Annotated in this window: 58 protein-coding genes and 1 riboswitch (1 of these 59 cut by a window edge); of the genes, 26 read left to right on the top strand and 32 right to left on the bottom strand. The window is 67.5% G+C overall.

Annotated elements, in window-relative coordinates:
* The 5 genes in view from ACEYYA_RS05020 to ACEYYA_RS05000 are tightly spaced (at most 51 nt apart) and all read left to right on the top strand, a layout consistent with a single transcriptional unit that may run on beyond the window.
* Positions 1–139 carry the final stretch of an SDR family oxidoreductase gene (locus tag ACEYYA_RS05020; RefSeq protein ID WP_374798238.1) on the top strand. Its footprint begins 617 nt before the window's first position, so the window shows 139 of its 756 coding nt (coding positions 618–756); its start codon lies off the left edge, out of view; it ends in the stop codon at positions 137–139.
* Positions 136–636, top strand: a complete 501-nt coding sequence (locus ACEYYA_RS05015) for a gluconokinase (RefSeq protein ID WP_374798236.1) — start codon at positions 136–138, stop codon at positions 634–636. The genes ACEYYA_RS05020 and ACEYYA_RS05015 overlap by 4 nt, the downstream gene beginning before the upstream one ends.
* Positions 633–1,520, top strand: coding sequence for an NAD(P)-dependent oxidoreductase (locus ACEYYA_RS05010; protein WP_374798235.1), 888 nt, complete (start codon positions 633–635; stop codon positions 1,518–1,520). Before ACEYYA_RS05015 ends, ACEYYA_RS05010 begins: the two co-directional genes overlap by 4 nt.
* Positions 1,517–1,852, top strand: coding sequence for a hypothetical protein (locus ACEYYA_RS05005; protein ID WP_374798233.1), 336 nt, complete (start codon positions 1,517–1,519; stop codon positions 1,850–1,852). The genes ACEYYA_RS05010 and ACEYYA_RS05005 overlap by 4 nt, the downstream gene beginning before the upstream one ends.
* Before the next feature lie 51 nt (positions 1,853–1,903).
* The gene (locus ACEYYA_RS05000; RefSeq protein WP_374798231.1) at positions 1,904–2,920 is read left to right on the top strand and encodes a LacI family DNA-binding transcriptional regulator; all 1,017 of its coding nucleotides are present in this window, start codon (positions 1,904–1,906) and stop codon (positions 2,918–2,920) included.
* Positions 2,921–2,984: 64 nt separating this feature from the next.
* On the opposite strand, the gene ACEYYA_RS04995 is transcribed toward ACEYYA_RS05000, so the two are convergent.
* Genes ACEYYA_RS04995 through ACEYYA_RS04985 form a run of 3 tightly spaced genes read right to left on the bottom strand, consistent with a single transcriptional unit; the run spans position 2,985 to position 5,733 of the window.
* Entirely contained in the window at positions 2,985–3,959 is a 975-nt protein-coding gene (locus ACEYYA_RS04995) for a TRAP transporter substrate-binding protein (RefSeq protein WP_374798229.1), read from the bottom strand.
* Positions 3,960–3,988: 29 nt separating this feature from the next.
* A complete protein-coding gene (locus tag ACEYYA_RS04990) occupies positions 3,989–5,269 on the bottom strand; it encodes a TRAP transporter large permease subunit (RefSeq protein ID WP_374798227.1) in 1,281 nt (426 codons plus the stop codon).
* Positions 5,266–5,733: a TRAP transporter small permease subunit gene (locus ACEYYA_RS04985; protein ID WP_374798225.1), complete on the bottom strand. Its 468-nt coding sequence runs from the start codon at positions 5,731–5,733 to the stop codon at positions 5,266–5,268. Before ACEYYA_RS04985 ends, ACEYYA_RS04990 begins: the two co-directional genes overlap by 4 nt.
* 153 nt (positions 5,734–5,886) lie before the next feature.
* On the opposite strand from ACEYYA_RS04985, the gene thiD reads away from it, so the two are divergent.
* The gene (thiD, locus tag ACEYYA_RS04980) at positions 5,887–6,684 is read left to right on the top strand and encodes a bifunctional hydroxymethylpyrimidine kinase/phosphomethylpyrimidine kinase (RefSeq protein WP_374798622.1); all 798 of its coding nucleotides are present in this window, start codon (positions 5,887–5,889) and stop codon (positions 6,682–6,684) included.
* Here the strand turns inward: thiD and ACEYYA_RS04975 are convergent.
* The 8 genes from ACEYYA_RS04975 to cysK form a co-directional block, all read right to left on the bottom strand.
* Positions 6,660–7,280, bottom strand: a complete 621-nt coding sequence (locus ACEYYA_RS04975) for a thiamine phosphate synthase (RefSeq protein WP_374798223.1) — start codon at positions 7,278–7,280, stop codon at positions 6,660–6,662. The two genes, thiD and ACEYYA_RS04975, sit on opposite strands and share 25 nt — an antisense overlap.
* The gene (locus tag ACEYYA_RS04970; protein WP_374798221.1) at positions 7,280–8,038 is read right to left on the bottom strand and encodes a thiazole synthase; all 759 of its coding nucleotides are present in this window, start codon (positions 8,036–8,038) and stop codon (positions 7,280–7,282) included. Before ACEYYA_RS04970 ends, ACEYYA_RS04975 begins: the two co-directional genes overlap by 1 nt.
* A gap of 1 nt (position 8,039) precedes the next feature.
* Complete coding sequence (thiS, locus tag ACEYYA_RS04965; RefSeq protein WP_374798219.1) at positions 8,040–8,237, bottom strand: sulfur carrier protein ThiS; 198 nt, start codon at positions 8,235–8,237, stop codon at positions 8,040–8,042.
* Positions 8,227–9,165 (bottom strand): FAD-dependent oxidoreductase, encoded by a 939-nt coding sequence (locus ACEYYA_RS04960; RefSeq protein WP_374798217.1) that lies wholly within the window; start codon positions 9,163–9,165, stop codon positions 8,227–8,229. Before ACEYYA_RS04960 ends, thiS begins: the two co-directional genes overlap by 11 nt.
* Positions 9,162–10,910 (bottom strand): phosphomethylpyrimidine synthase ThiC, encoded by a 1,749-nt coding sequence (gene thiC / locus ACEYYA_RS04955; protein ID WP_374798215.1) that lies wholly within the window; start codon positions 10,908–10,910, stop codon positions 9,162–9,164. Before thiC ends, ACEYYA_RS04960 begins: the two co-directional genes overlap by 4 nt.
* A gap of 259 nt (positions 10,911–11,169) precedes the next feature.
* The gene (locus ACEYYA_RS04950; RefSeq protein ID WP_374798213.1) at positions 11,170–11,964 is read right to left on the bottom strand and encodes an FkbM family methyltransferase; all 795 of its coding nucleotides are present in this window, start codon (positions 11,962–11,964) and stop codon (positions 11,170–11,172) included.
* Positions 11,961–13,064: a chorismate synthase gene (gene aroC, locus ACEYYA_RS04945; protein WP_374798211.1), complete on the bottom strand. Its 1,104-nt coding sequence runs from the start codon at positions 13,062–13,064 to the stop codon at positions 11,961–11,963. The genes ACEYYA_RS04950 and aroC overlap by 4 nt, the downstream gene beginning before the upstream one ends.
* A gap of 54 nt (positions 13,065–13,118) precedes the next feature.
* On the bottom strand, positions 13,119–14,072 hold the full coding sequence (gene cysK, locus ACEYYA_RS04940; protein WP_374798209.1) for a cysteine synthase A: 954 nt from the start codon (positions 14,070–14,072) through the stop codon (positions 13,119–13,121).
* Between the two features lie 62 nt (positions 14,073–14,134).
* Positions 14,135–14,237: riboswitch (TPP riboswitch) on the top strand.
* Positions 14,238–14,272: 35 nt separating this feature from the next.
* On the opposite strand from cysK, the gene thiB reads away from it, so the two are divergent.
* From thiB to ACEYYA_RS04920, 4 genes are all read left to right on the top strand, one after another.
* On the top strand, positions 14,273–15,256 hold the full coding sequence (gene thiB / locus ACEYYA_RS04935; protein WP_374798207.1) for a thiamine ABC transporter substrate binding subunit: 984 nt from the start codon (positions 14,273–14,275) through the stop codon (positions 15,254–15,256).
* Positions 15,232–16,791, top strand: coding sequence for a thiamine/thiamine pyrophosphate ABC transporter permease ThiP (locus ACEYYA_RS04930; RefSeq protein WP_374798205.1), 1,560 nt, complete (start codon positions 15,232–15,234; stop codon positions 16,789–16,791). Before thiB ends, ACEYYA_RS04930 begins: the two co-directional genes overlap by 25 nt.
* A 115-nt stretch (positions 16,792–16,906) precedes the next feature.
* Positions 16,907–17,614: a thiamine ABC transporter ATP-binding protein gene (locus tag ACEYYA_RS04925; protein ID WP_374798203.1), complete on the top strand. Its 708-nt coding sequence runs from the start codon at positions 16,907–16,909 to the stop codon at positions 17,612–17,614.
* Positions 17,615–17,806: 192 nt separating this feature from the next.
* Positions 17,807–17,962 carry a hypothetical protein gene (locus ACEYYA_RS04920; RefSeq protein ID WP_374798201.1) on the top strand — a complete coding sequence of 52 codons (156 nt, stop codon included), beginning with the start codon at positions 17,807–17,809 and terminating at the stop codon, positions 17,960–17,962.
* Between the two features lie 189 nt (positions 17,963–18,151).
* On the opposite strand, the gene motA is transcribed toward ACEYYA_RS04920, so the two are convergent.
* The 4 genes from motA to ACEYYA_RS04900 are packed head-to-tail and all read right to left on the bottom strand — an operon-like array spanning position 18,152 to position 20,379.
* Positions 18,152–19,021, bottom strand: coding sequence for a flagellar motor stator protein MotA (gene motA / locus ACEYYA_RS04915; RefSeq protein ID WP_374798199.1), 870 nt, complete (start codon positions 19,019–19,021; stop codon positions 18,152–18,154).
* Positions 19,022–19,058: 37 nt separating this feature from the next.
* Positions 19,059–19,616, bottom strand: a complete 558-nt coding sequence (locus tag ACEYYA_RS04910) for a MotE family protein (protein ID WP_374798197.1) — start codon at positions 19,614–19,616, stop codon at positions 19,059–19,061.
* Complete coding sequence (locus tag ACEYYA_RS04905; RefSeq protein WP_374798195.1) at positions 19,609–19,962, bottom strand: hypothetical protein; 354 nt, start codon at positions 19,960–19,962, stop codon at positions 19,609–19,611. Before ACEYYA_RS04905 ends, ACEYYA_RS04910 begins: the two co-directional genes overlap by 8 nt.
* Before the next feature lie 9 nt (positions 19,963–19,971).
* Positions 19,972–20,379 (bottom strand): flagellar basal body-associated FliL family protein, encoded by a 408-nt coding sequence (locus ACEYYA_RS04900; RefSeq protein ID WP_374798193.1) that lies wholly within the window; start codon positions 20,377–20,379, stop codon positions 19,972–19,974.
* Between the two features lie 172 nt (positions 20,380–20,551).
* Here ACEYYA_RS04900 and fliF point away from each other — a divergent pair, with 172 nt between their 5' ends.
* The 8 genes from fliF (at position 20,552) to ACEYYA_RS04860 (ending at position 28,462) form a co-directional block, all read left to right on the top strand.
* A complete protein-coding gene (fliF, locus tag ACEYYA_RS04895; protein WP_374798191.1) occupies positions 20,552–22,147 on the top strand; it encodes a flagellar basal-body MS-ring/collar protein FliF in 1,596 nt (531 codons plus the stop codon).
* Positions 22,144–22,740: a FliH/SctL family protein gene (locus ACEYYA_RS04890; RefSeq protein WP_374798189.1), complete on the top strand. Its 597-nt coding sequence runs from the start codon at positions 22,144–22,146 to the stop codon at positions 22,738–22,740. Before fliF ends, ACEYYA_RS04890 begins: the two co-directional genes overlap by 4 nt.
* On the top strand, positions 22,737–23,012 hold the full coding sequence (locus ACEYYA_RS04885; RefSeq protein WP_374798187.1) for a FliM/FliN family flagellar motor switch protein: 276 nt from the start codon (positions 22,737–22,739) through the stop codon (positions 23,010–23,012). Before ACEYYA_RS04890 ends, ACEYYA_RS04885 begins: the two co-directional genes overlap by 4 nt.
* Before the next feature lie 41 nt (positions 23,013–23,053).
* Positions 23,054–23,785, top strand: coding sequence for a flagellar type III secretion system pore protein FliP (gene fliP, locus ACEYYA_RS04880; RefSeq protein ID WP_374798620.1), 732 nt, complete (start codon positions 23,054–23,056; stop codon positions 23,783–23,785).
* Between the two features lie 107 nt (positions 23,786–23,892).
* Entirely contained in the window at positions 23,893–24,579 is a 687-nt protein-coding gene (gene fzlA, locus ACEYYA_RS04875; RefSeq protein WP_374798185.1) for an FtsZ-binding protein FzlA, read from the top strand.
* 879 nt (positions 24,580–25,458) lie between these two features.
* Positions 25,459–26,523, top strand: coding sequence for a tRNA epoxyqueuosine(34) reductase QueG (queG, locus tag ACEYYA_RS04870; protein WP_374798183.1), 1,065 nt, complete (start codon positions 25,459–25,461; stop codon positions 26,521–26,523).
* A complete protein-coding gene (locus tag ACEYYA_RS04865; protein ID WP_374798181.1) occupies positions 26,520–27,437 on the top strand; it encodes a DMT family transporter in 918 nt (305 codons plus the stop codon). The genes queG and ACEYYA_RS04865 overlap by 4 nt, the downstream gene beginning before the upstream one ends.
* An 83-nt stretch (positions 27,438–27,520) precedes the next feature.
* Positions 27,521–28,462: a phosphoadenosine phosphosulfate reductase gene (locus ACEYYA_RS04860; RefSeq protein WP_374798179.1), complete on the top strand. Its 942-nt coding sequence runs from the start codon at positions 27,521–27,523 to the stop codon at positions 28,460–28,462.
* Here ACEYYA_RS04860 and ACEYYA_RS04855 read toward each other — a convergent pair.
* Complete coding sequence (locus ACEYYA_RS04855; protein ID WP_374798177.1) at positions 28,447–29,394, bottom strand: formylglycine-generating enzyme family protein; 948 nt, start codon at positions 29,392–29,394, stop codon at positions 28,447–28,449. The two genes, ACEYYA_RS04860 and ACEYYA_RS04855, sit on opposite strands and share 16 nt — an antisense overlap.
* Positions 29,395–29,542: 148 nt before the next feature.
* Between ACEYYA_RS04855 and ACEYYA_RS04850 the strand changes: the two genes are divergently transcribed.
* Together ACEYYA_RS04850 and ACEYYA_RS04845 are read left to right on the top strand one after the other, a co-directional pair.
* Entirely contained in the window at positions 29,543–31,561 is a 2,019-nt protein-coding gene (locus ACEYYA_RS04850) for a hypothetical protein (RefSeq protein WP_374798175.1), read from the top strand.
* 9 nt (positions 31,562–31,570) lie between these two features.
* Positions 31,571–33,703: a sulfatase-like hydrolase/transferase gene (locus ACEYYA_RS04845; protein WP_374798173.1), complete on the top strand. Its 2,133-nt coding sequence runs from the start codon at positions 31,571–31,573 to the stop codon at positions 33,701–33,703.
* On the opposite strand, the gene ACEYYA_RS04840 is transcribed toward ACEYYA_RS04845, so the two are convergent.
* The 7 genes from ACEYYA_RS04840 to ACEYYA_RS04810 all read right to left on the bottom strand — a co-directional run bounded on the left by ACEYYA_RS04840 (position 33,700) and on the right by ACEYYA_RS04810 (position 40,276).
* On the bottom strand, positions 33,700–34,560 hold the full coding sequence (locus ACEYYA_RS04840) for a glycosyltransferase family 2 protein (RefSeq protein WP_374798171.1): 861 nt from the start codon (positions 34,558–34,560) through the stop codon (positions 33,700–33,702). The two genes, ACEYYA_RS04845 and ACEYYA_RS04840, sit on opposite strands and share 4 nt — an antisense overlap.
* 84 nt (positions 34,561–34,644) lie before the next feature.
* Positions 34,645–35,436: a phosphatase PAP2 family protein gene (locus tag ACEYYA_RS04835; RefSeq protein ID WP_374798169.1), complete on the bottom strand. Its 792-nt coding sequence runs from the start codon at positions 35,434–35,436 to the stop codon at positions 34,645–34,647.
* Positions 35,433–37,010, bottom strand: a complete 1,578-nt coding sequence (locus ACEYYA_RS04830; protein WP_374798167.1) for an ArnT family glycosyltransferase — start codon at positions 37,008–37,010, stop codon at positions 35,433–35,435. Before ACEYYA_RS04830 ends, ACEYYA_RS04835 begins: the two co-directional genes overlap by 4 nt.
* On the bottom strand, positions 37,007–37,780 hold the full coding sequence (locus tag ACEYYA_RS04825) for a phosphatase PAP2 family protein (protein ID WP_374798165.1): 774 nt from the start codon (positions 37,778–37,780) through the stop codon (positions 37,007–37,009). Before ACEYYA_RS04825 ends, ACEYYA_RS04830 begins: the two co-directional genes overlap by 4 nt.
* Positions 37,773–39,173, bottom strand: a complete 1,401-nt coding sequence (locus ACEYYA_RS04820; RefSeq protein ID WP_374798163.1) for an ArnT family glycosyltransferase — start codon at positions 39,171–39,173, stop codon at positions 37,773–37,775. The genes ACEYYA_RS04825 and ACEYYA_RS04820 overlap by 8 nt, the downstream gene beginning before the upstream one ends.
* Before the next feature lie 10 nt (positions 39,174–39,183).
* Complete coding sequence (locus ACEYYA_RS04815; protein WP_374798161.1) at positions 39,184–39,510, bottom strand: lipid-A-disaccharide synthase N-terminal domain-containing protein; 327 nt, start codon at positions 39,508–39,510, stop codon at positions 39,184–39,186.
* On the bottom strand, positions 39,500–40,276 hold the full coding sequence (locus ACEYYA_RS04810; RefSeq protein ID WP_374798159.1) for a glycosyltransferase family 2 protein: 777 nt from the start codon (positions 40,274–40,276) through the stop codon (positions 39,500–39,502). The genes ACEYYA_RS04815 and ACEYYA_RS04810 overlap by 11 nt, the downstream gene beginning before the upstream one ends.
* Before the next feature lie 187 nt (positions 40,277–40,463).
* On the opposite strand from ACEYYA_RS04810, the gene ACEYYA_RS04805 reads away from it, so the two are divergent.
* On the top strand, positions 40,464–42,764 hold the full coding sequence (locus ACEYYA_RS04805; RefSeq protein WP_374798157.1) for a Tex family protein: 2,301 nt from the start codon (positions 40,464–40,466) through the stop codon (positions 42,762–42,764).
* Here ACEYYA_RS04805 and ACEYYA_RS04800 read toward each other — a convergent pair.
* From ACEYYA_RS04800 to ACEYYA_RS04780, 5 genes are all read right to left on the bottom strand, one after another.
* Entirely contained in the window at positions 42,761–43,090 is a 330-nt protein-coding gene (locus tag ACEYYA_RS04800) for a DUF779 domain-containing protein (protein WP_374798155.1), read from the bottom strand. The two genes, ACEYYA_RS04805 and ACEYYA_RS04800, sit on opposite strands and share 4 nt — an antisense overlap.
* Before the next feature lie 73 nt (positions 43,091–43,163).
* Entirely contained in the window at positions 43,164–44,678 is a 1,515-nt protein-coding gene (gene adh / locus ACEYYA_RS04795) for an aldehyde dehydrogenase (protein WP_374798153.1), read from the bottom strand.
* Positions 44,679–44,786: 108 nt separating this feature from the next.
* On the bottom strand, positions 44,787–45,746 hold the full coding sequence (locus ACEYYA_RS04790; protein ID WP_374798151.1) for a GAF domain-containing protein: 960 nt from the start codon (positions 45,744–45,746) through the stop codon (positions 44,787–44,789).
* A 51-nt stretch (positions 45,747–45,797) separates the two neighbouring features.
* Positions 45,798–46,631, bottom strand: coding sequence for an S-formylglutathione hydrolase (gene fghA / locus ACEYYA_RS04785; protein ID WP_374798149.1), 834 nt, complete (start codon positions 46,629–46,631; stop codon positions 45,798–45,800).
* Between the two features lie 81 nt (positions 46,632–46,712).
* A complete protein-coding gene (locus ACEYYA_RS04780; protein ID WP_374798147.1) occupies positions 46,713–47,843 on the bottom strand; it encodes an S-(hydroxymethyl)glutathione dehydrogenase/class III alcohol dehydrogenase in 1,131 nt (376 codons plus the stop codon).
* Between the two features lie 235 nt (positions 47,844–48,078).
* Between ACEYYA_RS04780 and pqqA the strand changes: the two genes are divergently transcribed.
* The 5 genes from pqqA to pqqE all read left to right on the top strand — a co-directional run bounded on the left by pqqA (position 48,079) and on the right by pqqE (position 51,248).
* Positions 48,079–48,180, top strand: a complete 102-nt coding sequence (pqqA, locus tag ACEYYA_RS04775; RefSeq protein ID WP_374798145.1) for a pyrroloquinoline quinone precursor peptide PqqA — start codon at positions 48,079–48,081, stop codon at positions 48,178–48,180.
* Positions 48,181–48,204: 24 nt separating this feature from the next.
* Complete coding sequence (gene pqqB / locus ACEYYA_RS04770; RefSeq protein WP_374798143.1) at positions 48,205–49,092, top strand: pyrroloquinoline quinone biosynthesis protein PqqB; 888 nt, start codon at positions 48,205–48,207, stop codon at positions 49,090–49,092.
* A gap of 67 nt (positions 49,093–49,159) precedes the next feature.
* Positions 49,160–49,891 (top strand): pyrroloquinoline-quinone synthase PqqC, encoded by a 732-nt coding sequence (gene pqqC / locus ACEYYA_RS04765; RefSeq protein ID WP_374798141.1) that lies wholly within the window; start codon positions 49,160–49,162, stop codon positions 49,889–49,891.
* Positions 49,891–50,166 (top strand): pyrroloquinoline quinone biosynthesis peptide chaperone PqqD, encoded by a 276-nt coding sequence (gene pqqD, locus ACEYYA_RS04760; protein ID WP_374798139.1) that lies wholly within the window; start codon positions 49,891–49,893, stop codon positions 50,164–50,166. Before pqqC ends, pqqD begins: the two co-directional genes overlap by 1 nt.
* Positions 50,163–51,248, top strand: a complete 1,086-nt coding sequence (gene pqqE, locus ACEYYA_RS04755) for a pyrroloquinoline quinone biosynthesis protein PqqE (protein WP_374798137.1) — start codon at positions 50,163–50,165, stop codon at positions 51,246–51,248. The genes pqqD and pqqE overlap by 4 nt, the downstream gene beginning before the upstream one ends.
* Here pqqE and ACEYYA_RS04750 read toward each other — a convergent pair.
* The 4 genes from ACEYYA_RS04750 to cbbX are packed head-to-tail and all read right to left on the bottom strand — an operon-like array spanning position 51,236 to position 54,166.
* Positions 51,236–51,919 (bottom strand): HAD family hydrolase, encoded by a 684-nt coding sequence (locus ACEYYA_RS04750; protein ID WP_374798135.1) that lies wholly within the window; start codon positions 51,917–51,919, stop codon positions 51,236–51,238. The two genes, pqqE and ACEYYA_RS04750, sit on opposite strands and share 13 nt — an antisense overlap.
* Positions 51,916–52,560, bottom strand: coding sequence for a phosphoglycolate phosphatase (gene gph, locus ACEYYA_RS04745; RefSeq protein ID WP_374798133.1), 645 nt, complete (start codon positions 52,558–52,560; stop codon positions 51,916–51,918). Before gph ends, ACEYYA_RS04750 begins: the two co-directional genes overlap by 4 nt.
* Positions 52,557–53,246: a ribulose-phosphate 3-epimerase gene (gene rpe / locus ACEYYA_RS04740; protein ID WP_374798131.1), complete on the bottom strand. Its 690-nt coding sequence runs from the start codon at positions 53,244–53,246 to the stop codon at positions 52,557–52,559. Before rpe ends, gph begins: the two co-directional genes overlap by 4 nt.
* Positions 53,243–54,166: a CbbX protein gene (gene cbbX, locus ACEYYA_RS04735; RefSeq protein ID WP_374798129.1), complete on the bottom strand. Its 924-nt coding sequence runs from the start codon at positions 54,164–54,166 to the stop codon at positions 53,243–53,245. The genes rpe and cbbX overlap by 4 nt, the downstream gene beginning before the upstream one ends.
* Positions 54,167–54,304 lie beyond the last annotated feature (138 nt).

Raw genomic sequence — 54,304 nt, 5'->3', positions numbered from 1 at the left:
GGAAAAGCGCACCCCTGCCGGACGCTGGGGCAAGGTCGAGGAATTGCAGGGCGCCTGCGTGTTCCTGTCATCCGACGCGGCCAGTTTCGTCAATGGCCATGTGCTTTTCGTCGACGGCGGGATCACGGCTTCGCTATGACCGCCCGGATCGTCATCATGGGGGTGTCGGGCTGCGGCAAATCCAGCATCGGCGCCGGGCTGTCGGCGCGGCTGGCGGTTCCCTATGTCGATGGCGACGACCTGCATCCCATTGAAAACGTGGACAAGATGCGCGCCGGGATCGCGCTGACCGATGACGACCGCTGGCCCTGGCTGGACCGGGTGGCGGCGGTGCTGGCGGCGGATGCGCCGGTCATCATCGGCTGCTCGGCGCTGCGGCGCGCCTATCGCGACCGCATCCGCGCGGGCGCGGGCGGGCCGGTTCGGTTCGTGCATCTGACGGGCAGCCGCGACATCATCGCCGCGCGGATGGCGGCACGCAGCGGGCACTATATGCCGCTGACCCTGCTGGACAGCCAGTTCGCCACGCTGGAGGCCCCGACCGAGGATGAGGCCGCGATCACCGTCGACATCGACCAGCCCCCGGCGGCGATGATCGACAAAATCCTGAACGCCCTGAAGGGAGACATGCCATGACCCAGACCGTTGCCCTGATCGGTGCGGGCGCCATGGGCGGCGCCATCGGCGCGCGGCTTTTGGCGACCGGCACCGCGCTGACCGTGTTCGACCTGGATGCCGAACGGTTGGCCGCCTTGGTGGCCAAGGGGGCCACGGCGGCGGCATCGGCGGCGCAGGCGGCCAAGGGCGCGCAGGCGGTGATCCTGTCGCTGAACGCGGCGCGGATCGTGCGGGCGGCGGTGTTCGGTCCGGATGGCGTGGCCGACGGCGCCGCGCCCGGCACGCTGGTGATCGACATGTCCTCGATCGACCCGGAATCGACCCGCGCCCTGGCGGCGGATGCGGCGGAACGTGGCCTGCACTGGATCGACAGCCCGCTGTCGGGTGGCATCCCCAAGGCCGCCACGGGTGAACTGACGCTGATGCAGGGCGGCGATGAACAGGCGGTTGCGCAGGCGCAGGCGGTGCTGGCCAGGGTCGCCTCGAACCAGACACGGATGGGCGGGCCGGGGGCCGGGCAGACCACCAAGCTGATCAATCAGGTGCTGTGCGGCCTGAACTTTCTGGCCGTGGCCGAGGCGACCGCCCTGGCCGAGGCGGCGGGCGTTGACGTGACCCGCATCCCGCAGGCGCTGCGCGGCGGGCGTGCCGACAGCGCCATCCTTCAGGAATACATGCCGCGCTTTGCGGCGCGCGATTACCGCCGCACCGGGCGCATCGACAACATGGTCAAGGATCTGAACGGCGCGCAGGATCTGGCGCGGCTGACCCACACCGCCATGCCGCTGACCGCGACCTGCGCCGAGGTCCACCGGATGCTGACCGCCGCCGGCCTGGGCGGCGAGGATCAGGCGGCCCTGATGGAATATTTCACCGGACCGCGAAAGGATCTGTCCGCATGATCACCCGCTTTGCCCTGTTTGAAGGCCAGGTTCACCCCGGCCAGGACGCCGCCTTTCGTCAGGCGGTGCTGGACGAGATCCTGCCCAAGTGGAAGGCCTTCCCCGGCGCCCTGTCGGTGCGCGTCACCTTTGCCGAAATGCGTGATGAAGGCGCGCCCGAGATCCCGATGATCCTGGCGATCAGCTATCCCGATCTGGCGACGGTCGATGCGGCGCTTGCCAGCCCGCAGCGCGCCGAGGCGAAGGCTGCCACCGATGCGGTGCTGGCGCGGTTCTTTACCGGGCGGATCCACCACCATGTCACCATCGCGCACGACTACGATCTGACCTGACGCCTGCGGGCGGGGCTGGATTTCGCGGCGGCGGGCCTTTACCACATTCCCATGAGCACGCCCCGCAAAGCCCCGATCATGGCCGACGTCGCCCGTCTTGCGGGGGTGTCGCCGATGACCGTCAGCCGGGCGTTCAAGCGCGACGCCTCGGTCAGTGATGCCACGCGCAGCGCGATCCTGAAGGCGGCCGACGAGCTGGGCTATGTCTTTGACAGCACGGCATCCAGCCTGCGGTCGCAGCGCACCGACTTCGTCGCCGTCACCATCCCCTCGATCAACAACGCTAACTTTGCCGATACGGTGCGCGGCCTGTCGGACGGGCTGAAGGCGCGCGGCTTGCAGATCCTGCTGGGGTCGACCGATTACGACATTGCCGAGGAAGAACGGCTGGTCGAACAGCTTTTGCGCCGCCGCCCCGAGGCGATTGTCGTCACCGGCGGGCGGCATACCGACCGCACGCGGCACCTGCTGGACAAGGCCGCGATCCCGGTGATCGAGACCTGGGATCTGCCCGCCCAGCCCATCGGCCATGTCGTCGGTTTTTCCAATGCCCAAGCGGTGCGCGCATTGGTCGATCACCTGATCGCGCGCGAGCTGCACCGCATCGCCTTTATCGGCGGTGATGCCGACCGCGACACCCGTGGCAGCGACCGCCGCGCGGGCTTCATCGCCGCGATGCAAACGCGCGGGCTGGACGCCAGCCGCCTGATCGCCGCCGGCACCCCGCCGATTTCCATGCGCGAAGGGGCCGATGCCATGGCGCGGCTGCTGACCGATCTGCCCGATACGCAGGCGGTCATCTGCGTGTCCGACCTGTCGGCCTTTGGCGCGCTGACCGAATGCCAGCGGCGGGGCATCGACGTGCCCGGCCAGATCGCCATCGCCGGTTTCGGCGATTACGAGATTGCGGGCATCGCCGTGCCGCCGCTGACCACGATCAACCCGTTCCCGCGCCAGATCGGTGAGCGCGCGGCGGAACTGATCCTGTCGATCCTGGACGGCGAACAGACCGGCCCGGCGCGCATCGCCATCGACCCGGAACTGCTGATCCGCCCCTCGACCGGATAGCAGAAGCGGGCCGGATAGCGAAAGGGGGCGGTCGCCCGCCCCCCCTGTGATCCTGCGCCCAGCCTTAGGGCTGCACGGCTTCAATCGCCTTGACCACCGCATCGCCATTCTGCGCGATGAACCCATCCCAGACCGGTTTGACGGCAGTCTGGAAGGCAGCGGCATCGACATCGGTGTTGACCTGCATCCCCTCGGCGGTCAGCGCCTCGATCATGCCGGCCTCTTTTTCCTGCGACAGCTTGCGCTGCATGGATACGGCTTCGGCGGCGACCTCGGTGATGACCTTCTGCTCCTCGGCGCTGAGGCCGTTGAACTTGGCGTCATTCATCACCAGCGCCAGCGCCGAATAGGCGTGCTGCGTCAGGCTGAGGTATTTCTGCACCTCGTTGAACTTGAACGACACGACGATGCCGATCGGGTGATCCTGCGCATCGACGACGCCGGTTTCCAGCGCGGTGTAAAGCTCGGCCACCGGAAGCTGCGTGGGGTTGGCGCCCAAAGCCGCGAACATGTCGTTCAGCGCCTTCGAGTTGTTGACCCGCATGTTCAGACCCTTGACGTCATCCGGCACCCGGATCGGACCGCGGTTGTTGGTCATGTTGCGATAGCCGTTTTCGGGATAGCCCAGCACCTTCATGCCATGCTGCGTGAACTGCGCCGACACGCCCTGGCCGACCTCGCCGTCCAGCACCTGATAGGCCAGATCACGGCTGGGGAACATGAAGGGCAGCTCGAACGCGCCGGCATCGGGGACCAGGCCGGTAAAGTTGTTCAACCCCGACATGGCGATGTCGATAATGCCCGACCGCACGCCGTCGATCATCGCCTGATCATTGCCCAGCTGGCCCTGCGGAAAGATCGTCACGGTGACCGACCCGTTGGTGCGCGCCTCGACCTGTTCCTTGAAGAACAGCGACAGATCCTGTTGCAGGTCGGTTTCCGGCGCGGCATGGGCCAGCTTCAGCGTGGTCTGCGCCTGCGCGGTCAGCGCGAACGCCGCGAAAGCCGCCGACAGGCCGATGGATTTCAGAATGGTCATGTGGTCCCCCCTTGGATGACGTGGATGCCTCAGCCGCCCAGCAGACGTGCCGGCACGGTGATGATTTGCGGAAAAGCGATGAACAGGCCCAGCAGCAGCGTGTAGGCCAGCAGGAACGGGGCGACGCCGCGCACCGCCTCGCTCATCTGAACCTTGCCGACGCCGCAGACGACGTTCAGCACGGTGCCGACCGGCGGCGTCAGCAGGCCGATGGAACAGTTCAGCACGAACATCAGCCCGAAATAGACTGGGTCGATCCCCGCCATCTTGACCACCGGCATGAACAGCGGCACCAGGATCAGCACGGTGGGCGACAGGTCCATGACCATGCCAACCGCCAACACGATCAGCATGATGACCAGCATCAGAAGGCGCGGGCTGTCGATTAAGGGTGCCAGCATCTGCGCCAGTTGCTGCGGCAATTGCGCGACGGTGATCAGCCAGGCGGCGACCATCGCGGCACCGACCAGGAACATCACCATGGCGGTGGCGCGACCGGCGGCAACCAGCACCTGAACCAGCATCGCCCAGGTCAGGCTGCGATAGACCAGCGCCGACACGGTGATGGCATAGACGGCGGCGACTACGGCGGCCTCGGTCGGGGTGAAGGCGCCGCTGCGGATGCCGCCGATGATGATCATCGGCAGCAGCAGCGCCCAGATGCCGTCCTTGAAGGCCGCCCACCGCTCGGCCCCGCTGGCACGGGGCAAGACAGCGATTTCCTCGCGCCGCATCAGGATCTGCCAGACGGTCATCAGCGTCAGGCCCATGATCAGGCCCGGCACGATCCCCGCCATGAACAGCTTGGCAATCGAGATGTTGCCCGCCACGCCGATCAGGATCAGCGGCAGGGACGGCGGAATGATCGGCGCGATGATCCCGCCCGAGGCCAGCAGCCCAAGGCTGCGCCCGGCCGGATAGCCCGCCGCCCGCATCATCGGATAAAGGATCGAGACGAGCGCGGCTGCGTCCGCCACCGCCGATCCCGACAGCCCCGCCAGCACGATCGAGGTGATGACGGCGACATAGCCCAACCCGCCGCGCCGATGCCCGACCAGCGACATCGCCAGCCGGACGATGCGTTCGGACAGGCCGCCCTTGGCCATGACCTCACCGGCAACCAGAAAGAACGGGATGGCCAGCAGGGGAAAGCTGTCGACGCCGTTGATCAGCCCCTGCGCCAGAATGTCGGCGCTGAACATGCCCATGTGCAGCATCAACACCATGGCCGACAACAGCAGCGCGAACGCCACCGGCAACCCGGCCAGGATGGCGATGAACAGGACGCCCAGGAACAGGATCAGGGTCATGGCGTCTGCCCCTCCACGGCCATCGGCCAGATCAGCCGCACCACCGCGATCACGCCCATCAGCACCGCCGACACCACCCCGGCCAGGTAAAACAGCGCCGAGGGCAGCCCCGTCAGCGGCGAGATATTGGCCCAGTTCGCCCGCGTCTGGTTCAGCGCCCCGATGAACAGCATCCCCACCGCGACGATCACCACGGTCCAGCACAGCCGCCGCAGCCACGGCACAGCGCGCGGCATCAGCTTTTCGGAAAACTCGGCCAGGGCCAGGTGTTCGCCCCGGCGCAGCACCACCGCCGCGCCCAGCATCACCACCCAGACAAACCACAGCCGCGCCAGCTCGACCGACTGCCGGATCCCCGAGGAAAACCCATAGCGCAGCACGACATTGGCAAAGACCAGCACGATCATCGCCGCCAAGAGCAGCGCGATCACGCCATCGATGACTGCCCAGAAACGTCTTGCCATCTGGTGCATCCGGCCCCTCCCCCGTTTCACCTGCACGACCTTAACATCGGTGAATGGTATCGATAACAATGCCCGAGTCAAGGCGCTTCTCTGTCGCAGTGCCGCGGGATGGGCTAGGCTGCGGTTCGGGGGTAAGAGGGCTGGGGGATGGCGATGATTGCGAATATTCTGGCGATTGCCGGGTCGGACCCGTCGGGTGGGGCGGGGATTCAGGCGGATATCAAGGCGATCTCGGCCAATGGCGGCTATGCGATGGCCGCGATCACCGCGCTGACGGTGCAGAATACGCAGGGCGTGCGCGCGGTCAGCCTGGTCGATCCGGGGCTGGTGGCCGATCAGATCGCGGCGATCCGCGACGACATTCGCATTGATGCGGTCAAGATCGGAATGCTGGGATCGGCACCGATCGCACAGGCGGTGGCGCGCGCGCTGAGGGGACTGGCGGCGCCCATCGTGCTGGACCCGGTGATGGTGGCGACCAGCGGCGACCGGCTGTTGGCGGATGACGCGGTGGCGGCGCTGCGCGGGCTGTTTCCGCAGGTCGCCCTGCTGACCCCCAACGTGCCCGAGGCCGCCGCCCTGCTGGGCACCGATCCGGCGCGTGATGTGGATCAGATGGCGGCGCAGGGCCGGGCGCTGACCGGGCTGGGGCTAGCGGCCGTGCTGATGAAGGGCGGGCATCTGCCGGGCAGCGATTGCACCGATCTGCTGGTGGGGGCGGATGGCAGCGTCACCCGCCTGGACGGCGCGCGCCATCCCACGCGCCACACCCATGGCACCGGCTGCACCCTGTCATCGGCGCTTGCCACGCATCTGGGGCGGGGCCTGCCGCTGGCGCAGGCGGCGGCGCGGGCCAAGGCCCATGTTGCCGTTGCCATTGCCGGGGCGGATGCGCTGGATGTGGGCAACGGGCGCGGCCCGACCCATCACTTTGCCGGGCTGCTGACATAGCGACGGGTTGCCGCGATCCAGTCGTCGCAGCGCCGGGCCGGGTCGGCGGCCTGCTGGATGTCGGTCACCACCGCCGCCGCATCGGCCCCCGCCGCAAAGACGCCGGGCAGCCGGTCGGGCACCAGCCCGCCGATGGCGACAAGCGGCAGATCACCGATCCGCCGCCGCCAATCGGCCAGCCGATCCAGCCCCTGCGGCGCCCAAGGCATCTGCTTCAGCAGTGTCGGATAGATCGGCCCCAAGGCGACATAGGCCGGGCACAGGGCCAGGGCGCGGGCCAGCTCATCCTCGTCATGGGTGGACAGGCCAAAGCGGACGCCCGCACGACGCAGCGCGGGAAAATCGGCGTCCTGCATATCCTCTTGCCCCAGATGCACGGCGTCGATGCGCAGATCCAGCGCCAGCCGCCAATCGTCATTCAGCACCAGTTGCGCGCCGTGGCGGGCGCAGCAATCGCGGGCGCGGATCGCCTGGGCGCGCAGGTCGGCGGGGTCGGCGCCCTTGACGCGCAACTGCACCAGACGCACCCCGCGCGGCACCAAGGCCTCAAGCGCGGCGGCGTCGCTGACGATCAGATAGAACGGGTCCAGCCGCATCAGCCCAGATCCGCCAGGCCCAGCACCGGGGTCGAGGCCACCGCCATGTCGCGCGCCCCGATCAGCCCCGCCTGCCGCGCCAGATCGCCCGCCGCGACGGCCAGGCCAAAGGCCCGCGCCATCGCCACCGGGTCTTTCGCCCGCGCCACCGCCGTATTCAGCAGCACCGCATCGAACCCCAGTTCCAGCGCCTGCGCCGCCTGGCTGGGCGCACCGATCCCCGCGTCGATCACCATGGTCACGCCAGGCAGGTGCGCCCGCAGGCTGCGCAGGGCCTGCACATGCCGCAGCCCCTGACCCGACCCGATCGGCGCGCCCCAGGGCATCAGCACCTTGCATCCGGCCTGCACAAGACGCTCGGCGACGATCAGATCCTCGGTCGTATAGGGAAAGACCTGAAAGCCGTCGGCGCACAGGATGCGCGCCGCCTCGACCAGGGCGAAGGGGTCTGGTTGCAGCGTGTCGGCATGGCCGATCACCTCAAGTTTGATCCACGGGGTGCCGAACACCTCGCGCGCCATCTGGGCCGTTGTGACGGCCTCGCGCACGGTGTGGCAACCGGCGGTGTTGGGCAGGATGCGGCAGCCGGTGGCGGCGAGCAGATCGCGGAAGCCGGCCCCGCCCGCGCCTTCGCGGCGCAGCGAGACGGTGATGATCTGCGCGCCCGATTCCGCGATCGCCTGCGACAGCACCGCGGGCGAGGGGTATTGCGCAGTGCCCAGCAGCAACCGGCTGGACGGGGTGAAGCCATAGAACATGTCAGCCCCCCTGCATCGGCGCCAGCACCTCGACCCGCGCGCCATCGTACAGACGGGCGGCGGCGCGGGCGTTGCGCGGCACGAAATCGCCATCCAGCGCGGTGGCGACCGAGGGCGCGTCAAAGCCCTGTTCCAGCAGCAGCGCCGCCAGATCGGCGGCCTTTGTCGTCACGCTATGGCCGTTCAGTTCAATGCGCATAGGCAATCCCCTTGTGCAGCGCAGCGACCAGATCGGCGGCCAGCACCGGCGCCATCAGAAAGCCGTGGCGATACATGCCATTCACATGGATGCGCCCCCCTTCATGGCGCAGCGCAGGCAGGTTGTCGGGAAAGGCGGGCCGCAGCCCCGCCGCCTTGGCGATCAGCCGGGCCTGACCAAAGGCCGGGTCGACCGTATAGGCGGCCGACAGCAGTTCCACCACGGCGCGGGCGGTGATCGGGCCGTCATCGTCGCTTTCCACCATCGTCGCGCCAATCAGGAACCGGCCCTGCCCGCGCGGCACGATGTAGCAGGGAAAGCGCGGATGCAGCAGCCGCACGGTGCGGGTCAGCCCCACATCGGGCGCGTCCACCAGCGCGGTTTCGCCGCGCACCGCCCGCAGATCAGGCAGCATGTCGCGCGCCGCCAGACCCCGGCAGTCGATCACCGTGGTCGCATCATCGGGCAGGTGATCCAGAAAGCCCACGCCGCGCGCGGCCAGCCCGGCGCGCAGCCCGTCCAGCGCCTCGGCGGGGTCAAGGTGCCCCTCCTCCGCGAAGAACAGGGCGCGGGCAAAGCGCCCGGCCAGGGCCGGCTCCAGATCACCTGGATCGACCCAGTGGTGGCCGGTGGTGTCGCGGGCAAAGCGGTCAAGCTCGGCCCCGTCGCGGGCAGGGGCGATGACCAGTGTGCCGCGCCCCTGAAAGCTGGCGGCGCGCGCGCGCCACCAATCCAGCGCGGCGCGGCCCCGGTCGGTGACGGCGGCGGGGGCGGTCTCACCCTCGCACCAGGGCGCGATCATGCCGCCCGCCAGCAACGAGACGGGCGCGACCCCGGCGGGCTGCACCACCCGCAGCCGGTGGCCCGCCTCGGCCAGGGCGGTGGCGGCGCAGAGGCCCGCGACCCCGGCCCCCAGCACGGTGATCATGGCTGATCCCCCTCAACCGGCAGATACAGCTCACCCGTCTGACGGAAGCGGTCGGCCATGTCGGCCATTCCCTGCTGACGCGCGGCCTCGGCCCGGATGTCGTGCGAGATGCGCATCGAACAGAACTTCGGCCCGCACATCGAACAGAAATGCGCGACCTTGTGCGCCTCGGCCGGCATGGTTTCGTCATGCATGGCGCGCGCGGTTTCGGGATCAAGGCCAAGGTTGAACTGGTCCTGCCAGCGGAAATCGAACCGCGCCCGCGACAGCGCGTCATCGCGGGCCTGCGCGCCCGGATGCCCCTTGGCCAGATCGGCGGCATGGGCGGCGATCTTGTAGGTGATGACGCCGGTCTTGACGTCATCGCGGTCGGGCAGGCCCAGATGCTCCTTGGGCGTGACATAGCACAGCATCGCGGTGCCGAACCAACCGATCATCGCCGCGCCAATGGCACTGGTGATGTGGTCATAGCCCGGCGCGATGTCGGTGGTCAGCGGCCCGAGCGTATAGAACGGCGCGTCATGGCAGTGCTTTTGCTGCTCATCCATGTTGGCCTTGATCTTGTGCATCGGCACATGGCCCGGCCCCTCGATCATCACCTGACAATCGCGCGCCCAGGCGATTTTCGTCAGCTCGCCCAAGGTGTGCAGTTCAGCGAATTGCGCGGCGTCATTGGCATCGGCAATGCTGCCGGGGCGCAGCCCGTCGCCCAGGCTGAAGCTGACGTCATAGGCGCGCATGATGTCGCAGATCTCGGCGAAGTGGTCATACAGAAAGCTCTCGCGGTGGTGGTGCAGGCACCACTTCGCCATGATGCTGCCGCCGCGCGACACGATGCCGGTGACGCGCGCCGCCGTCATCGGGATCATGTGCAGGCGCACGCCCGCGTGGATGGTGAAGTAATCGACCCCCTGTTCGGCCTGTTCGATCAACGTGTCGCGGAAGATCTCCCAGGTCAGACCCTCGGCCACGCCGCCGACCTTTTCCAGCGCCTGATACAGCGGCACCGTGCCGATCGGCACCGGCGCGTTGCGGATGATCCAGTCGCGGATGTTGTGGATGTTGCGCCCGGTCGACAGGTCCATCACCGTGTCGGCGCCCCAGCGGATCGCCCAAACCAGCTTTTCCACCTCATCCTCCATGCGTGAGGTGACGGCGGAATTGCCGATATTGGCGTTGATCTTGACCTTGAAGTTGCGGCCGATGACCATCGGCTCCAACTCGGGGTGGTTGATGTTGGCCGGGATGATGGCGCGGCCCGCCGCGATTTCGGCGCGCACGAAATCGGGCGTGACAAGATCGCCGTCGGTGCGCCCCTCATTCTCACGGATGGCCGCGAATTCCATTTCCGGGGTGATGATGCCTTGGCGGGCATAGGCCAGTTGCGTGACGGCGCGGTCGCCCACGGCGCGCAGCGGGCGGCGGCGGGTGGGAAAGGCGGGGGTTAGCCGGTCGCCGCTGGCAAAGCCGTTGTCGGCGGCGGTGACGGCGCGCCCATCATAGCCCGCCACATCGCCGCGCGCCTGCGCCCAGTCCAGCCGCACCGGATCCAGTCCGCGCGCAATGTCGATCCGCGCCGCCGGATCGGTATAGGGGCCGGAACTGTCATAGACCCCCAGTGGCGACTCGCCGGTCACGGCAATCTGACGCAGCGGCACCCGGACCGGGTGCAATTCGCCCGGCAGATAAACCTTGGTCGAGGCCGGTAGCGGCCCGGTGGTGATGGCGGGGATGGTGTCTTTCAAGGCGGCCTCCTCTTGCCGGGGCAAGCGGATGCGGGACGCGGATTGCGGGCCATGACCCCGCGCACAGGGCCAGATGGCCCGAAAGGACCACCCCGATATGATGTGGGGGGACTGCCCTTCGGTCTTCCTACGCCAGCATCAACTGGTTCAGGTTCAAAGGGTCGCGTCGCCGGAACCATGCGGTTCCCGTCTGCCTCTCAGTCCCCTTGGCGGGACTCCCCTGACGTGGGGACAGGTTAGGGGCAAAGCCGGTCGGGGGTCAAGCACCCGGTTCCGGGCCGCCCGAAACGCCGGTCGGCAGAAAGAAAAAGTCGCGGAAGCCCACCTGGATGGGCTGATAGCCAAGCCGCGCCAGCCAGGCGGTCGGGGCCTCGACCTCGCCCTTGGCGGGGCGCAGCTCCAGCCACAGCACCGGGCGGTCGCGGCGCAGGGTGCGCACCATGCCGCGCAGGGCGGGCATCTGCATCCCCTCGATATCGATCTTGATCGCCGTGACGGGGGCGTCGGTCACCACCTGGTCGATGGCCACCATCGCCACATCGCCACCCGGATCGGGACGAAAGCTGGCCATGCCGGTGTTCTCGGCATTCGACTGCGCCAGTCGCACATGGCCAGCCCTGGCCCCCACGGCAGCCTGATGGACGACCACATTGCTCAGCCCGTTCAGCGCGACCGTCTTGCGCAGGATGACGGCCATGCGGGGCTGCGGCTCGAACGCATGAACACGCCGCGCGCCCATGATCGCGGCGAAAAACACCGTGTGACTGCCGTGATTGGCCCCCAGATCAAGCACCACGCCGCCAGGCGCGGCCAGCCCGGCAAAGCGTTCCAGCAAGGGCGCCTCGTGCAGGCGGCCCATCAGCGCCGGGATCTGCATCTTGTCGGTCATCGCATCGGGAATGTGAAAGCGCAGCACACGCCCGCCATAGGGCACATCGGCCACCTTGTCCGGCCCAAGCGCGTCAAAACGGGCGCGCAGGCCGTGACGGTCGATGAAATCGGCAATCGGCCCCATGCCCCAGACGCGGCGCGGGGGCTGGCTGTCGGTCGTCATCCGCCGATCCGCCCCCGCACCCCGCCAGTCTGGGCGCGGTCCAGCAGCAGGTGATCCAGCACGACGCAGGCCGCCATCGCCTCGGCCACCGGCACCGCGCGGATGCCCACGCAGGGGTCGTGGCGGCCCTTGGTCACGATCTCGACCGCCTCGCCCGCCGCATTGATCGACCGGCGCGGCGTCAGGATGGAACTGGTCGGCTTGACCGAGAACCGCACCACGATGTCCTGCCCGGTCGAGATGCCGCCCAGAATGCCGCCCGCATGGTTCGACAGGAATTGCGGCCCGTCCGGCCCCATCACGATCTCATCGGCGTTTTCGGTGCCGGTCAGCGCGGCGGCGGCCATGCCCTCGCCGATCTCGACGCCCTTGACGGCGTTGATCGACATCATCGCGGCGGCAAGGTCGGTGTCCAGCTTGCCATAGATCGGCGCGCCAAGGCCGGGCGGGCAACCGGCGATCACCACCTCGATCGCGGCGCCGACGCTGTTATGGGCCTTGCGGATGGCGTGCAGGTAATCGGTCCAGTCGGCCACCGCGCCCGCATCGGGGATGAAGAAATCGTTGCGCGCGATCTGATCGGCGTCAAAGCGGCTGCGGTCAATGTGACGGTCGCCCATCTGGATCATGTAGCCGATGATCCGCAACCCCGGCACCAGATCGCCCAGCACCGCCCGCGCCACACCGCCCGCCGCCACCCGCGCCGCCGTTTCCCGCGCGCTGGACCGGCCACCGCCGCGATAATCGCGGAAGCCGTATTTCTGGTGATAGGTGATGTCGGCATGGCCGGGCCGGAAGGCCTGCGCAATCGCGCCGTAATCCCTGGACCGCTGGTCGGTATTCTCGATCATCAACTGGATCGGCGTGCCGGTGGTGCGCCCCTCGAACACGCCCGACAGGATGCGCACCTGATCAGGTTCTTGCCGCTGCGTGGTGACCGAGGACTGGCCGGGCCGCCGCGCATCCAGAAACGGCTGGATCATCGCCTCATCCAGCGCGACGCCGGGCGGGCAGCCATCGACCGTCGCCCCAAGGGCCGGGCCGTGGCTTTCCCCCCAGGTCGTCACCCGAAACACATGACCAAAGCTATTCAGGCTCATCGCGGCACTCCTTTGGCTCGGGATTACGCAAAGCGCGGCGGGATTGCCACCGCTTTACACGCCGTCGAACTGCCCCTCGAACAGCGCCGAGGACAGATAGCGTTCGCCCGAATCCGGCAGCACCACGACGATGGTCTTGCCCGCGTGATCCGGCATCGCCGCCAGCCGCAAGGCCACGGCCGCCGCCGCGCCACAGGAAATGCCGCACAGAATGCCTTCCTCACGCGCCAGCCGCAGGGCGGTGGCGATGGCGTCGTCATTGCTGACCTGCTGGATCTCGTCGATCAGGCCCATGTCCAGCACGCCCGGCACGAAACCCGCGCCGATGCCCTGGATCTTGTGCGGCCCGGGCTGGATCGGCTGACCGGCGCGCGCTTGGGTCAGAACCGGGCTGGCCTCGGGTTCGACGGCGACGACATGCACCGGCACGCCCTTGCCCTTCAGGAACCGTGACGTGCCGGTTATCGTGCCGCCGGTTCCGACACCCGCGACGAACAGATCCACCTTGCCGCCGGTATCCTCAAGGATTTCCGGCCCGGTGGTCCGTTCGTGAATGGCGGGGTTCGCCGGGTTCTGGAACTGCTGCAACAGCACTGCGCCGGTCTCGGCCGCGATTTCCTCGGCCTTGGCGATCGCGCCCTTCATGCCCTGCGCGCCGGGGGTCAGCACCAGCCTGGCGCCGTAAGCCAACAGCAACTTCCGCCGCTCGACGCTCATCGTGTCGGGCATGGTCAGGGTGATCGGATAGCCGCGCGCCGCCGCAACCATCGCCAAAGCGATGCCGGTATTGCCCGAGGTCGGCTCGACAATCGCCTGCCCCGGCGCCAGCACGCCACGCGCCTCGGCATCCCAGACCATCGCCGCGCCGATCCGGCACTTGACCGAATAGGCGGGGTTGCGCCCCTCGATCTTGGCCAGCACGGTCGCGCCCATGCCTTTGGTCATCCGGTTCAGCCGCACCAGCGGCGTGCGCCCGATCGTTGCCGCATTGTCGTCGAATATCGCCATGACCTGCCCTTCTTTCTTGTAAAAAATACGCACCTTGCAGCGACTGCCACAGGCGCTAGAGTAAACCCACCTCGGGGTGCCCGTCACGGGCTGAGATGCGATCCGCGCGAACCCGTTGAACCTGAACCGGTTCGCACCGGCGGAGGGAAGGTCTCGCGTTCATCGCCCCTGACCCCGCCTGTCGGCCATTGGAGGATGCGATGACCAAATCCCTGATGCTGGCGGGTTTTCTGGCCTCGGCCATGCCCGCCGTGGCGGAAACCCCCGTTTTCACCGTCTATGCGCCCGATTACTTCACCTCGGAATGGGGCCCCGGCCCGGCCATCGAAAAGGGGTTCGAGGCGACCTGTGGCTGTGATCTGCAATTCGTCACCGGCGACATCCTGCCCCGCTTGCAGCTTGAGGGCGACAAGACCGCCGCCGATGCCGTGATCGGGCTGAACACCGACGTCACCGCCCGCGCCCGCGCGCTTGGCCTGTTTGCCCCGCATGGCCAGGACAACAGCCGCCTGACCCTTCCGATCGACTGGGAGGACGACATCTTCCTGCCCTTCAACTGGGGGGAAACGGCCTTTGTGTATGACAAGACGAAACTGGCCAACCCACCGAAATCGTTTCAGGAATTGCTGGATGCGCCGGACAGCCTGAAGATCGTGATCCAGGATCCGCGCAGCTCGATCTCGGGTCTGGCGCTGCTGTTGTGGGTCAAGGCGGTCTATGGCGAAAAAGCCGAAGACGCCTGGCGCACGCTGGCCCCCAAGGTGCTGACGGTCACGAAAGGCTGGTCGGAATCCTATGGACTGTTCACCGAGGGCGAGGCCGATATGGTCCTGTCCTATACCACCTCGCCCGCCTATCACATCATCGCCGAAAAGGACGACACCAAGGCCGCCGCCATCTTCCCCGAAGGGCATTATTTCATGACCGAACTGGCCGCGCGTCTGTCGACCAGCGACCAGCCCGAACTGGGGCAGAAGTTCATGGATTACGTCATGTCCGACGATTTTCAGGGGATGATCGCCACCGCCAACTGGTCCTATCCGGCGCGCTTTGAACCGGGCAGCCTGCCCGAAGGCTTCGCCGCGCTGCCGCGCCCCGACAAGACCCTGTTCTATTCGGAAACCGAGGCCGAGGCCCTGCGGCAACCGGCGCTGGACGAATGGCTGCGCGCCTTCGGTCAGTAAACCCCTGGCCCGGCGCCCTGACCGCTGCGGCCTTGGCCGTGGCGGTTCTGGGCACGCTGGCCGCCGTCGCCTGGGCGGCGGGCGGGCTGTCGGGGCTGCGGCCCGGTGACTGGGCGGCGGTCCGCTTCACCCTGTGGCAGGCGGCCCTGTCGGCGGCGATTTCGGTCGTGCTGGCGGTGCCGGTGGCGCGCGCACTGGCGCGGCGGCGGTTTGTCGGACGCGGGCTGCTGGTCACGCTGCTGGGCGCGCCCTTCATCCTGCCGGTGATCGTGGCGATCATGGGGCTCATCGCGGTGTTTGGCCGCAATGGCATGGTCAACAGCGCCCTCGCCGTGCTTGGCCTGCCGGGGCTGACGATCTATGGCGCGCAGGGGGTGATCCTGGCGCATGTCTTCTTCAACCTTCCCCTGGCGGTGCGGCTGATCCTGCACGGCTGGCAGGCAATCCCGGCGGAAAGGCTCCGGCTTGCCGCCAGCCTTGGTTTCCGCCCCGCCGACAGCCTGCGCCATCTGGAGCTGCCGATGCTGCGCGCCACCCTGCCGGGGGTCTGGCTGGCGATCTTTCTGGTCTGCCTGACCTCATTCACCGTGGCCCTTGCGCTTGGCGGCGGGCCGCGCGCAAGCACCATCGAACTGGCGATCTATCAGGCCTTCCGTTTCGATTTCGACATGGGCCGCGCCGCCACGCTGGGGCTGATCCAGGTGGCGCTGTCGCTGGTCGCGCTTGCCATCTCGGCGCGGGTGACGATCCCGGCGGGCTTTGGCGCGGGGTTGGATCGGGCGCTGACGCCGGGCTTGATCGCGCCGAGGGGCTGGCGCCTCGCCGCCGACGGACTGGTCATCACGGCGGCGGCAGGGTTCCTGCTGGCGCCGCTCGCCATGGTGTTCGCGCGTGGTCTGCCCCGCCTGACCAGCCTGCCCGCGCCGGTGTGGGAATCCACCTGGCGGTCGGTCTGGATGGCGCTGACCTCGGCCGGGGTGACGCTAGTGCTGGCCCTGATCCTGGCGCTTGCCCTGGCGCAGGGCCGCCGCCGCTGGATTGAGGCCGCCGGGATGCTTCCCCTGGTCGCCAGCCCGCTGGTGCTGGGCACCGGCCTGTTCCTGATCCTGCGCCCCGTCGCCGCGCCCGCGACCTTGGCCCTGCCGGTGACGGTCGGGGTGAACGCGATCATGGCGCTGCCCTTTGCGCTGCGCACGCTGATCCCGGCTGCGCGGGCGCTGATGGCGGACTACGGACGGCTGGCCGACAGCCTGAACCTGACCGGCCTGGCGCGGCTGCGGCTGCTGGTGCTGCCCCGCCTGGCGCGCCCGCTTGGCTTTGCCGGCGGGCTGTCGGCGGCACTTGCAATGGGCGATCTGGGGGTGATCGCCTTGTTCTCGAACCCCGATCAGGCGACGCTGCCGCTGCGCATGTATCAGCTGATGAACGGCTATCGGATGGCCGATGCGGCGGGGGCGGCGGTGGTGCTGGTCTGCCTTGCCTTCGCGCTGTTCTGGGCCTTTGACCGCGGGGGGCGACTTGCCAATGGCGCTTGACAACCTGCTGATGCCGCAAGGGGATTTCAGCGTCACCTCCGTCCGAAAGGGTCCGCACATCCGTTGGTCGGCCCGCCCTTCGTCCCGTCACGGCCGTTGATTGCAGGAGGACGCCTTGCCACTGACACTTGACAATCTCTTGATCCGGCAAGGTGATTTCTCCCTTGCCGCCGATCTGAAGATACCAGTTGGGGCGCGGGTGGCCGTGATCGGGCCGTCCGGATCGGGCAAGTCGACACTGCTGAATGCCATCGCAGGCTTTCTGACGCCCCAGTCCGGGCGCATCCTGTTGGGCGGCGCCGACCTGACCGCGCAGCGCCCCGGCGACCGGCCGCTATCCATCCTGTTTCAGGATCAGAACCTGTTCCCGCACCTCACGGTCGCGCAGAATGTCGGTCTGGGCTTGCGTCCCGACCTGCGGCTGGACACCGCGCAAAGGGCCGATGTCGAAGCCGCGCTGGATCGCGTCGGTCTGTCCGGCATGGGGTCGCGCAAGCCTGCGCAACTGTCCGGCGGCCAGCAAAGCCGCGTCGCCCTGGCCCGGGTGTTGCTGCGCCGGCGGGGCCTGATCCTGCTGGATGAACCCTTTGCCGCGCTTGGCCCCGCACTGAAGGCCGAGATGCTGGCCTTGGTCGCGCAGATCGCCGACCAGACCAGCGCCACCCTGCTGATGGTCAGCCATGACCCTGACGACGCGCGCGCGATATGCCCGCTGACCGTCGTGATCGACGCGGGCCGCGCCACCCCCCCCGTCGACACCGCCGCATTGCTGGCCGACCCGCCCCCCGGCCTTGCCGCCTATCTCGGGCGCCCCGACGCGTAGGGGGGCCGTTGCGATACCACACTGTGTCACTTGCGGCCTTGTGTCCAGCATCGGTCGGAGGAACGCTGTATGTGCCAGTGTTTCATAGGCGCCGTGCATGTGTCGGTGGCGAAGGCCAGGCCAGAAGAAGGTTAGGCATTGCAAAACCCGCGACCGCCGAAGATTTGAAAGCGGCCCCGCGATTGCCCCAAGGTGACCGCCGAGGCCGAGACCATCATCGCCGCAGCCCAGCACAATACCTTGCTGCGACTTAACGGCACCCCTGCAATGCTGCAACATGGCCTTCCGCACCTCATCCAGCCCACGTCGCGTCAAACGCAGCAGCATCGCACCTCCCAGCCGCGCTGAGTCACGCAAGACCCTAACCCGGCAAGGCGCCCTGCCCACACCGCCTTCGACATCGACATCCCGCAACACCGAAGGCCAGTGTGCAAGCCCTGAACGATCGTCCGCCACTTTCACAGGCTGACTGTCCCCAATTCGGCCCGAAGCCAGTTCAGCAACAAAGCCGTCCTGCGCCAGACCAGCAACGCCCCGTTAAGCCATCTCCTGTTTCAGGGCGCGGAGTGCCTCCTCCAGTTCGGCAAACTTGGGGCGGATGTGGTGCGGCGTGCCTTGGCGACCGACCTCGATGCAGATGTTCGTCGCGTGGTTGTGCAGGTTCGCCACCATCACGTCCTTGATCAGCTTGTAGAAATGCGCGTCTTCCTCCGCCAGACTGCGAAGGCGCTGCGCGAAGGGCCCGACGAAGCCATAGGCCAGGAACACCCCAAGGAACGTCCCTACCAAGGCGCCACCGATCATCTTGCCCAGAATCTCGGGCGGCTGGTCGATAGCCGACATCGTCTTGATAACCCCCAGCACCGCTGCGACGATCCCCAATGCCGGCAGACCGTCAGCGACCGTTTGAAGCGCGTGACACGTATGCAGCGAGTGTTCGCGGTTCACCTCAAGCTGCTTGTCGATAACCTCTTCGACCTGATGCGGGTCGTCGTAATTCATCGAGGCGTTGCGCATCGTGTCGCAAATGATGTCCACCGCCTCGTGATCGGCCAGGATGCGCGGGTAGCGCTGAAAGATGGGCGAGCTTTCGGGTGCCTCGATATGTTCCTCCAGCCCGACCGGGTTCTGTCGCGCGATACGGATCAGCGAGAACATCAGGCAAAGAAGGTCGCGATAGTCATCGGGCCGCCATTTGGGGCCCTTGAAAACCTTGATCATGTCCTTGCCGGCCTTTCGCACGGTGGCCATTTCATTGCCGATCAGAAAGGTGCCGACCGCAGCACCGCCGATCATCATCATTTCATAAGGCAGCGAATGCAGGATCACATACAGCTTGCCGCCAGCAAGCGTGTAGCCGCCGAACACCATGACAAAGACGAAAACCAAGCCGATCATGCCAAGCATGTGTCACCCCCTGACCTGCGGAATACCGCGCGCCCGCTCATGGCAGCGCCGCCGTGGCCTGATCGCGCAGATGTGCGTTGCGACCAGCCAGCAAGACACTGAAACCATAGGCAATCTTTGGGTCGATATTGGCCATGATCGCCGCTGCCTGGTCGGGCTTCATCGCGCCCAGAAAGCCTGCCGCGAACTCGGGCGGCATTTCGGAAAACAGCGCGCCTGCATCCTTGGGCTTCATCGCCGCATAGACCGAGGTCAGTTGTGCGACATCGCCCTCGGCTGCGGTGTCCACGCGCGCGACCAGCGCGTCAAGCCGCTGCTCGGCCTGTTGCAGTTCAGCCAGCTGTGCTTCGATCTTCGCGCGGCCATCGACCACCGCCTGTTCGCGCGTGGCAATCGCCGCCTCGCGCGCTGCCAGATCAGCCTCGCGCTGCTTCAGCGCCGACAAAAGCGCCATGCCATCCTGTGATTCAGGTGCCGCGGCCCCCTCTTGCGCGGCCGCCAGACCGGCGAACAGGTTGATGGCGCCACCGACGGCCAGGCATGCGGCCAGCGCGGGCAGCAACAGGCGGGGCCGGGCGGGTTGCACTTTAGCCATGATAACCCTCGACAATCTGATCCAGCCCGGCATGGCGTTTGCGGACCACACGGGTGGCACGACGCTCGTCGTCGACATGCTGATACTGCGCTGCAGCCAGGCGCTCACCCGCCGCCTCGGCCTCGCGCGTCAGATGGGTCAGGCGCTGTTCGGCCGCTGCGGCCGTCGCCTGGGCTTGGTCCAGGGCGCGCTTCAGCTCATCCACTTGCAGCGACAGCACCGCGATGGCACCGCCCATCCCGTCCTCAAGCCGGTTCAACTGGCGAAGCCGTCGCGACAGGATCATGCAATAGGTCGCGGCGCCAAGCGCACCGACAGCCAGCAGAAAATCGGCGATCATTTGCATGATGGTTCCCTAATTCACAATGAAGTCGGTGATCAGCAGGTCGCGCACACGATCCTCACCCAGGACCATGCGGATCCGATACAGCATTTGCAGCCGCAGTTCGAACCAGGCCGCGCGGTCGGCGAGACGGTCGGGCTCGACGGCGCGCAGAAAGCCCTGAAGCACATTCTGAACGCGCGGCATCATGCCCTGGACAGCAGCGATCTGATCGGGCGCGACCTCGATCTGCGCGGAAAGCCGGAATTGGCGCGGCGGCGTGCCGGGGATGACAATCGCCATCGGCTCAATCGCGACAAAAGCCGGTGCCGCATCGTGTGATTCGTGCTGACCAGAACCGCCGACCAGCCCCTGAAGAAGGCCCAGATAGGTGACCGCAAAGCCCGCGCCCGCCAACACAAGCACGATGATAACGTTCAAGATCAGTGCCTTGCGGCCCCTTTTGGGCGGTTCGATCGCTGCATCAACGGTGGCGTCTGCCATGTTTGTCCCCGTTCTGTTCGTTATTTGCGTTTTAACGCAGTCTTCCTAACCGAATCTTAAGGCCCACCCGCCAATCTGCGTGAAACCGGCAGAAGACGGGGATTCGGTCATGAAATTGCTTTCAATCTGGGGCGGACTGGGGCTGCGGCGGCAGATCATCGTGGTTGCAGCCACGCTGCTGACCTTCGCCGCCGTCCTGGGGCTGTCGGGGGCGTTCAGCGCGCCACGGATGGCGCTGCTCTATTCGGGCCTCGACAATGCGCAGTCGGGCGACGTGCTGGCGGCACTGGAACAGCAGAACGTGTCTTATCAGATAAGCGGCGGCGCGATCATGGTGCCCGAGCTGCAGCGCGACGAATTGCGCATGTCTCTGGCGGCCAGCGGGCTGCCGGCAGGCGGATCGGCGGGCTATGAGCTGCTGGACGGGCTATCAGGCTTTGGCACGACGTCACAGATGTTTGACGCCGCCTATTGGCGCGCGCGCGAGGGCGAGTTGGCGCGCACCATCACCGCCACGCCCGGCGTGCGGTCGGCGCGGGTGCATCTGGCCATTCCCGAACAGAAAAGTTTTCGCAACCGGGTTCGCCCGACCGCCTCGGTGATGGTCACCATGGCTGATGGCGGGCTGGCGCCGTCGCAGGCCAAGGCGATGAAGCATCTGATCGCCGCCGCCGTGCCCGGAATGGTGGCCGAGGATGTGGCCATCGTCGATGGATCGGGCCAGTTGATTGGCGGTGCCGACGACGCGCCAGATACGGCGCTGGACCGCAGCGACAGTCTTCGCGCCGGCGTCGAGCGGCTGCTCGCGGCGCGGGTGGGGCCGGGCAACGCCGTGGTCGAGGTCTCGCTGGATCTTGTGACCGAATCGGAAAGCCTGACCGAACGCCGACTGGATCCCGAAGGTCGCATCGCCATTTCCAGCGAAACCGAAGAACGGTCCGACCAGTCGGAGAACGCCGGGAACAGCGCGGTCACAGTTGCCTCGAACCTGCCGGATGGTGGGGGCGCGACCGGCGATCGCAGCAGCACGAACGGCACCCAGACGCGCGAGCGGGTGAATTACGAAGTCTCGGAAACCACACGCCAATTGCAGCGCGGGGCCGGTGGCACCCGGCGGCTGACGGTTGCGGTGCTGGTCAACGGCGTCAAGACGACCGCGGCCGATGGCGCGGATAGCTGGCAGCCGCGCAGCGCAGATGAGGTTGCCGATTTGCGCGAACTTGTTGCCTCGGCCGTCGGTTTTGATGAGGCGCGCGGCGATGTCATCACCATCCGATCGCTGCCTTTCGAGCAGATCGAGGCTGCCGGGACCGAGGTGATCGCCGAGAACGACGCCTGGCCGGTGGACCTGAACATGGCAATTCAAGTGCTGGCCTTCAGTCTGGTGGCGCTGATCCTGGGTCTGTTTGTTCTGCGCCCGATCCTGACCGCCGCCGCCGTGTCGCGCGCGAAGCTGGACGACAGCCCGGCCCCCGCAAGCACCGACAGCACCGTGTTACCGCCTCTGGCCATCGGGGCGGCGGCAGATTTCGCGCTGCCCGACACCGGTTTTCCGAGCATGGCCATCGGCGATTTCGGCGGCTTTGGCAGCAGCAGCGACACAGACGATCCGGTCGCGCGGCTGAAACGCCTGATCGGCGAGCGGCGCGAGGAAACCGTCCAGGTGTTGAAAAGCTGGATGACCGAGCGTGAGGATAGCCTGTGACCCCCCGCCGCTATCAGTTAGAGGTATTCGACCTTCCCACCACCCTGCCCGAGGTTGTCGAGGTCAGCCAGGCCGCGCTTGAGACATCGAAGCTCGAGGCTTATGAGCGCGGCTATGCCGCCGGTTGGGATGATGCGATTGCCGGGCAAGCCGCCGAGCAGGCCCAGGCGCGCGCCGAAATGCTGCGCCAGTTGCAGGACAGCGCCTTCAGCTATCATGAGGCGCGCCAGGCCATTCTGACCGCGATCGAGCCGGTGCTGGAAACCATGGTGCGCGCTGTCCTGCCAGACATCGCCCGCGCCACGCTTGGTCCGCAATTAGCGCAGGCCTTGCAGGGCGAACTGGCCCGCCACAGCGACACGCCCCTGCGACTGCGTCATCATCCCGGTGTCGCCGACCTGATGATCGATGTCATCGGCCAGCAAACCGGTCTGCGGCTGGACTTGATCCCGGACCCCGGCCTCAGCCCCGGCCAATTCCTTCTGGAACGCGGCGACAGCCAGATCGAGGTCGACCTGGATGGCCTCTGTCGCGACATCCGCGAACGCATCGGCACGTTTTTTCAACAGCTTGAACAAGGAAACCCAGCATGACGACCGAAACCGGCCAGCCTGCCAACCCCTTTCTGATGGTCCCGGTCGAGATCACCATCTCTGTCGGTCGCGCGCGGCCGACGCTGCGCGACCTTCTTGCCATGGGCCGCGACGCGATCCTGGCGCTGGATCGCAAGGTCGACGATCCGGTCGACCTGTTCATCGGTGACAAGCTGATCGCCCGCGGCGAACTGACCGAGATGGACGGCGAAAGCACCGGAATGCTGGGCGTGCGCCTGACCGAGGTAATCAACACGCAGGCCACATTGTGAGGGCGGTTGCGCTGACCTTGCTGATCCTTATCGCGGTCGCCATGGCCGGGCCGGTGATGGCCCAGCAGATGGGCGGCGGCGATCTGGGCAACGCGCTGACCGGCGCGATGACCGGCGACGGCGCGACCACCGGCATCGACAGCCTGACGGGCCGATCGCTGATGCTGTTCGCCGCGATCACCCTTCTCAGCCTGGCGCCCGGCCTGGCGATCATGGTGACCTGCTTTCCGTTCATCGTCACCGTTCTGTCGATCCTGCGCCAGGCGATCGGCCTGCAACAGGCACCGCCGAACATGCTGATCGTCAGCCTGGCGCTGTTCCTGACCTGGTTCATCATGGACCCGGTGCTGACCGAATGCTGGCAGGTCGCCATCGACCCCCTGATGCAGGGCGCGATCACCCCCGATGTCGCGTTTCAGCGCGGTATCGTGCCGTTCCGCGACTTCATGATGACGCGCGTCGACCCCGAGACGCTTCAGCATATGGCCGAACTGCGCCCGCCACCCGCCGATCCGGCCGCGCCCGCGCCGCTGCCGGTGCTGGTGCCATCCTTCATCCTGTCGGAAATCTCGCGCGCGTTTCAGATTGGCTTCATGGTCTATCTGCCATTCCTGATCATCGACCTTGTGGTCTCGGCGGTGCTGATGGCGATGGGGATGATGATGGTGCCGCCAGCCGTCGTCTCACTGCCCTTCAAGCTGGCCTTCTTTGTGGTGGCCGACGGTTGGACGCTGATTTCAGCGGCCTTGGTACGCAGCTATGGCGGCAGTTAGGGCGATGTCGCGAGCTGTTGCCGAAAGCCGCGCGAAACGGTTGAACCGTCGGACAGACGGGGCTAACACCGGGCCGACCCCCTCGACGTCCCAACGATTGCAATGCCATGACCGCCCAACCGGCCCGTATCCGCCTGTATCACCTGCCGCTGTCGCCCTTTTGCCGCAAGGTCCGCCTGGCCGCCGGCGAAAAGCGCATCGAGGTCGAGCTGGTGGAGGAACGCTGGTGGGAGCACAACCCCGAGTTCCTGCGCCGCAACCCCTTGGCCAAGATCCCGGTGGCGAGGATCGACGGGCGGGTGATGTCGGACAGCCAGGCGATCTGCGAATATCTGGACGAGGCCCATCCCGAGCCGCGGCTGATCCCCGGCACCCCCGCCGACCGCTATGAGGTGCGCCGCATCTGCGCCTGGTTCGACGATAGTTTCCACGCCGAGGTCACCACTCGCATCATGGGTGAACGGGTCTGGAAAAAGGTGCTGCGTCAGGGCTATCCTGACAGCAAGGCCGTCAAGGCGGGGCTGAACCGGATCAAGTTCCATCTGGATCTGATGGGGCAACTTCTGGACGAACGCCGCTGGCTGGCGGGCAGCACGCTGACGCTGGCCGACTTCACCGCCGCCGCACATCTGAGCTGCCTCGACTATATTTCGGACGTCGATTGGGACCGCGCCCCCAGCGTGCGCGACTGGTATGCCACGCTGAAGTCGCGCCCGGCCTTCCGTACCGTCCTGGCCGACAATGTGCCCGGCCTGCCGCCCAGCCCGCAATACGCGCAATTGGATTTTGGTTAGTCAGCCGGATCGGCGCGGCACCAAAACCACGCGAAAGTAAGGGATTGCCATCCCGCGCAGGCGGTATTGAGTGACGCGGCGCGGGCAGAAGCGCCCGTGGGGGATCCCATCACACAGACCCGGCCTTGGCCAGATCCCGGCATGCCACGCGCGGCGGGAAAAAAATGGCGGAACGATCCTGTCCAACGCGCGGCATGGCGCGCCTGCCGCATTGGACGCGGGCAACAACATGTTTTACATCAGCGCGAGGGCCGACCGTGGACGGCGACCCGCCTTCCAGGCCGGCCTCTGACCTCTGCCGTCACCGCCATGCCGGATCGTGCCAGGCCGAGGCCCCCGCCACTCATCCGATCCATGCGCGCCCAACCCGGCGCGAAGACGCTGGCCGACGTGCTCGCCACGATATGGCCCTGCCACGCACAAGGCGTCGCATGGTAGGTGACGGTGCCTTGCTTGACTGGCCCGCGTCGCCCAACGGCAGCGGTGTCGCCGAGGCCGGAAGCGGGCACGGCTCGCCCGACGAATGAAAAATCGACTTCGCCCGGCAGCGCCCTTGGGAAGACGACAAAGCCCTTAGGCCCCGATCCGGTTTGTCCGGCCCCTTGCGACCGCACAGGCAGGGGCCTCGCCGCCATCAGCCGCCCCCCTCTGCGCTGCGCATGGGTCGCATAGGTCAAGCATGCCCCATCCACTACAGCGTGGCGGCCGCATGGCCTCATTCACAGGCCCGTGGCTCGCCCCGGCGCATGTAAGATCGACATTCCCACGCCCCTGGCATCACCCACAGCACCGACGACAAGCCCTCAACAATCCGCGTCGATCCGGCCCCACCCGGCAACCCCTCTGGCCCCTTGCCGCGAAGCGGTGCATGATCGGGACATGTCCGCCGCCGTCGACCCCCGCCTGATCCGTTTGCGTGCAGCCCTGTGCGACCGCGCGCGGGTCGAGGGGTTTGCGGCCATCGGCGTGACCACGCCGCAGGCAATCCCGCAGGCGCCGGGGCGGCTGGCGGCGTTCGTCGAGAAGGGCCTGCACGGCCAGATGGGCTGGATGGCCGAAAGGATGGACTGGCGCGGCGACCCCGCCGCACTGTGGCCCGATGCGCGCAGCATCATCATGCTGGCCGAAACCTACGCCCCCGACCACGACCCGCGCGAGGTTCTGGGCCTGCCCGACCACGGCGCGATCAGCGTTTACGCGCAGGGCAAGGATTACCATGACATCGTGAAGGGCCGCCTGAAACGGCTTGGCACCTGGCTGATCGGGGCGGCGCGCAAGGCCGGGCATGACGCCCAGATCAAGGTTTTTGTCGACACCGCCCCGGTCATGGAAAAGCCGCTGGCGCAGGCGGCGGGACTGGGCTGGCAGGGCAAGCACACCAACCTTCTGTCGCGCCATCTGGGCAACTGGTTCTTTCTGGGCGCGATCTTCACCACCCTGCCGCTGCCCGCCGATACGCCCGAGATCACCCATTGCGGCAGTTGCACCGCCTGCCTGACCGCCTGCCCGACCCAGGCATTTATCGCGCCTTATCAACTGGATGCGCGGCGCTGCATCTCATACCTGACGATTGAACATCACGGGCCGGTCGATCCTGCGCTGCGGCCGATGCTGGGCAACCGGATCTTTGGCTGCGACGATTGCCTGGCGGCCTGCCCCTGGAACAAGTTCGCGCAATCGGGGCGCGACGCGCGGCTGGCAGGCGCCGCGGCGGGACCGCTGGCCGATCTGGCGGCACTGGACGATACAGCCTTTCGCGCGCGTTTCGCCGGCACGCCGGTGAAACGCATCGGCCGCGACCGCTTCATCCGCAACGTGCTTTACGCGATCGGCAATTCCGGCCAACCGGACCTGGCACCCGTCGCCCGCCGCCTGACCGCCGATCCCGACCCGACGGTGCAGGACGCCGCCGCCTGGGCGTTGACCCGATTGAGGCCGCAATGAACCCCACCCTTGGCATCGGCCTGAAGATCGTCTCGGTCATCCTGTTCACCATCATGGCGGCGCTGATCAAGGATGTCTCGGCGCGGGTGCCCTCGGGGCAGGTGGTGTTCTTCCGCTCGGCCTTCGCGATCCCGGTGATCCTGATCTGGATCGCCGCACGGGGCGAGCTGGCAACCGGCCTGCGCACCACCAACACCATGTCGCATGTGTGGCGCGGGCTGGTGGGGACGGCGGCAATGGGACTGTCGTTTCTGGGGGTCGGCCTGTTGCCGCTGCCCGAATCCACCGCCATCGGCTTTGCCATGCCGCTGCTGACCGTGATCTTTGCCGCGATGTTCCTGGGCGAGGAAGTGCGCGCCTTTCGCCTGTCGATGGTTGCCCTGGGCCTGGCGGGCGTGCTGATCGTGCTGGCCCCCCGGATGGGCGGCAGCGGCGACATGTCGGCACAGCAGACGCTGGGCGCGATAGCCACGCTGGCGGGGGCGGCCTTTGCGGCCCTGGCGCAGATCTTCATCTCGCGCATGGTCCACACCGAACGCACATCGGCCATCGTGTTCTGGTTCTCGGTCACGGCAAGCGTGCTGTCTTTGGCCTCGGTGCCGTTCGGCTGGGTGCTGCCGGGGGCGGTCGATGCGGCGGTGCTGATCGGCATCGGGCTGATCGGCGGGGTGGCGCAGATCTTTCTGACCTCATCCTATCGCTTTGCCGATGCCAGCGTGGTGGCGCCCTTCGATTACCTGTCGATGGTGGGCGCATTGGCCATCGGCTATTGGGTGTTCGGCGACATCCCCAGCCTGACCATGCTGACCGGTGCCGGGCTGGTGATCCTGGCAGGCATCATGATCATCTGGCGCGAACGGCAACTGGGGCTGGAACGCGCGCGCCGCCGCAAGGCGATGACCCCGCAGGGCTAAGGCGGCATCCCCCTATTCCCCCAGCGGATTTTTTCTGAAATGATCCGCGCGCGCGACCCCGCACCCAGCGTCAGGAGAATGCGATGACCGCCCCCGCGGCCCCCGACCGGCAGTCAGGCTGGTCCAGCCAATTGGCCCGGATCGGGGCCGAACACGGCTTTTACGACCCGCTGGACGGCACCCACAAGGCGCTGTTCGTGCGTGGTGATGACACGCTGGTGGTGACCTTCGACAATTTGGACGACGCCCGGCAGGACGTAGGCGAACGCCTGCCTTGGGGGGTCAAGTTCATCAACAGCCAGGGCTGGTCGGCGCTTGGCATCGGCGCGCATGGCTGGACATGGTATCGATCGCCCGCCGTTTACGACTTTTTCGACCGGCTGCGCGATCAGAGCTTCTTCAACCAATTCCGCCGCGTGGTGTTCTATGGCGCCTCGATGGCGGGCTATGCGGCGGCGGCGTTTTCCTCGGCCGCGCCGGGGGCGACGGTGATCGCGCTTAGCCCGCAGGCGACGCTGGACCGCGCCGTGACGACCGGGTGGGAGACGCGCTATCGCCTGGCCTGGCGGCACGATTTCAGCGGGCGCTATGGCTATGCGCCCGATCAGGTGCAAAGCGCGGAACGCATGTGGCTGCTGTTCGACCCGCTGATGCCGATCGACGCCAGCCATGCCGCACTGTTTCGTGGCGCTCACATCCACAAGATCCGTTGTCGGCATTTCGGCCATAACACCGGCACCGCGCTGAAAAATATCGACGCGCTGAAGCCCTTTGTCACGGAATGCGTGACCGGGCAGGCGAGCTTGGCCAGCGTCTATCGGCTGATGCGGGCGCGGCGGATGGTGCCGTGGTATCAAAAGCTGATGCTGCAAAAGCTGCAACAAAAGGGCCGGGCCGACCTGCTGCATGCCTATTGCAGCGCCGTGGTGCGCCAGTCCCACCCGCAGCGCCGCCCGCATTTCCTGAACGAGGCGAACCTGGCCGCCGCCCGTCTGGGCCGCCCGCCGCTTCAGCCGCCCGCCTGACGCGCGGCAGCGATGCGAAAGCCGGTATGGCCAGTGCTGCTGTCGGGCGTGTTGAAGGTGCGGGAATGCACGAAGTAACGCTCGCAATAGGACGCATGGCACAGGTATGACCCGCCCCGCGTGACCCGCAGCCGGTCATCGCGCGCGCCATCCGATCCCGGCAGCGGCCCGGCGCTGTCGGCGACCCATTCCCAGACATTGCCGGTCATGTTGGAAAGGCCCAGGCCGTTCGGGTCATAGGCATCGACGGGGGCGGTGCCGACATGGCCATCTTCGCCGCTGTCATGGCCGGGGAAAGCGCCCTGAAAGGTGTTGGCGCGGTGGCGGCCTTCGGGCGTCATCTCATCCCCCCAGGGGAAGCGCGCCCCGGCAAGGCCGCCGCGCGCCGCCAGCTCCCATTCGGCTTCATCGGGCAGGCGGGTGCCGGTATGGGCGCAAAAGGCGCGGGCGTCATCATGGCTGACATGGGTGACGGGGTGATCCATCCGGTCGGTCACGCCGCTGCCCGGACCAAGGGGGGCCGACCAGCAGGCACCATGGACCTGCCGCCACCAGGGCGCCTGCACCGGCCCGCGCAGGCCCGCGCCGCCGTCCGGCAGAAAGGCATGAAAGACAAAGGACCAGCCCTCGCGCTCGGCGGTGGTGCGATAGCCGGTCTCGGCCACAAAGCGCGCGAACAGCCGGTTGGTGACGGCGACCCGCGCCAGCCGGAACGGCGCGACGGTCACCGGGCGGGCGGGGCTGTCCTGATCCTCGGGATAGCGGGGATGATCGGTGCCCATCAGGAAACGCCCGCCGGGCAGATCGATCATCAGCCCCTCGATATGATCGCGCATCTGCGCCGAACAGCCGGGGGCGGGCAGGGGCGGCACCGCCGGGCTGGCACCGTTGCGGCGCGGCGCGCAGCAGCCTTTCGCTCTCCCATCCGTCATCGCGGCCCGCCCATGGTTTTCCGTTTCCGCTGAAATCCGATCAGCGGCGGCATGTTATCCCGCCGATTGTCACGCAACGCAATTGTCAAGAGGTCGCGGCTGGACTAGCACCGGATCAGCAGCGCAGATCCAGACCGGGGCGACACCAATGGCCAGACCCAGCAAGACCACGCCCGGCGCGGCGGCGCAGGCAGCCGTGCGGGCGCTGGATACGGTGGCCAGGGGCGGCGGTCTGGCTGGCCTGACGCCGGTGCTGACCGGGACCGGTGCGGCGATGGTGATCCAGATCGCGAATGCCGACAGCCCCGATCAGATGCGGCTGGCCGAAAGTCTGTCCAACGGCCTGCCGCGCCGGGGGATCGCGCATCTGGCCCTGTGCCACATGTCGGACGCGCCGCCGGTGCCGGTGGTGATGACCAAGGCCGCGGCGGCGCTGACCAAGGCGGGGGCCTTTGCGGGGGTGGATCGGGTGATCGTGCTGGCCCAGGGCGATCAGGCCCCTGCCGCCGCCGCGCTGACCGCCGGGATCGCGCGCGGCTGGTTGCTGCTGCTTGGCCCGGCGCAGGGCGATCTGCCCAAGGGGCTGCGCGGCTGGGTCATTGCCGACAGCTTCCCGCACCACCCGCAGCCTGTCGCCGGGCTGGTGGCGCTGAACGCCATCGCCTTTGGTCCCGATGTGGTTGGCGCGCTGGATCGCAGCGGCTTGCTGGCGCGGCTGGTCACGATGGCCGCCACCGGCGATCTGACGCCCACGCGCTTTTACGCGATGATCCGCGCCCGCCGCGATCTGCGCCTGTATCGCCAGAATATCGAGCGTCTGCTGACCGCGCGCGGCAAGGCCGACCGCATCCCGGCCTTCGTGCGCGCCTTTCGGCAGCGCCTGACCCGGCAAAAGGCCGCGGCCGAACCGGCCGTGCAAGACCAGCCCCTACCCGAGATCGCGCCCCCCGCCGAGACCCGCGCCGAGACCCCCGCGCGCCCCCGGACCCTTGGCAATGTCTGGCATCTGGAACGGCGCGGCCCGGCGCTGATCTATCTGTCCGATCAGTATCGCGGCGCGGTGATGGGCTTTGAACAGCGCGGTGACGTGACGCTGGGCCAGACGCCCGATGTGGCGCTTGGGCTGGTGTCGATCGGCGGGCCGGGGGTGGTTCGGCCTTTGCCCGAACGCTTCGACTATCATCTGACCGACGAAAACCTGACCCCCGACAGCCCCGCCTGGGGGGCCGAGGCGCATGGCGCCATCATGCTGACAGCCGCCCGGTCGCGCCACCACGCGCTGCACAGCATCATTGCCCTGTCGGCCCCGCAATCGGGCATGATGGCGGCCGAGGCGCGCCCCGACAGCGCCTTTGTCACCGCCCTGCTGGAGCGCATCGCCACCGCCGCGCGCAACCTCTCGGGCTGGGGCAAGACGCTGTTCATCGACCGCATCCGGCTGGACCTGCTGGGCGGCGAAACCACCCTGTCCGAGGATCAGGCGACCGCCCTTTACCCCCGCCTGATCGCCGAATTGCGCCACGCCGTCGCGGTGGCGGCGGGGCAGATCAGCCTGCCGGTGCCGGTCGTCAGCCAGGCCGCAGGCAGCCGCCTGGACGGCAGCGCGCCGCTGATCCTTGTGCAGGGCCGGCTTGAGGTGATGAACGCGGGCCTGGGCGTGATCGTCGCCGCCCCCAGCTATCCGTTCCGGCTGATGCCCGGCACCGTTGCCACGCTGGACCCCGCCGACCAGTTGCTGATCGACGAGCTGGAATGCCGCGCCATCGCCGAGGTGCAGGCGGGCCGCCGCTGGTATTGCCCGACCATGCGGCAGGCGTTTTTGCATGGCACCACGCTGATCACCGACTGGTCCAGCCTGTCGCCGCTGGTGCTGGATGACGGCCCGCATGGTTTCCGGCTTGAGGGCTGCGACAATGACGCCCGGATCCGCACCGCCAAGGTCGAGGGCAGCCGCGTGGTGCTGACGCTTGACCGCGCGCCCACCGGCGCGGCGCTTGCCGTGGCCTATGCCTGGGGCCACCGCCGCGACACGGCGGATGACGACCGGCCCGCCAATCACGGCGCCCTGCGCGACAGCTTTGCCGAACCCAGCCTGATGCAGCCGGGCCGGATGCTGCACCGGCACGCCCTGGCCGTGCGCCTGCCGATCATGCCCAGCGATCTTTAGGGGACACCGATGACCGACCAGCCGCGCAAGAATATCGTGCTGATCGTCATGGACGATGCCAATGCCTATTGGCGGTTCAAATCGGTTTTTGGCGAACAGTTGCAGACCCCGAACCTGGACCGGATCTGCGCCGTCTCGACCGCGTTCCATGCCGCCTTTTGCCAGGTCGCGGCCTGCGGGCCGTCGCGCGCCAGCCTGATGTCGGGCCTTGCCCCGCATCAGACCGGCATCTTCGACACATACCGCGACATCTTTGAACTGATCCGGCCCGACCAGATGTGGTCCTATCGCCTGAAGCAGGCGGGCTATTTTTGTTCCAGCGCCGGCAAGATCCACCACGGCTATCGCCCGCAACCGCATGAGGTGCAGGTCTCGCTGTATTCCCGCAAGCCCCACTGGGTCCGCTTCGGCCCACGCCGTGACGCGCCCCACCGTGATTATGGCGGCGCGCAGATGGGGATCGGCACCACCGACCCCAAGGACGACAAGCGCTATTACGACCACCAATCCGCCGATGACGCGATGCGGTTCTTTGACAGCTACGACCGCCCGGCGCCCTTTTACCGCGAGATCGGCTTTCACAATCCGCATACGCCGCTGAAAACGCCTGCACGGTTCAAGGACATGTATGACCACACAAGGTTCACCATGCCGAACCGGTGGAAGGGCTGGCGCGATCTGGCCAGCCTGTCGCGGTCGTCCTTTGGCCCGAACATGAACCTGGATTCCGACGAGCATTGGCAAAAGACGCTGCGCAATTACTTCTCGGCGATCAGCCATGTCGATTGGCATATCGGGCGGGTGTGGGACGCGCTGAAAGCCTCGCGTCATGCCGACAACACGGTGCTGATCATCACCGCCGACCACGGCTATCACGTTGGCGACAAGTCGCGCTTCCGCAAGTTCTCGCTGTGGGAGGAGGCCGACGGGGTGCCGCTGATCATCCACGACCCGACGACGGCGCGCGAAAACGTGGTGACCGACCCGGTGGCACTTGTCGATGTCGGCCCCACGGTGATGGATTACGCGGGCCTGCCCCCGATCGAGGCTGCCGTGGGCCGGTCGCTGCGCCCGCAGATCCAGGGCCAGGTGGTGCAGGGGCGCGCGGTGCCGACCTTCTTTTTCGGCTCGGCCGGGGTGCGCAAGGGTGATTACCGTTACATCAAATATCTGACCGGCGAGGATCAGCTTGCCGATCTGACCATCGACCCCTGGCAGTTGGACGATGCGGGCGATGATCCGCAGCGGCCCGCGATGGCGGCGGCGCTGAAACAGGCCACACAGGATTTCGGCCTGACCATGCTGGACAAAGGCGAGACGGTGGCCGCCCCCACCCATTACGTCGCGCCGGTGATCGGGGCCGCGCATCCGCTGTCGCCGCCGACGCTGGGGATCATCTCCTACGACCCGCCCGACCCGCGCACGCTGGAGGTGCCGGGGAACCGGCGCTATTACATCCGCCATACCGAGGACATGGCCTTCGACCTTCCGCGCGCCTATCGCCAACTGTGCTATGCCTGCGATGTGGGTGCCAGCGACAAGGTGCTGGCGGTGCGCAGCCATGATGCGGGCAGCCATATCGACCTGGTGGCTACCCATCCGCGCTGCGACCTGCGGGTTACCTGCGGGCGCGGCGATGACGTGATCGAGACGCTGCAAGACCGGCTTCACGTCACGCTGACCGCCGGGCGCAACACCGTGCTGACCGGCACCCGCCCGGCCCATGTTCAGGGCGGATCGGGGCAGGATCAGGTCGTCTGCCGGTCCTCCGAAGCGCATGTGATCGGCGGCGCGGGCGACCTTACCCTGCGCACCTTGGGCGAGGCCGCGACCATCCGCACCGCCGCCGGGCAGAACCAGTTGACGCTGGAGGCGGGTCAGGCCGTGGTCCAGATCGCGCGCGGCCAATCGCGCATCGACATCGCCACGCCGGGTCCGGTCACGCTGATCCTGTCGCGCACCGGCCTGCCGCAGGTGGTCAGCGGATTTCGCGCGGGCAGCGTCGATCTCAGCGACTGGCAGCCGATGGGGACCGTCGCCATCACGGCTGAGGGCGACGATACCGTCGTCACCTGCGGCAGCGAACGGGTGGTGTTCCTGGCCACCGATCCGGGCGTGGTGCAGGGCGCGATCGCGGCCTAGACCAGATCGGCAAAGCGGTCGGGCAGCCGATACAGGCTTTGCCCGGCGGTGCGCCCCCAGCCCCAGATCTGGGTGCCGGGGCGCTGCTGCTGGCGGGTGACCATCTGCTTGCGCATCGCCGGATGGCGCAGATCGCCGTCTTCGATGGGCCAGCGGGCGGCATCCAGATATTCGTCAAGGCTGTGGGTCCAGCCGTGGCTGGCCTTCTGTTCGTCGGTGATCCAGTCCAGATTGCGGATCTGATCGGCGCGCAGGTTCAGCCGGCGGGTCACATAATCGCGGTCGAAGAACCGCAGATGCAGCAGATACAGATCGTCGGACAGATAGCGTTTGCCCAGCGTATTGGCATGGCCGCCGGGCGTGAACCGCACCGCGCCACGGGTGATGCAGGGCTTGCAATAATTGGCATTGGGCCGATAGATGCGCCGCCGCGACAGGATCGGGGCGTCGGCCTCGATCGGCAGCGGCTCATCCTCGGGGCGGTGGATCGGCTCGATGGCAAAGGGGCAGATCGAGGCGGGCGCATCCTCCAGCCCCGGCCATTTCGCATCCAGATAGGCGGGCAGGCTGTCGCCCACCGCCGGGTCCAGCAGCACGAATTCATCCACGTCGCTGGTGATCACCCAACGATAGAACTGCGACAGGCCCGAGGCGAATGACGATAGCGCCGTCCAGCGGCGGCGGTCGAAGGCGTTGATCTGCGGATCGCGCGGAAAGGACAGGATGTTGCAGCCATCCGCGATGTCGCGGTGGCGGGGGTCGTTGCCGTGGCTGATGACATAGATGTTGTCGCGGCCGATCTGGGCGGCATAGTAATCGACGAACCGCTCCAGGAACATATAGTCCTGATAAACCATTGTCATTACGGCGCAAGTTTTCAGGCCGTCGCTCATCTGCTGTCCTGCCTTGTCGCGGGCGGCGGGCATCGCCGCCTGTTTCGACTAGGACCAGCCGATCCAGGCGTCAAGCCGTCTTGGCAGGCGGGGCGCGGTGGCGGGGTGGCGGCCGTCCGTGCGCAGCACCCGCGCCAGTGCCCGGCCCGACAGCCTGCGCGCGATCTGGCCAGTCGCCGGATCGCGCCGAAAGCCCCAGCCGCGCCGCGCAAAGACGCCGCGCAGCCAGATCGCCACAGCCGCGCCCAGCAGGCCCCCGGCGATCACATCGCTGGGCCAATGCGCGCCGATCAGCACCCGGCTTAGCGCGCCCCATAGCCCGACCACCCAAAAGGCCGGGGCCAGTCGCGGCCAGATCACCGACAGCCCCACCGCAAGCGCCATCACCGTGGTCGCATGGCCCGACGGGAATGAGGCGAAGGCGGCGTGAAAGTCGAACGGCTGAAACACCAGCACGCCGGGATCGGGCATCGCATAGGGGCGCATCCGGCCAATGACGTTCTTTGCGAATGAGGCCGCAAGCCCGCTGATCGCCCCCGTCGCCAGCAGATAGCCCGCCAGTGCCTGCACCTGCCGCAGCGCCAGCACGTCGCGGCGCGTCAGGTGGCGCGCAGCCAGCCAGGCCAGCACCCCGGCGATCAGCGGCAGGATCAGCGACCAGTCCGACCGGCCCAGCAGCGTCACCCGCTGCATCACGGCGACCGCGCCGGGGTCCAACCCCCGGATCGCGCGATGCACCGGCGCATCGACAAACACCACCACCGCCAGCAGCGCGTTGGCCGCCAGCACCATTTGCACGGCGCGCGGCTGGGCGGTGAACCAGGTCAGGATGCTTTTCATTTTGGCACCTCGGGTGTCAGAATATCCAGTGTGACGGCGCGGCCCGCGCCGAGGGCAAAGCCGCTGATACGCGCGGTGGCGATCAGCCCGGGCAGCGGCGGCAGACCCGCCGGGCGGATCACCGCGCTGCACGGTGGCAGCGGTAGGGGAACCGGCGCGTCATCCGCGATCAGCCGGGTCTTGCGCCCGCCCAGCCAGACCAACGACGGCTCATTGTAACCCGCGCCGATCAGATGCGGCGCGGGGCAGCCGGTCGCCGCTTGCCCCGCGACATAGGCCTGGGTCGAGGGCCACAGAACCGGCAGCCGCGCCGCGGTGATGACCAGCCCGGTCATCACCACCGCGCCCAGGGCCACCAGCAGCGCCGCCGCGCGGTCGCGCCGATCGCGCCAGATCGCGACCCATGCCAGCGCCGACAACGCCACCGCCATCGCCAGTGCGCCGATGCCCGGCGCGACGACCTGCGGCCAGCCCCACCAGATCAGCGCCGCCAGGATCAGTGGCCCGACCGGCACCAGCAGCATGGCTGCCAGCCGCGCCCCGCGCGCGACCGGCAGCCCGCCCAGCCAGGCCGAGGCCGCCAGCAGCGAAAGCGCCGGATACAGCGGCATCGGGTAATGGATCAGCTTGGTCGGCACCGCCTCGAACATCAGCCAGCCGGGGATCAGCCAGGCCAGCAGAAAGGCCACGCCGGGCTGGCCACGTCGCCGCCAGACCCCGGCCAGGGCCATCGGCACCAGCACCGCGCCGGGCCAAAAGCTGAAGCCCATGGCCAGCAGATAGCTGCCGGGCGGCAAGCCCTTGCCCTCGACCCCGGATGCGACCTTGGCCAGCAGGTCGTGCCCGACCGAGGCGGCCCAGAACGCGCCGCCGCTGCGCCAAGTCACCGCCACCAGCCAGGGCAGCACGAGGGCCGCCGCCGCCAGCATCGGCAGCGGTCGGGCCAGGGGCCGCAGCCAGCCCAGATCGCGCCGCAAGGCCGACAGCGCGGCCAGCGTCAGCCCGACGATCAGCGGCCCCATCGGCCCCTTGACCAGCACCGCCGCCGCGAAGGCCAGCCAAAAGCCCCAGGCCAGCCGTGCGCCCGCCTGCCCCAGATGCAGCCGCGCCACCGGCAGCATCATCGCCAGGGTCAGCGCCAGCAGCACGGCGTCGGTCTTGGCGATCCGCGCCTCGGCGGTCAGCACCAGGCTGACGGCCATCAGCGCCGCGCCCATCATCGCCGGACCAGCCCCGACCAGCGGCGCGCCGATCACAGCCACCAGCACCACCACCGCGACGGCGCCAATCACCGATGGCAGCCGCCAGACCCAAAGCGGTGCGCGATCCCTCCGACCCGAGGCAAGCGCCGCCGCCGCTTGCAGCCAGTAGATCCCCACCGGCTTGTTCAGCCGCGCCACGTCCTGAAAGCGGATGTCGACCGGGTTGCCATCCTGCACCATCTGCCGACTGGCCTGGACGAAGCGCGCCTCATCCCGGTCGGTCACCGGCAGGCTGGCCAGCCCTGGCAGAAACAGCACCGCCGCCGCCAGGGCCAGCAGTGCCAGCCGCAGCCGGGGCAGGGCGGTGGTCATGCCACGCGCCCCGGCCAGATCCGCCGCAGCCCGTCGCCCGCCCGCGCCAGATCGCGCCGGATCGCCGCGCCGGTCAGCGCCGGGCGCGCCTGCGCGATGTCGAACACCTGCCAGCAGGCCAGCGTCACCAGCGCCGAAATCGCCACCGAGGACAGCGCGTCCGACGCGAAATGCCGCCCCAGGCTGATGCGCAGCGCCATGCTGCCCAGCACCATGGCGACGCCCGCCACCACCGCCAGCCCACGCCAGCGCGGCGCAACGCGGGGCCATATCAACGCCAGCGTGACGAACACAAAGGTCGCGGTCATCGCCACCTCGCCCGAGCTGAAGGAGCAGTTGCGGCTGCATTGATCGGTGATCTTCATCACCGGCGTGAACAGATGCGCGCCGCCAAAGTCGATCACCTCGGCCGGGCGGGCGCGGCCAAAGGCGTTCTTGAACACCCCATTCACGACCAGGCCCGGCCCGATGGCAAAGCTGGCGGCGACGAAGAACAGGTTGCGGCGGTCGGAATGCAGGCTGGCGCGGCGCAGGGCGACGATCAGCGCAACGATGACGATGGCCCAGGCAAAGGCCTCAAGCGTGCGGCGCAGGGCCATGTTCAGGCTGAACACCCAGGGGTGATGGCTGGCGTAGAAGCCCTGAACCGGGTCGTGGAACAGCCCGGTGATCAGCAGGTCCAGGCGTGGCACGGCGCTGAACAGGCAGACCATCGCCAGCGTGGCGGCCAGGGTGATCGTCAGCAGCCGGGTGAAGGCGGGGTCAGTCATGCGCGGTCATCCCAAGGCAGGTTGCATCCGCCAGCGAGAGACTCAGCGTCTCGCCCTCCAGAAAGCCGGGACCGGCGGTCCATTGGTCCAGCAGCCGTGCGCAATCGGGCAGCGGATCGCCGGGCAGGGTCAGCGCGGCGACCGGGCCGGGCAGGTTGGCAGGCAGCGGCAGCGCCAGATCCCAATGGTGGCGCGGCGGCCCCGCAAAGGGCGCGGCGTGCACCGCCAGCCCGCGCGGCTTGCCAAACAGGCTGAGGTCGGCCAGCAGCCCGCGATCATGCGCGACAATAGCCACCGCCCCCGCCGCCTGCGCGCCATCAAGCGCGCGGTCGGCCAGCGCGTGATGGCCAAGGTAACGCCCCAGCGCCAGCCGGTCGCCCAGCCGCCACTCGGTGCCAATGACCGTCAGCAGCGGCAGCGCCACCGCCAGCGCAAGTCCCACCGCGACCGACGCCCAGGCCAGCCAGCGCCGCCCCGCCAGCCAGGCCGCCGCCACGATCACGCCGGGCACGGTAAAGCCCACCGCCCAGTTCGCCAGCGCCCGGCTGACCAGGGCCTGCGCGGTGACGATGCCCAGCACCACCAGCCCGACCAGCGCCAACCCGCGCAAGCCGCCGCGCAGCCGCACCGCGCCGATCAGGAAGGCCGGGAACAGGATCGGCCCCATCACCGCCAGTTGCTCGGCCAGAAAGCGCGCGGCTCCGGGCAGGTTCAGGCGCAGGCCATGGGCGCGGCCATCCTCGGCCATGTGATGCACGGTCACGAAATCATGGCTGGCGATCCACCACAGGTTCGGCGCGACCACCGCCAGTGCGACCGCCGCCGCAATCGCCAGATCGCGCCGCGCGATGCGCCAGTCGGGGCGCAGCAGCGCGGCCAGCGCCATGCCCGCCAGCCCATAGGCCATGGCGTGCTTGGCCATCAGCCCCAGCCCGACGGCCAGCCCCAGCGCCACCGCCCCACCGACCGAGGCGCGCGCCGCCAGCCGGTGCTGCATCAGCAGCGCCACCGCCAAAGCCAGCATCATCGGCGTGTCGGTGGTCATCAGCACCGATCCCAGCGTCACGGCAGGCATCGTGGCGTAGCTGATCGCCGCCAGCGCCGCGACCCCCGGCCCGGCCAGCCGTCGCGCCAGCACCAGCACCACCACCGCCGTCGCGCCATGCAGCAGCGGCGCCAGCGCCCGCACCGCAAAGGCGCTGTCGCCCGCCCATTCGGTCACCGAACGGATCAGCCAGCCGATCAGCGGCGGCTTGGAATAGGCGCCAAAGGCCAGGCTTTGGCCCCACAGCCAATATTGCGCCTCGTCGGTGGACAGCTCGATCCGGGCCGCGGACAGCATCGCCAGCCGCCAGACCACCAGCGCCGCAATCAGCGTCAGTGCGGCGCGCATGGCGATGTCCTCAGGCCGACGCAACATCGCCCGCCCGCCGCTTTTCCGCATGGATCAGCCACAGATTGCGGCTGTAGATCAGCAGGCCGGTCGCCTGGCCGATGATGAACACCGGGTCGCGCCGCCACAGGGCATAGCTGAACAGCACCAGCCCCCCCGCCATCGAGAAGTACCAAAAGGCCAGCGGGATCACCGATTTGCGCGATCGCTCGGACGCGACCCATTGCACCAGAAAGCGGGCGGTGAACAGCAACTGCCCGGTCAGGCCGACCATGACCCAGGTGAACTCGGTCCAACTGTTGACATGCAGGATGGACCAGATGGCTTCACGGGTCATGGCGTTCACCTTGGGTGCGGGGTGTCAGGTCGATGGGGCGCGCGGTCTTGCGGCGGCGGATCAGCCAGGCGACGCCCGCCAGATCGGAAATGCCGACGATTGCGCGGCCCAGATTGGTGTATTTCGACGCGCCAGCGGTGCGCGGCGCATGGGTCACATCGACATGCGCCACCGCCCAGCCATCGCGGGCAAACAGCGCCGGAAGATAGCGGTGCTGGTGGTTGAAGAACGGCAGCGCCAGATAAGCGGCGCGGTCAAAGGCCTTCAGCCCGCAGCCGGTGTCGCGCGTGCCATCGCGCAGCACCCGCGCCCGCAGCCCATTGGCAAAACGCGAGGCCGCGCGCTTGCCCCAGCTATCCTGCCGCCCGACCCTTTGCCCGGCCACCAGCCGCAGCGCCGGATCGCGGCCCGCAGCCATCAAGGGGGCGATCAGCGCGGGCAGATTGGCGGGCGGATTCTGGCCGTCGCCATCCAGCGTGACAATGATCGCACCGCGCGCCGCCAGCACGCCCGAATGCACCGCCGCCGATTGTCCGGCGGCGCGGTCATGCCCGATGACCCGCAGTCGCGCATCCGCCGCCGCCAGCCGCAGCGCCACGGCGCGGGTGTCGTCGGTTGATCCGTCATCGACCATCACGACTTCAAAATCGGTAAAGCCCTCCAGCGCGGAGATGATTCCCTGCACCAGCGGCGGCAGGTTCGGCGCCTCGTCATGCAGGGGGATCACCACCGACAGCGCGGGGTGGGGGAAGTTGCCTTGGCTCATGCTCGTGTCCGGTCGTGTTTTTTATTTTTGGACTGCCGATGTGACAGACGCGCGTCACCCCCCAAGCACGCCTGCATCAAGGCCATGTGCCCGGCTGGTGCAGATTCGGTGCAGACGCGGCCTTTCCCCGATCATCCCTGCGGGCTATCTAGCGGCCCTAGCTGACAGCAAACTGACACGAGGCCCCATGGAAACCGCCGCCCGGATCGCCCGCACCATCGCCACCGACATCGCCGCCAGCCCGGCGCAGGTGCAGGCCGCCGTGGGGCTTCTGGACAGCGGCGCGACCGTGCCCTTTGTCGCGCGCTACCGCAAAGAGGTGACGGGCGGGCTGGATGACAGCCAGTTGCGCACGCTGGCCGACCGGCTGTCCTATCTGCGCGATCTGGAACAACGGCGGGCGGCGATTGTCGCCTCGGTCACCGAACAGGGCAAGATGACCCCCGATCTGGCCCGCGCCATCGCCGCGGCCGAAACCAAGGCGACGCTTGAGGACATCTATCTGCCGTTCAAGCCCAAGCGCCGCACCCGCGCGATGATCGCCCGCGAACACGGGCTTGAGCCGCTGCTGCGCGCCATCATCGCCGCGCCCGGCACCGATCCGCAGGTGCTGGCGGCGGGCTATCTGACCGAGGCCGTGCCCGACACCAAATCCGCGCTTGAGGGCGCGCGCGACATCCTGGCCGAGGAACTGTCGGAAAACGCCGCGCTGCTGGGCCGGTTGCGCGCCTTCATGCAGGATCAGGCGGTGATCGCCGCCCGCGTCATCCCCGGCAAAGAGGAAACCGGCGCCAAGTTCCGCGACTATTTCGACCATGCCGAAAAATGGTCCGGCATCCCCGCGCACCGGGCCCTGGCCATCCTGCGCGCCAGCAAGGAGGAGGTGGTGACCATCGACATCGCCCCCGATCCCGACACCGGCGCGGGGCGCGCCGAAACCATGGTCGCCGCCGCCATCGGCGATCTGGGCACCGGCCCCGGTGCCGACTGGCTGCGCGCCGCCGCCGGCTGGACCTGGCGGGTCAAGCTGTCGAACACGATGTATATCGACCTGCTGGGCGAATTGCGCCGCCGCGCGCATGAGGCCGCGATCAGCGTCTTTGCCCGCAACCTGAAAGACCTGCTGCTGGCCGCCCCCGCCGGCCCGCGCGCGACCCTGGGCCTTGACCCCGGCATCCGCACCGGTGTCAAGGTCGCGGTCGTCGACGCCACCGGCAAACTGGTCGACACCGCCACTGTCTATCCGTTCCAGCCGCGCATGGACATTCGCGGGGCCGAGGCCACGATCCTGACCCTGATCGCCCGCCACGGGGTCGAGCTGATCGCCATCGGCAACGGCACCGCCAGCCGCGAGACGGAACGGATGGTCGCCGACCTGCTGCGGAGCCTGCCGCAGGGCGTGAAGCCGCCGACCAAGGTGGTGGTGTCCGAGGCAGGGGCCTCGGTCTATTCCGCATCCGAACTGGCCGCGCGCGAGTTTCCCGACCTGGACGTGTCGCTGCGGGGCGCGGTTTCGATTGCGCGCCGCCTGCAAGACCCGCTGGCCGAACTGGTCAAGATCACGCCCGAATCCATCGGCGTCGGCCAGTATCAGCATGACGTCGACCAACGCGCATTGTCGAAGGCGCTTGAATCGGTGGTCGAAGATGCGGTGAACGCGGTCGGGGTCGATCTGAACACCGCTTCGGCTCCGCTTCTGTCGCATGTCGCGGGGCTTGGGCCGTCGCTGGCCCAGGCCATCGTCAGCCACCGCGACCAGACCGGGGCCTTTCCGTCGCGCAAGGCACTGCTGAAGGTGGCGGGGCTTGGCCCCAAGGCCTTTGAACAATGCGCGGGCTTCCTGCGCATCCGCGACGGGGATGAGCCGCTGGATGCCTCATCCGTCCACCCCGAGGCCTACGGCATCGCCCGCCGCATCGTCAGCGCCTGCGGCCGCGATATCCGCAGCCTGATGGGCGACGGCGCGGCGCTGAAACGCCTGCGCGCCGAAGATTTCGTGACCGAGGATTTCGGCCTGCCCACGGTGCGCGACATCCTGACCGAACTGGAAAAACCTGGCCGCGACCCGCGCCCCAGCTTTGTCACCGCCAGCTTCACCGACGGGGTCGAGGACATCAAGGATCTGCGCCCCGGCATGGTGCTGGAAGGCACGGTCACCAACGTCGCCGCCTTCGGGGCCTTCGTCGATATCGGCGTGCATCAGGACGGGCTGGTCCATGTCAGCCAACTGGCCGACCGCTTCGTCAAAGACCCGCATGAGGTGGTCAAGGCCGGCGATGTGGTGAAGGTCCGCGTGACCGAAGTGGACGTGCCGCGCAAACGCATCGGCCTGACCATGCGCAAGGATGGCGGCAGCAACGCGCGCGACGCCGCCGCCGAACGCAGCCCGGCCAAGGGCAAACAACCCGCCCGCAGCAGCGCCGCCCCGCCGAAATCCGCCCCCGGTGCGCTTGGCGCGGCTTTGGCCGATGCGCTGAAACGCCGCTAGGGCGCGCAGATCTCGGATCGGGTCAGAAACCGCCGCTCGCGCCCGTTGTCCAGGCTGAACATGCCGCCGCGCCCCGGAACCACATCGATGATCAGATCGGTGTGCTTCCACACCTCGTGCTGCGCACCCGAGATGTAGAACGGCATCCCGCCGATCTGGCCCAGTTGCACGTCATGCTCGCCAATGCGGAAATCGCCCTGCGCATAGCACATCGGCGCCGACCCGTCGCAGCAACCGCCTGACTGGTGAAACAGCACCGGCCCGTGATCGGCCACGATCTCGGCCAGCAGTTCCAGCGCGGCGGGGGTGGCGGTGACAGTGCCCATCGGGTCGCCCTTTCTTCTTGGCGGAAACATCCTGCGGGGGTCCGGGGGGCGCAAGGCCCCCCGGGTCCGAAGGTCAGAAAAAGCCCAGCTTCTTGGGGCTGTAGCTGACCAGCATGTTCTTGGTCTGCTGATAGTGATCCAGCATCATCTTGTGGTTTTCTCGCCCGATGCCCGATTGCTTGTAGCCGCCAAAGGCCGCATGGGCCGGATAGGCGTGATAGCAGTTGGTCCAGACCCGACCCGCCTTGATGCCGCGACCAAAGCGGTAGCAGGTGTTCGCCTCACGCGACCAGACGCCCGCGCCCAACCCATACAGCGTGTCATTGGCAATCGACAGCGCGTCATCGGCATCCTTGAAGGTGGTCACGGCGACGACCGGCCCAAAGATTTCCTCCTGGAACACGCGCATCTTGTTGTGGCCCTTCAGCACGGTCGGCTTGACGTAATAGCCGCCCGCCAGATCGCCGGACAGGCTGGCGCGCGCGCCGCCGGTCAGCACCTCGGCACCCTCTTTCTTGCCGATGTCGATATAGGACAGGATCTTTTCCATCTGCTCGGAACTCGCCTGCGCGCCGATCATTGTTGCTGGGTCCAGCGGGTCGCCCTGCACGATGGCCTCGACCCGCTTCAGCGCACGTTCCATGAATCGGTCATAGATGCTTTCGTGGATCAGCGCGCGCGACGGACAGGTGCAGACCTCACCCTGGTTCAGGGCGAACATCACAAAGCCCTCGATCGCCTTGTCGAAGAAATCGTCATCCTCGCGCGCGACATCGGCGTGGAAGATGTTGGGCGATTTGCCACCCATCTCCAGCGTCACCGGGATCAGGTTTTCCGACGCATATTGCATGATCAGCCGCCCGGTCGTGGTTTCCCCGGTGAAGGCGATCTTGGCGATGCGGTTGCTGGACGCCAGCGGCTTGCCGGCCTCAAGCCCGAAGCCGTTGACGATGTTCAGCACGCCCGGCGGCAGCAGGTCGCCGATCAGTTCAGCCAGCATCATGATCGAGGCCGGGGTCTGTTCCGCCGGTTTCAGCACGACGCAATTGCCCGCCGCCAGCGCCGGTGCCAGCTTCCACACCGCCATCAGCAAGGGGAAGTTCCACGGGATGATCTGGCCGACCACGCCCAGCGGTTCGTGGAAATGATACGCCACGGTATCGTCGTCGATTTCCGAGATCCCGCCCTCTTGCGCGCGCACCACGCCCGCGAAGTAACGGAAATGATCGACCGCCAGCGGCAGGTCGGCGGCGGTGGTTTCGCGGATCGGCTTGCCGTTGTCCCAGGTCTCGGCGCGGGCCAGGGCGGGCAGGTTCTGTTCGATCACATCGGCGATGCGGTTCAGGATCAGGCTGCGTTCGGCAACCGAGGTGCGGCCCCATTTGTCCTTGGCGGCATGGGCGGCATCCAGCGCGGCATTCACATCGTCGGCGTTTGACCGCGCAACTTCGCACAGCACCTGACCGGTGACAGGCGAGGTATTTTCAAAATACTTGCCCGATTTCGGCGCGACCCATTTGCCGCCGATGAAATTGTCGTAGCGCTTCTTGAACGGCGAAGCGGCGTCCTTGTGGAAAATCGTGGTCATCGTCCCCTCCCATTTGGGCCGCCTCCTCGCGGCCTGACGGGGACAGGATGCCAGCGGCTGCCGCTGCGTCACCCCGGCAAAGGGGCGCTGCGGCGCGGCAATGTCGCATTACTGCGACAGGTCGGCGGCATCGGGCGGCAGTTGCGCCAGCTTGCGGTGCAGCGTGGCGCGGCTGATGCCCAGATCGCGGGCGGCGGCGGTGACATTGCCGCCGGCACGGGCAAGCGCGCGCACGATCACGCCACGCTCGGCCCGGTCCAGCCCGTCGCCCGCCCCGCCCAGCAGATCGGCGGCGACCAGCGGCCGGTCGGCCAGCACCTCGGGCAAGGACAGCGCGCGCCGCGCGGCGCGGGTGGCGCCGATGATCAGGTCATCGCCATCGACCGCCAGCAGCCCGACGCCCCCCTTGGCGGCGGGCAGCATGACGATGCGGGCGGCGGGAAATGCCTGGCGAAAGGCCTCGGTCTCAATTGTGCGGGCAGCTTCGGACACCGATTGCGCGATCAGCGTGGTGAAGCCCGGCGTCAGATCGCCCCGCGCAGAGGAGACATCCAGCGCCCCGGCCAGCCGCCCAAGCGGGTCATAAAGCGGCGCGGTCATGCAGGACAGAGCCGTGTTGCGGGCCAGGAAATGCTGGTCGCGGTGGATGGTGACGGCGCGATCCTCGGCCAGGCAGGTGCCGATGCCGTTGGTGCCCTGCGCCGCCTCGGACCAACGGGTCGCCAGCCACAGCCCACCGGCGCGGAAATCACCGTCATCGCCCGCCGCGCCGCGCCGGTCCAGCGGCACGCCATCGGCATCGGCCAGCATGACGCAGCAGCCCACGCCGCCGACGGTCTGGAAGAGCCGGTCCAGCGTCGGCCCGGCGGCGCGCAGCATGGGTTCGGCGCGTTCACGGGCGGCGACGAACTCGGCGTCGGTCAGCCGTTCGGTCGCACCGCGCCCGCTGGCGTCCAGCCGGTGCAGCCGGGCCGACCGGCTCCATGAGGCAATCAATGCGGATTGCGCCGCCCCGTTCTTCAGGATGGCGCTTTCGACCTTTTGGGCATGATGGCTGACGCGATCCATGCCGTTCCCCCCGGTGTCATGCTGCCATGACACCGGCTGTCTGCCAAGATGTCAGGCCAGATGTTCCGCGTGGAACCAGATGTGGTCTTCGATAAAGCTGGCCACATAGAAATAGCTGTGGTCATAGCCCTTTTGCATCCGGAACGCGCCGGGCTGACGACGGGCGGCCATCGCCTCGGCCAGGGCTTCGGGCTTCAGCAGGTCAAGGAACTGATCGGACGCGCCCTGATCGATCAGCACCTCGCCGTCAAAGCCGCGTTCGCGCATCAGGATGCTGCTGTCATGGGCGGTCCATTTCGCCTCATCCGCGCCCAGATAGGCCGACAACTGCTTGCGGCCCCAGTCGGATTTCGTCGGGTTGGCAATCGGCGAAAACGCCGAGACCGAGCGGTAGCGGCCCGGCAGCGACATCGCCAGCGTCAGCGCGCCATGCCCGCCCATCGAATGCCCGGTGATCGCCTGGCGGTCGCGGTCGATGGCGAAATTGTCCGAGATCAGCTCGGGCAGTTCATGGGCCACATAGTGCCACATCTTGAAATGCGGCGCCCAGGGCTGTTCGGTCGCGTCGACGTAAAAGCCCGCGCCCTGACCCAGATCATAGGCCTCGTCATTGGCCACGCCTTCGCCGCGCGGCGAGGTGTCGGGGAACACCAGCGCGATCCCCGCCTGTTCGGCAAAGGCCTGCGCGCCCGCCTTGGTCATGGCGTTTTCATGGGTGCAGGTCAGGCCGGACAGATACCACAGCACCGGCACCGGGCCTTGTTCGGCCGCCGAGGGCAGGAACAGGCCAAAGGTCATTTCCGTCCCGGTCGCCTGCGACTGGTGCGCGTAGACACCCTGCACGCCACCAAAGCAGCGGTTTTCGGATTTGGTGGTCAGGCTCATCTGCGGTCCTTTCAGGGGATTATGAATGGCGGACCGGGGGCTTTGCCCCCGGACCCCCAGCGTATTTGGTCAAGAAAGAAATCAGTAGAGGACAACCGAGCGGATCGATTCGCCCGCGTGCATCAGGTCGAAGCCCTTGTTGATGTCTTCCAGTTTCAGTGTGTGGGTGATCATCGGGTCGATCTCGATCTTGCCGTCCATGTACCAGTCGACGATCTTCGGCACATCGGTGCGGCCACGCGCGCCGCCAAAGGCAGTGCCTTTCCAGACCCGGCCCGTGACAAGCTGGAACGGGCGGGTGCTGATTTCCGCGCCCGCCGGGGCGACGCCGATGATGATCGACTGGCCCCAGCCACGGTGGGTGCATTCCAGCGCGTCGCGCATCACCTTGACGTTGCCGGTGCAGTCGAAGCTGTAGTCGGCGCCGCCGATCTGGTCGGCCGGAGTCTTGGTCAGGTTGACGATTTCCTGAACGACGGTGCCTTCGATTTCCTTGGGGTTGATGAAATGGGTCATGCCGAAGCGTTCGGCCATTTCACGTTTCGAGTTGTTCAGGTCGACACCGATGATCATGTCGGCGCCGGCCATGCGCAGGCCCTGAAGCACGTTCAGGCCGATGCCGCCCAGGCCGAACACAACAGCTTTCGAGCCGATTTCCACCTTGGCGGTGTGGATCACCGCGCCGATGCCGGTGGTCACGCCGCAGCCGATGTAGCACACCTTGTCGAAGGGCGCGTCCTCACGGATCTTCGCCAGGGCGATTTCCGGCAGCACCGTGTAGTTCGAGAAGGTCGAACAGCCCATGTAGTGATGGATCGGCGTGCCATCCAGCATCGAGAAGCGCGACGTGCCATCGGGCATCAGGCCCTGACCCTGGGTCGACCGGATCGCCGTGCAGAGGTTGGTTTTCTGCGACAGGCAGGACGGGCACTGGCGGCATTCGGGAGTATACAGCGGGATGACGTGATCGCCCGGCTTCAGCGTGGTCACGCCGGGGCCGCATTCCACGACGACGCCCGCGCCTTCGTGGCCGAGGATCGCGGGGAACAGCCCCTCGGGGTCGGCGCCCGACAGGGTGAATTCGTCAGTGTGGCAGATGCCGGTGGCTTTGATCTCAACCAGGACTTCGCCGAACTTCGGCCCCTCGAGGTTGACCTCCATCACTTCCAGCGGTTTACCGGCTTCAATGGCAACGGCGGCACGGGTTCTCATCGGCGACTCCTGTCAAGCAAAGGGCAGGTCGCCGGTTCCCGGACGCCCGCATCTTGGGTATGCGACCATCGTCGCATTCGCGGGGGCGCGGAATCAATTCCGCAAAAGGTCGGAGACCCGGATTTGCGACCATCGTCTTAGGCTTCTCTTATCCTCGCATCAGACTTCCGCCGGATAGACAGCGCCCCACAAAGGCGTAGCGTGATCAGACCGGACCTATAGGGGAGGAAAACCAATGGCCTGGACGAAACCGACCATCCGCGAAACCGCCTGCGGCATGGAAATCAACATGTATGCCCCCGCCGAATACGAGGATCAGGGCCCCGACCTGTTCTGATTCGCCAAGGAAAGGCCGTCGCTCATGCGGTTCCTCACCCTCGGGGCGGCGGCTGGCGGCGGGTTGCCGCAATGGAACTGCGGCTGCGCCAATTGCGCCGCCGCCCGCGCGGGCACCATCCCGCAGGCCAGCCAGTCATCGGTTGCCGCCACGCTGAACGGCCAGGACTGGGCCATCCTGAACGCCTCGCCCGATCTGCGCGTGCAACTGGCGGCCAGCCCCGCGCTGCATCCACGCGGGTTGCGCGACAGCCCGGTGCGGTCGGTGCTGGTGACAAACGGCGATGTCGATCATATCGCCGGGCTGATCAGCCTGCGCGAAAGCCAGCCGTTTGACCTGTTCGCCACCGGCGCGATCCAGGCCGAGCTGACCGGATCGCCGGTGTTCAACGTCATGTCCCCCGTCGTCAGCCGCCACGCCATCACCACCGGCCAGCCCTTTGACCTGCTGCCCGGCCTGACCGCCACCCTGTTCCCGGTGCCGGGCAAGGTGCCGCTTTATCAGGAAACCGGCACCGTCATCACCGACCAGATCACCGACCAGACCGTCGGCGTAGAACTGCGCGGGAAAGGTCGCCGCGCCCTCTATATCCCCGGCTGCGCCCGCGTCACCGACGACCTGCGCGCCCGCATCGACGGGGCCGACCTTCTGTTCTTCGACGGCACGCTGTGGCGCGATGACGAGATGCTTACCACCGGCACCGGCACCAAAACCGGCGCGCGCATGGGCCATCTGTCGATCGACGGACCGGATGGAAGCATCGCCGCCCTGTCGGGCCTGACCATCGGCCGCCGCATCTTCATCCACCTGAACAACACCAACCCCGCGCTGGACCCGCGCAGCCCTGAGCGCGCCGCGGCCCGCGCCGCCGGCTGGGACATCGCCTTCGACGGCCAGGACATCACCCTGTGACATTCTTCTTGGCCCAAATATCCCCGCCCATGGCATCCGCCCCCATCACCCGCGAAAGGCCCGACAGATGACCGCCACCCGCGCCGATTTCGAAGCCCGCCTGCGCGCCATCGGCGACGCGCGCTATCACGACAAGCACCCGTTCCACACCCGGCTTCATGGCGGCCAATGCAGCCCCGATCAGGTGCGGGCCTGGGTCATCAACCGCTATTACTATCAGTCGCGCATCCCGATGAAGGACGCGGCCTTCATGTCGCGCTGCACTGACCCCGCCATCCGCCGCGCCTGGCGGTCGCGGATCGAGGATCACGACGGCAACCCCGACGAAGGCGGCGGCATTCGTCGCTGGCTGAAGCTGGCGCAGGCGGTGGGGCTGGACCCCGATTATGTCGCCTCCGAACAGGGGATCATGCCGACCACGCGCTTTGCGGTCGATGCCTACGTCCGCTTCGTGCGTGACATGCCGCTTTTGGATGCGGTTGCGGCCTCGCTGACCGAACTGTTCGCCCCGGCCATTCACGCCGCGCGGATCGAGGGGCTGCTGGCCCATTACGACTTCGCCAACACCGACTCGCTGTCCTATTTCCAGAAACGCCTGACCGAGGCCCCGCGAGACGTGGCCTTTGGGCTGAAATTCGTGCTGGATCATGCCGATACGGCGGAAAAGCAGGATGCGGCGGCGGCGGCGCTGACCTTCAAGACCGATGTGCTGTGGGCGCAGCTTGACGCGCTGTGGCATGGCTATGTCGAGGGGAACATTCCACCGGGTGCCTGGCAGCCGGGGCAGGGGCTGGCCTGATGCTATCCAGCGCCTGCGTCCCCTATCTGCCGCGCGGCGTGCGCCTGCATGTCGATGCGGTGCGCGGCCAGACCGTGCTGCTTGGCCCCGAACGCACCCTGACGCTGGACGCCATTGCCGAGGCCATCCTGCGCGAGGTTGACGGCGACCGCAGCATCGCCCAGATCGCGCTGGACCTGTCGGCGCGTTATGGCGCCCCCGCCGATCAGATCGCCGGGGATATTCAGGCAATGCTGACCGATCTTCACGACCGCTGGATGGTGCGCTGCCAATGACCCTAGCCCCACCGATCGCCATGCTGGCCGAACTGACGCACCGCTGCCCGCTGGCCTGCCCCTATTGTTCCAACCCGCTGGATCTGGCCCGCAAGGATCAGGAACTGACCGCCGATCAATGGGCTGATGTCTTTGCCCAGGCGGCGGCGCTTGGCGTCTTGCAACTGCACCTGTCGGGGGGGGAGCCTGCGGCGCGCACCGATCTGACCGCGATCATGGCCGCCGCGCATCAGGCCGGGCTTTACACCAACCTGATCACCTCGGGGATCGGGCTGACCCCACGGCGTCTGGATGATCTGGTCGCCGCCGGGCTGGATCACCTGCAACTGTCGCTGCAAGGCGCGACGCCCGAAACCGCCGACCGGATCGGTGGCTATGCGGGCGGCTTTGCGCGCAAGATGCAGGTGGCCGAATGGGTGGCCGACCGCGCCATCCCGCTGACGATCAACGCCGTCCTGCACCGTCAGAACATGGATGAGGCCGCGCAGTGCTTTGAGATCGCAGAAAGGTTCGGCGCGCGCCGGATCGAGATCGCCTGTGTCCAGTTCCACGGCTGGGCCGCTGAAAACCGCGCCGCGCTGATGCCGACGCGCGCCCAGCATGATCGGGTGCGCGATCTGGTTGCGGCCAAGCGCGCCGCGCTGCGCGGGCGGATGGTCGTCGATTTCGTGCCGCCAGACTATTATTCCGACTTCCCCAAGGCCTGTATGGGCGGCTGGGGCAAGGTCGGGCTGAACGTCACCCCGGATGGCCGGGTGCTGCCCTGCCATGCTGCGGAATCCATCCCCGGCCTGACCTTTGCCCGCGTCACCGACATGCCGCTGGCCGCGATCTGGGCCGACAGCCCGGCCTTTACCGCCTATCGCGGCACCGACTGGCTGCCCGAGCCATGCCAAAGCTGCGACCGGCGCGACATCGACTTTGGCGGCTGCCGCTGTCAGGCGATGGCCTTGGCGGGCCGCGCCGACGTCACCGATCCGATCTGTCGCAAGTCGCCCGATCACGCCGTGGTCGCGGCGATCACCGCCGCCGCGAATGGCGCCAATGCGCTGCCGCCCCTGGTAATGCGTCAGCCCGCCTGAAAGGCAGCGCGCAAGGCCGCCAGCCCCGGCATCCGGTCGACCAGCAGATCGGCCCCGGCGAAATCGTCGCCCTCGGTATAGGTCGAGGGCGTCAGCACCACCCGCAGCCCCGCCCCCTTGGCCGAGGTCAGCCCGGCGCGGCTGTCCTCGAAGGCCAGACAGTCGCCCGGCGGCAGGCCCAGCCGGTTCAGCGCCAGTTGGAACACATCAGGCGCGGGTTTCTTGGCCGCCACCTCATCCCCAGCGGCGATCACGTCGAACACCTCATCCGCGGGGCGACCCCAGCAGCACAGGGCCAGCGCCTCGACATTGGGGCGGCTGGTGGTGGTCGCCACGGCCAGCCGCAGCCCGGCGGCGCGCGCCTCGTCGATCAGTTCGGCCACGCCGGGACGCAGCGCCAGCCCGCCATCGACCAAAAGCGCGGTATAGCGCGCGGTCTTGTCGACATGCAGCGCGGCGATCCGGGCGGTGTCCAGCACCGGCGCGGGCAGGCCCGCCTGAAAGGCCGCGATCCTCTCCTTGCCGCCGGTGGTGCGCAACAGGATGCGATAGGTTTCGACACTCCAGTGCCAATTCAGGCCGTGGGCCGCGAAAGCCTCGTTGAAGGCCGCCCGGTGCGCCTCTTCGGTCTCGGCCAGGGTGCCGTCGACGTCAAAGATCAGCGCCTTCATCCGCGCGCCCCGACAAGGCCCGCCAGTTCGTCGAAATGATCGAAGGCGGCGGCATGGGGCAGCTCGGCCACCGGCGTCTTGCGATAGCCGCCGGTGAACAGCAGCAGGTCCATCCCGGCGCGGTCGGCGCATTCGGCGTCAACCTCGCTGTCGCCGACGAACACCGCCGGTCCGCCGCCACAGGCCTGATGCGCCAGATGCAGCGGCGCGGGGTCGGGCTTGCGTTCCGGCGCGCTGTCACCGCCGATCACCACGGCAAAATGATCCAAGAGGCCCAGATGCCGCAGCACCGCCCGCGCCGGGGCCACCGGCTTGTTGGTGCAGATGCCCAGCACATGCCCGCCCGCCCGCAGCGCATCCAGCGCCGCCGGAACGCCGGGATAGGGCTGCGTCAGCCCCACGGCGGTTTCATAGCGCGCACCAAAGGCGCTGACCAGGCGCGCCGCGCGGGCCGGATCGTCGATCCCATGCGCCGCCAGCAGCCGCGTCACCAGATTGGGCACGCCCTTGCCGACGAAACTGCGCACCGTCGCCAGATCCAGCGGCGGGAACCCCTCGGCCGCCATGATCTCATTGCTGGCGGCATGGATGTCGGGCGCGCTGTCGATCAGCGTGCCATCCAGATCGAACAGAACGATCACAGCGCGGCTTCCGCTGCCGCCCGGATGGCGCGGATGTTGTCGCCATAGACGCCGGGGTTGCTGACCGAGCCGCCCTTGAACACCGCCGACCCGGCGACAAAGCAATCGGCCCCGGCGCGCGCCAAAGCCGCCACCGTCACCGGATCAACGCCGCCATCCACCTGAATGTGGATCGGCCGGTCGCCGATCATCGCCCGCACCTGCGCCACCTTGTCCACGGACGAGGGGATGAACTTCTGCCCGCCGAAACCGGGGTTCACGCTCATCACCAGCACCATGTCGACCAGATCCAGCAGATGTTCGATCGCCGCCACCGGCGTGCCGGGATTCAGCGCGATCCCGGCCTTTTTGCCGGTCGCCCGGATCGCCTGAAGCGTGCGATGCGGATGCGGGCCGGCCTCGACATGGGCCACGATCATGTCGGCCCCGGCCTCGGCATAGGCTTCGATATAGGGATCGACCGGGGCGATCATCAGGTGAACATCCATGAAGGTCTTGACATGCGGGCGAAAGGCCTTCACGGCGGGCGGGCCAAAGGTCAGGTTCGGCACGAAATGCCCGTCCATCACGTCGACATGCACCCAGTCGGCGCCCTCGGCCTCGATCGCGCGGATCTCGGCGCCGAAATTGGCGAAATCGGCGGACAGGATCGAGGGGGCAATCTTGATCTTGCGGTTGAAGCTCATGGCTGGTCCTTCCTGCGGCTGCCATCAGGGTCAAGGCCACCGCTGAACACGCGGCTGGCCCGAAGGTCGGCTTCGGTTATGGTCGAAAGCGCGTCGGCGTCAACGGGGCCGTCGCTGTTGAACAGGCGATTGGCCTGCCGCAAACGTGCGCGATCCAGCGCGTTGCGGATCGACCGGGCATTGGCGAAATGCGGCTGCGCGCGGCGCAAGGTGACATATTCCGCCATCGCCGCCCGCGCGCCCTCATCCAGGCGATAGCCCTGCGCGGCCAGCATGTTTTCGGAAATCCGCACCAGTTCGGCATCGTCGTAATCGGGAAAATCGATGTGATGGGCGATGCGCGACCGGAATCCGGGGTTGGCGGAAAAGAACTTGTCCATCCGGTCGGCATAACCCGCCATGATGACCACCAGATCGTCGCGGTTGTTCTCCATCACCTGCAACAGGATCTCGATCGCTTCCTGCCCGTAATCGCGTTCGTTGTCCGGTTTATACAGGTAATAGGCCTCATCGATGAACAAGACCCCGCCCATGGCGCGCTTCAGCACCTCTTTGGTCTTGGGGGCCGTGTGGCCGATATACTGGCCGACCAGATCATCGCGGGTCACGCTGACCAGATGGCCCTTGCGCACATAGCCCAGGCGGTGCAGCAGCCCGGCCATCTTCAGCGCCACGGTGGTCTTGCCGGTCCCGGGATTGCCGGTGAAGGACATGTGCAGGGTCGGCACCTCATGCGCCAGCCCCAATTGCTGCCGCGCCCGATCCACCAGCAGCAGCGCCGCCGTCTCGCGGATGCGTTGCTTGACGGGGGCCAGGCCGATCAACTCGCGGTCCAGCTCATCCAGCACCTCGCGCACACCCGAGGCCTCATATTCCGCACGCAGATCAACGCGACCTGTCCCCTCGGCAACCTCGTCCATCCCATGCCCTTCTTCTGTTCGAAAATACTCTCGGGGGGTGCGGTGGGCAGACAGCCCCCCGCCTTTGTCATCAGCCATGCCCGGTGTCATGGGCATAGCGGATCGACCGGCCGTCGACCTCGATCCGGGCCATGCGAA

It is taken from the genome of Paracoccus zhouxuedongae, assembly GCF_041927815.1.
In the GTDB taxonomy this organism is placed as follows: domain Bacteria; phylum Pseudomonadota; class Alphaproteobacteria; order Rhodobacterales; family Rhodobacteraceae; genus Paracoccus.
This window is presented reverse-complemented; position numbering and strand designations above follow the sequence as displayed.

Excerpts from the sequence above, each read along its gene's own strand:
- ACEYYA_RS04985 (WP_374798225.1), bottom strand. The coding sequence starts at position 5,733 with ATGGCAAGACGTTTCTGGGCAGTCATCGATGGCGTGATCGCGCTGCTC.
- pqqE (WP_374798137.1), top strand. The coding sequence starts at position 50,163 with ATGACCCTAGCCCCACCGATCGCCATGCTGGCCGAACTGACGCACCGC.
- ACEYYA_RS05005 (WP_374798233.1), top strand. The coding sequence starts at position 1,517 with ATGATCACCCGCTTTGCCCTGTTTGAAGGCCAGGTTCACCCCGGCCAG.
- ACEYYA_RS04840 (WP_374798171.1), bottom strand. The coding sequence starts at position 34,560 with ATGGTTTATCAGGACTATATGTTCCTGGAGCGGTTCGTCGATTACTAT.
- ACEYYA_RS04970 (WP_374798221.1), bottom strand. The coding sequence starts at position 8,038 with ATGTTCTATGGCTTCACCCCGTCCAGCCGGTTGCTGCTGGGCACTGCG.
- pqqD (WP_374798139.1), top strand. The coding sequence starts at position 49,891 with ATGCTATCCAGCGCCTGCGTCCCCTATCTGCCGCGCGGCGTGCGCCTG.
- rpe (WP_374798131.1), bottom strand. The coding sequence starts at position 53,246 with ATGAGCTTCAACCGCAAGATCAAGATTGCCCCCTCGATCCTGTCCGCC.
- cbbX (WP_374798129.1), bottom strand. The coding sequence starts at position 54,166 with ATGGACGAGGTTGCCGAGGGGACAGGTCGCGTTGATCTGCGTGCGGAA.
- ACEYYA_RS04810 (WP_374798159.1), bottom strand. The coding sequence starts at position 40,276 with ATGAGCCAAGGCAACTTCCCCCACCCCGCGCTGTCGGTGGTGATCCCC.
- ACEYYA_RS05010 (WP_374798235.1), top strand. The coding sequence starts at position 633 with ATGACCCAGACCGTTGCCCTGATCGGTGCGGGCGCCATGGGCGGCGCC.
- fliF (WP_374798191.1), top strand. The coding sequence starts at position 20,552 with ATGAAATTGCTTTCAATCTGGGGCGGACTGGGGCTGCGGCGGCAGATC.
- thiD (WP_374798622.1), top strand. The coding sequence starts at position 5,887 with ATGATTGCGAATATTCTGGCGATTGCCGGGTCGGACCCGTCGGGTGGG.
- aroC (WP_374798211.1), bottom strand. The coding sequence starts at position 13,064 with ATGAGCCTGAATAGCTTTGGTCATGTGTTTCGGGTGACGACCTGGGGG.
- ACEYYA_RS04845 (WP_374798173.1), top strand. The coding sequence starts at position 31,571 with ATGACCGACCAGCCGCGCAAGAATATCGTGCTGATCGTCATGGACGAT.
- fghA (WP_374798149.1), bottom strand. The coding sequence starts at position 46,631 with ATGAGCCTGACCACCAAATCCGAAAACCGCTGCTTTGGTGGCGTGCAG.
- ACEYYA_RS04930 (WP_374798205.1), top strand. The coding sequence starts at position 15,232 with ATGGCTGCGCGCCTTCGGTCAGTAAACCCCTGGCCCGGCGCCCTGACC.
- ACEYYA_RS04855 (WP_374798177.1), bottom strand. The coding sequence starts at position 29,394 with ATGACGGATGGGAGAGCGAAAGGCTGCTGCGCGCCGCGCCGCAACGGT.
- ACEYYA_RS04950 (WP_374798213.1), bottom strand. The coding sequence starts at position 11,964 with ATGACGACCGACAGCCAGCCCCCGCGCCGCGTCTGGGGCATGGGGCCG.
- ACEYYA_RS04990 (WP_374798227.1), bottom strand. The coding sequence starts at position 5,269 with ATGACCCTGATCCTGTTCCTGGGCGTCCTGTTCATCGCCATCCTGGCC.
- adh (WP_374798153.1), bottom strand. The coding sequence starts at position 44,678 with ATGACCACGATTTTCCACAAGGACGCCGCTTCGCCGTTCAAGAAGCGC.
- pqqC (WP_374798141.1), top strand. The coding sequence starts at position 49,160 with ATGACCGCCACCCGCGCCGATTTCGAAGCCCGCCTGCGCGCCATCGGC.
- ACEYYA_RS05015 (WP_374798236.1), top strand. The coding sequence starts at position 136 with ATGACCGCCCGGATCGTCATCATGGGGGTGTCGGGCTGCGGCAAATCC.
- ACEYYA_RS04995 (WP_374798229.1), bottom strand. The coding sequence starts at position 3,959 with ATGACCATTCTGAAATCCATCGGCCTGTCGGCGGCTTTCGCGGCGTTC.
- ACEYYA_RS04820 (WP_374798163.1), bottom strand. The coding sequence starts at position 39,173 with ATGCGCGCCGCACTGACGCTGATTGCGGCGCTGGTGGTCTGGCGGCTG.
- ACEYYA_RS04975 (WP_374798223.1), bottom strand. The coding sequence starts at position 7,280 with ATGCGGCTGGACCCGTTCTATCTGATCGTCAGCGACGCCGCCGCGCTT.
- ACEYYA_RS04910 (WP_374798197.1), bottom strand. The coding sequence starts at position 19,616 with ATGGCTAAAGTGCAACCCGCCCGGCCCCGCCTGTTGCTGCCCGCGCTG.
- ACEYYA_RS04830 (WP_374798167.1), bottom strand. The coding sequence starts at position 37,010 with ATGACCACCGCCCTGCCCCGGCTGCGGCTGGCACTGCTGGCCCTGGCG.
- ACEYYA_RS04815 (WP_374798161.1), bottom strand. The coding sequence starts at position 39,510 with ATGACCCGTGAAGCCATCTGGTCCATCCTGCATGTCAACAGTTGGACC.
- ACEYYA_RS04780 (WP_374798147.1), bottom strand. The coding sequence starts at position 47,843 with ATGAGAACCCGTGCCGCCGTTGCCATTGAAGCCGGTAAACCGCTGGAA.
- ACEYYA_RS04825 (WP_374798165.1), bottom strand. The coding sequence starts at position 37,780 with ATGACTGACCCCGCCTTCACCCGGCTGCTGACGATCACCCTGGCCGCC.
- ACEYYA_RS04905 (WP_374798195.1), bottom strand. The coding sequence starts at position 19,962 with ATGCAAATGATCGCCGATTTTCTGCTGGCTGTCGGTGCGCTTGGCGCC.
- ACEYYA_RS04885 (WP_374798187.1), top strand. The coding sequence starts at position 22,737 with ATGACGACCGAAACCGGCCAGCCTGCCAACCCCTTTCTGATGGTCCCG.
- ACEYYA_RS04835 (WP_374798169.1), bottom strand. The coding sequence starts at position 35,436 with ATGAAAAGCATCCTGACCTGGTTCACCGCCCAGCCGCGCGCCGTGCAA.
- pqqB (WP_374798143.1), top strand. The coding sequence starts at position 48,205 with ATGCGGTTCCTCACCCTCGGGGCGGCGGCTGGCGGCGGGTTGCCGCAA.
- ACEYYA_RS05000 (WP_374798231.1), top strand. The coding sequence starts at position 1,904 with ATGAGCACGCCCCGCAAAGCCCCGATCATGGCCGACGTCGCCCGTCTT.
- motA (WP_374798199.1), bottom strand. The coding sequence starts at position 19,021 with ATGCTTGGCATGATCGGCTTGGTTTTCGTCTTTGTCATGGTGTTCGGC.
- ACEYYA_RS04860 (WP_374798179.1), top strand. The coding sequence starts at position 27,521 with ATGACCGCCCCCGCGGCCCCCGACCGGCAGTCAGGCTGGTCCAGCCAA.
- ACEYYA_RS04805 (WP_374798157.1), top strand. The coding sequence starts at position 40,464 with ATGGAAACCGCCGCCCGGATCGCCCGCACCATCGCCACCGACATCGCC.
- cysK (WP_374798209.1), bottom strand. The coding sequence starts at position 14,072 with ATGGCGATATTCGACGACAATGCGGCAACGATCGGGCGCACGCCGCTG.
- thiB (WP_374798207.1), top strand. The coding sequence starts at position 14,273 with ATGACCAAATCCCTGATGCTGGCGGGTTTTCTGGCCTCGGCCATGCCC.
- ACEYYA_RS04960 (WP_374798217.1), bottom strand. The coding sequence starts at position 9,165 with ATGATCACCGTGCTGGGGGCCGGGGTCGCGGGCCTCTGCGCCGCCACC.
- pqqA (WP_374798145.1), top strand. The coding sequence starts at position 48,079 with ATGGCCTGGACGAAACCGACCATCCGCGAAACCGCCTGCGGCATGGAA.
- queG (WP_374798183.1), top strand. The coding sequence starts at position 25,459 with ATGTCCGCCGCCGTCGACCCCCGCCTGATCCGTTTGCGTGCAGCCCTG.
- ACEYYA_RS04750 (WP_374798135.1), bottom strand. The coding sequence starts at position 51,919 with ATGAAGGCGCTGATCTTTGACGTCGACGGCACCCTGGCCGAGACCGAA.
- ACEYYA_RS04865 (WP_374798181.1), top strand. The coding sequence starts at position 26,520 with ATGAACCCCACCCTTGGCATCGGCCTGAAGATCGTCTCGGTCATCCTG.
- fliP (WP_374798620.1), top strand. The coding sequence starts at position 23,054 with ATGGCCGGGCCGGTGATGGCCCAGCAGATGGGCGGCGGCGATCTGGGC.
- ACEYYA_RS04790 (WP_374798151.1), bottom strand. The coding sequence starts at position 45,746 with ATGGATCGCGTCAGCCATCATGCCCAAAAGGTCGAAAGCGCCATCCTG.
- thiS (WP_374798219.1), bottom strand. The coding sequence starts at position 8,237 with ATGCGCATTGAACTGAACGGCCATAGCGTGACGACAAAGGCCGCCGAT.
- fzlA (WP_374798185.1), top strand. The coding sequence starts at position 23,893 with ATGACCGCCCAACCGGCCCGTATCCGCCTGTATCACCTGCCGCTGTCG.
- ACEYYA_RS04800 (WP_374798155.1), bottom strand. The coding sequence starts at position 43,090 with ATGGGCACTGTCACCGCCACCCCCGCCGCGCTGGAACTGCTGGCCGAG.
- ACEYYA_RS04850 (WP_374798175.1), top strand. The coding sequence starts at position 29,543 with ATGGCCAGACCCAGCAAGACCACGCCCGGCGCGGCGGCGCAGGCAGCC.